This is a genomic window from Paraburkholderia sp. GAS41 (assembly GCF_050436545.1).
Taxonomy (GTDB): domain Bacteria; phylum Pseudomonadota; class Gammaproteobacteria; order Burkholderiales; family Burkholderiaceae; genus Paraburkholderia.
In genome coordinates this window covers 1-56,763 of the sequence record NZ_JBNDMK010000004.1, presented here as the reverse complement: position 1 = coordinate 56,763, position 56,763 = coordinate 1, and the positions used below count along the sequence as shown (strand labels likewise).

Here is a 56,763-nt window from a genome sequence, read left to right as displayed (position 1 = left end):
GGCCAGGCGGCGACGATTCTGGTATTGAACAGTGGCTCGTCGTCGCTCAAGTTCGCTCTCTTCAAGGCCGCTCGAACCAGTGCGGCGGCGGGCTCTGCAAAAGCGGAAACTGAAACGAAAGCGGACGCGGATCAGGATGACGAAACACTTTTGCTGAAAGGTAGCGCTGAGGGAATCGGCCGCCCGGACGGCAACCTGAAGATTCAAACCGCGGACGGCACCGTCCTGCTACAAGCCGCGCATCTGATGGAATCGCAAACCGAGGCTTTGCAGAAGCTCGCGGGCGCACTGGCGCAGCACGGTCACAGTCGGCCTGTCGCGGTTGGACACCGGGTGGTGCACGGCGGGCCGCATCTTCGCGAGCATCAGCGTCTCACGCCCGAAGTCAGGCAACGGCTCGCGGAAGCGGTCCATTTTGCACCGTTGCATATTCCGCCGGCGCTGGCGTTGATTGATCAGGCCATGCAGATTTTCAGCGAAGCGCAGCATTACGCCTGCTTCGATACCGCGTTTCATCGCACCATGCCGCCCGTGGCTTCGCAGCTTGCGTTGCCGCGCCGCTACGCCGAGGCCGGCGTGATTCATTACGGCTTTCATGGCCTGTCGTATGAATCGCTGGTGCGGCGTCTCGGTAAGAACCTGCCTGCGCGTGCCGTGTTTGCCCATCTGGGCAATGGCTCGAGCGTGTGTGCGCTGCGCGATGGTCGCTCGGTCGATACGTCGATGGGCCTCACGCCGACCGGTGGCCTGCCGATGGCCACCCGCAGCGGCGATCTCGACCCTGGCGTGCTGCTTTACATGATGCGCACTGAGCACGTCGATGCGGACCGGCTTGAAACGCTGTTGAATCGCGAAAGCGGCCTCGCCGGCTTGGCGGGAGGTGAGGGCGACATGGAGGCGCTGGAGAAACGCAGCGCGGCCGGCGATCAGGACGCCGAACTGGCAATCGATGCATTTGCGACAGCGGTACGCAAATATGTGGGCGCTTATGCGGCCTTGCTGGGCGAGATCGATCTGCTGGTGTTTGCAGGCGGAATCGGCGAGCACAGTGCCGAAGTGCGGCGGCGAGTGTGCAGCGGTCTCGAGTTTATGGGTTTGAGGGAGGATGATCCGGCCGGCAAAGTGCGCGTCCTGCACACCGAGGAAGAACTGCAGATTGCGCGTCACTGCAGGGCGTTGCTGGAGCAGGGCGCCGGTTGATCAGCGGGCGGGTTGGGTGCGCGGCGTGCCGCGCCTCGCGCACGGCCAGCAAGCGCCGAGGCTCAAGCACATTCAACCAGGCCTCGCGTCCTTCGTCCGAATGGTGCCGCCGCCCTTGACAGTCATCAGGTCGGACACGCCCGCCACACCGAACAACCTGCTGACGTCCTCTAACGCAGCCGCCTTCTGCTCGTTGCGGTCAACCTGACCGCTCAGCGTCACCCATCCTCGTTCGACCTTGACCTTCACCGCGCCCTGCGGCACCCAGGCGTCCCACGCAAGGCGCGCGAGCGCCTGAGCCGCGATCTGGTCATCGCGCAGCTTCGCCGTGTCAGCCCCGCGAATTTCGATGGCGACCACCAGCGCCTTGACTTCCTTGAGCCGCAACGCGGCCTGCTCGGCCTCCTGCTTCTGGGCGGCATGCTCGACATGGCCCACCAGCGTCACGATGCCGGCTTGCGCCGTCACACCGACGCGGCCGGCCGGCACCCCAGCGGCTTCCAGCTCGGCGAGGACGGCGCGTTGCAAGGCGACATCGTTGGAAAGGAAGGGTTTCATCGGGCTTCGATCTCCTTCGCGCAGCGTCGGCCAACGGGACGACCGAACGCATGCTGGGCACGTCTCTCCATTATGCGAGCTTCACGCAGGCCGCGCTGCGCACATGAATCCAGGGCGGGGCACGTCCCTTGCTCGATTCCTGCAAGCGCTCCGGTTCAGCCACGGCCGCGCAGTCCACTCGACGCGGTCATGGGAGGCCAGATGCTCGATACCGGTATTCGTGCAGCCGAGCACAAAGCGCAGCGGCGTGCCCGCCGCGCCGCACACGGCAATGAACGTTTCATAACCAATCATCAGGACTCTGTAAGAAATACAGACGCCTCGCTCGAGGCGTTTCTTGAGCGCGCGAACTTCGACGCGTCCGATCCTGCCGCACTCGGCGCCATGCTGGAGCAGATGGTCGACTCCGGATATGACCGTTTGCCCTTGCCGGGAAGCGGTCGAACGCTCGACCGGTGGCGTGCGCTGGCGGCCGTTGCGGCGCGCGATCTCGGTCTGGTGAAGCTGTTCGAAGGCCACACCGACGCACTCGCAATCCTCGCTGAACTGGACGGGGCCGCTCCGCCGCCGGCCAGCCTGTGGGGCGTATGGGCTGCCGAAGCGCCCGACGCGCGTGTCGTCGCCACGCCATTCGGCGACGGCCAACTTCAGCTCAGCGGCACCAAGGCGTGGTGCTCCGGCGCCCAGACAGTGAGCCATGCACTGGTGACCGCCTGGCTCGGCGATGAACCCGTGCTCGCGTCGGTCGCGTTACATCAGCCGTCGGTTTCGATCACCACGCATCACTGGCATGCGGTCGGCATGCGCGCCACCGCGAGCGGCGACGTCCGCTTCGAGCAGACGCGTGCGTTGCAGATTGGCGCGCCCCACGGCTACGTTCGACGCCCGGGTTTCTGGCAGGGCGGGGCGGGGATTGCGGCGTGCTGGTACGGCGCGGCTGCGGGCGTGGCAAACATGATGGCCGAGGCGATCAAGGCACGGCCCGACGCGCATCGCCTGGCACATATGGGTGCCGTAGAGGTCGCGCTGGCGGGCGCGGCGGCGCTGTTGCGCGCCACCGCCGCGCAGATCGACGCGCATCCCGGCGCTGACGCACAGAGTCCGGCGATGCGTGCACGGCTCGCGGTCGAGGCCGCGGCGACCGCGGTGATGGGTCACGCGGGCCGGGCACTGGGTGCCGCGCCGCTGTGTCGCAACGAACGCTTTGCGCGGGCAATGGCCGATCTGCCGGTGTTCCTTAGACAGAGCCACGCGGAGCGCGATCTCGCCGCGCTCGCGGAGTGCTCGCTGGGACAGCGCGGCAGCAATGGCAGCGGCAACCAGTGGGCGCTGTGAGGTCGGTTGCTTTGTCATCAATCGTGGCGAGGCACACAACATCGGCAATACAGACACGACGTAGATAGCGCGTCCGACACGAAAAGCGTCGCGCCGCCAGGTAGATAACAAGGAATCCATATGATTTCCTCTGCTGATTATTTCAATTCGCTCTACGACGCGTGCGACGACCCATGGGGCTTTCGCAACCGCTGGTACGAGCGCCGCAAACGCCTGCTCACGCTGGCGTTGCTGCCGCGCGAGCACTACCGGTGCGCCTTCGAACCGGGTTGCGGGAACGGTGAACTGTCGGCGCAGCTAGCCGGGCGTTGCGACCATCTGCTCGCGGCCGATCTGAACGAGACCGCCGTGCGGCTAGCCGCTGGGCGCGTGGCGTCGGCGTCGCATGTGCGGGTGGAGCGTCGTAGTGTGCCGCACGAGTGGCCCGAGGGCGCCTTCGATCTGATTGTCATCAGCGAACTGGCGTATTACCTGAGCGCGCCTGACCTGGAACGACTGGCCGAACGCATCAAGGCTTCCCTCACGCCCGATGGCACGTTGCTGGCCTGTCATTGGCGCCGTCCTTTCGATGCCGCGCCGCAATCGGCCGCGAGTGTGCATGCCTTGTTCGACACACGCTGTGGGCTCAAGCGGGTCGTCCGTTACGAAGATGCGGATGTGCTGCTCGACGTGTGGTCCCGCGATCTGCGTTCGGTCGCGGAACACGAGGGGCTCGCATGATCGGCGTCGTGATTCCCGCACACAACGAGGAGGCGTCGCTCGCGCGTTGCCTGCATTCGATTCTCGCCGCGGCGCGCGACCCGGCGCTGGCCGGCGAAGCGGTGCGGACGGTGGTGGTCCTCGACGACTGCACGGACTGCTCCGCGGAAATCGCGCGGCACTACGGCGTCGAAACCGTCACGTTGCAGGCGCGCAATGTCGGCGCCGCGCGTGCGGCCGGGGCGCAGCGGATGCTGCTGGTAGGCGCCCGCTGGCTGGCGTTTACCGATGCCGACAGCCAGGTCTCGTCGGATTGGCTCGCAAAGCAGTTGTCGCTCGACGCCGATGCGGTGTGCGGCTCGATCTGCGTCGACGACTGGAGCGTGCATTCGCCAGAAGTCCGCGACTATTTCCGTCGCTCGTATACGGACGCCGACGGGCATCGGCATGTGCATGGTGCCAACCTGGGCGTGTCGGCGCAGGCCTATCGGCGCGCAGGGGGTTTTGCACCGCTCGCCTGCAGCGAGGATGTCGCCCTGGTTGAGCAGTTGCAGGCCACAGGCGCGCGCATCGCATGGAGCGCGGCGCCGCGCGTCGTCACGAGTGCTCGGCGCGCGAGCCGGGCGCGTGGCGGTTTCGGCGATACGCTGAGCGCGTGGGCCGCAGCACTGGCGCTCGATGCTTCCCAGCATCGGGCACCGCTGCTGGGACTTGAATCCGCGCCGCAGCAGGCGGTGGAGCGTGAATCTGAATCAGCGCGACATGGGGCAACGGAACGGGACCTAGACCCAGCCTTCGAACGTGCATTGGACCCGGACCTAGACCCAGCCTTCGACTAGCCTTCGAAACTCGCGCTAGTTCCCACTTCGTGCCTCGAATTCAGGAACGTACCTTCGCCAGCTGCGTCGGCGTATCGGGCGCGCCCATCCGGTTCGCGGCATCGAGCGGCGTGACGCCTGACGCGTCGCGCGCCTGCGGATCCGCGCCGTGGGCGATCAGCAGATCGACGATCTCGGTGCGATTGAACATCGCGGCAATCATCAACGCGGTGCGGCCGTCCGGCGAGGCCCCTTCGACATCCGCACCGCCTGCCAGCAGCGCCTCCACCACTTCCTTGAAGCCCTTGAACGCCGCGCCAGCAATTGGGCTCTGGCCGTTGTCGTTGCGCAGGTCTGGATCGGCACCGAGTTCGGCAAGCGTGCGGACGGCGTCGGCGTGGCCGTGATAGCTCGCCAGCATCAGCAGGCTGTCGCCTTTCTCGTTACGCAGATTGGGCGGCACGCCTTTCCTGATGACCGCTGCCAGCGTGGCTGCATCGCCGCGTCGTGCCAGATCGAACACTTCACGGGCGACGGCTTGCAGGTCCGGATCGATGTCGTTCTGGGCTGGCGCGCTGGATGGGTTGGATGGGTCGGTCATGGTGGCCTTCGTTGCATGGAGGTGGATCGGCGCGGGACGCACCGGGCGGCAATCCGGTGCGTGCATGCGGTCAATACTAACGTCGTGAGGTTACTGCGGCTGCCCGGGTTCCCGACGTCCTTCGCTGGGCTGGCCACGGCCTTGCGGCTGAGCCTGTGGCTGCGGTTGCGGGCGTGGCGCCTGTTGCGGTGGCCGTCCACCGTATTGCTGCTGCGACGGCGCCTGTTGCGGCTGCCGACCACCATATTCCGGCGGCGGTGCGCCGTGCGGCACAGGACCCGCATTGGGACGATAGACCGGCTGTCCTTCACCTTGCATCCGCGGCGGATAAGGCGCGCCGCCGTTCGGTTGAGGCTGGCCAGGGCGTCCGCCCGGATAGCCCGGCGGGCCTTCGTGACGCCAGCGGTCGCGGTCGCCATACCACGGCCGGCCGTGATAGTAGTGGCCCCAGTACTCGTCGATCGAGAAGCCGATGACGGGCAAACCAATCACCGCGCCATAGCTTTGCAGCGGCACGTAGTTACCTTCATACGCATAGGTGAGTGCGGCGCCATACACCCAGCCGCGCAGATCGTCGAGCGCGACGTCGCACCAGTCGTAGTTGTCGAGGCAGCCCATCACCTCGACCGGCTGATTCGGTCCAAGGCCGGTGACCACCGGATAGTCGTCAGCGGGTCCCGCCATCAGATTGACCGGCTGGTTCGTCACGGCCTCCACCTGGGAAAAGGCCACGCAGGGCAACGCGAGCAGCGCGGCAAGCGCCGCGAAGGTAGTGAGCTTGAACGCAGCGGGCCGCGCAGGAAACCGGATATGCATGAGAGACGCGCCTGATAAACGCGGTAGTGTGGACCCGGTCAGGTTAGCAGATGGGCCGCGCTTACGCAGCGGCGCCCGTCAGCGAGACGATAAAGTCGAAGAAAGCGCGTACCTTGGCCGGCGGATGATGCCGCGACGGGTACAGCGCATACAGGGGATAGCGCTCGTCGCCCCAGTCGGGGAACAGTTCCTTGACCTTGCCTTGCGCGAGCAGCGCCTCGGCGCCGAGACCGAGAATCTGCGCGATACCCTGGCCCGCCGCGCAGGTGCTGTGCAAGGTGCCGACGTCGTTCACCGTCAAGCGGCCTGGCGGCGTGACCAGCACCCGTTTGCGGCCGCGATGAAACTCCCAGGTGAACGGGTAACCGGTCTCCGGATCGCGGAACTTGATGCAGATGTGGCGGCCGCTTTCGAGGTCCGCGGGCGCGACAGGATGCCCGTGCTTCTTCAGATAGGACGGCGCGGCGACCGTCAGAATGCGCGTGTCGAGCAGCTTGCGCGCGATCAGCGTCGAGGCGCGCGGCTCGCCGAAACGGATCGCGAGATCGAAGCCATCCGCAACCATATCGCCGAGCGTGTCGCGCGTCACCAGTTCGAGTTGCAGATCGGGGTGCTGCTCCATGAAAGCACCAAGGCGCGGTCCGAGCACGAGACGGGAGAAGAACGGGTCGATGGTGACGCGCAGCCGGCCGCGTACCGCCGTGGCGCCATGGGCCGCTGAAGCCGCCGCTTCTTCGAGGCCGCCCAGCAGCGGCACGATCTGGGCGTGGAAGCGCCGGCCTTCGTCGGTGAGCGTGACCGAGCGCGTCGTGCGGTCGAACAACCGGATGCCAAGACGCGCTTCGAGTCGCGCGATCGACCGGCTCACGCCCGATTGCGACATGTCGAGCGCGGCGCCCGCCGCGGCAAAACTGCCGCTATCGACAATCGCGGTCAGGACGCCCATGCCGTTCAGCATGCGTTCGTCGAATGGCATGGTCATGCTCCTTTGTCATGGATGACGCAGAGAACATGCTAACGCGAAACATTTTTATCACCGGTTCCGCGGACGGCCTCGGTCAGATGGCTGCCCGCCTGCTGATCGACGCAGGGCACGAAGTCGTGCTGCATGGTCGCCATGAAGCCCGTGCGCAAGCCGCGCTGAAGGCCGCACCAGGCGCGCACGGGGCCGTGCAGGGCGATCTGTCGAGTATCGCGCAGACGGTCGCGCTGGCGGAGGAGGTCAACCGTCTCGGCCGTTTCGACGCCGTGATTCATAATGCCGCAGTCGGCTACCGCGAGCCGCGCCGTTTGATCTATCTGAGTTCCGGCCTGCACCGGCAAGGTGACCGCACACTGCAGGATCTCACAGGGGAAAAGCGGCTGTGGCAAGGTACCCAGGCGTACTCGGATTCGAAACTGCACGACGCGCTGCTCGCGTTTGCGGTGGCGCGCCGCTGGCCGCAGGTGCTGTCGAATGCGCTCGAGCCCGGCTGGGTGGCCACGAAAATGGGCGGACCGGAAGCGCCCGACGATCTGGAGGCCGCACCGGCAACCCAGGTCTGGCTCGCCGTCAGCAACGAACCCGCCGCGACCGTGAGCGGCGACTATTTCTATCACCTGCAGCGTCGCGAACCGCATCCAGTTGTATACGACGCTTCGGTGCAAGAGCGTCTTCTGGAGGCCTGCAAGCGGCTTTCGGGGATTCGTCTGCCGGATTGAATACGACGGGCCTATCGAGACGATCAGGGTTTGGTCAGGTACGCGGCTTGCTACAAAAGAGGCGACGTTCGCCGCTGGGCGAACGGATGCGCTGCATGTGCGGCGGGTCGCGCCGGATGATCGGCCAGCCCACCGCGCGGCATTTTCCGCTTTCGACCCTGGAGAAAAATACCATGCATATCGTGACGAACGTGGGCCCGCTCGCGGCGCTGATCGCCGGCATTCTGATTCTCGCCGTGCCGCGGCTGCTCAACTTTATCGTGGCGCTGTATCTGATCATCATCGGCCTGCTGGGCCTGTTCGGCGATCATATTCATTGAGCGGTTTGGGTTGACCGGCGCGACGCGCACGCTGGAGGCCGGTGTTGGAGCCGGCGTGCGGTTCACTGCAGCGATACGCGTTTAACGCCCGGCACTGGGCGCCGTACGAGCGGACGTCGCGGCCACCACCGGCGCCTCTTCGAGCCGCCGGAACACCAGCGCCGATACCAGCGTAATCGCGCCGACGCACACAAAGCTCAAACGGAACCCCATCCCCGCCGAACCGAGTTGCGCGGAAAAGAGGTTCACGAGCCCGCCGCCGATCGACACGCCGAGGCCCATCGCCAGCATCTGCACCATCGAAAACAGACTGTTGCCGCTGCCCGCATCTTCGTGCGAAAGCCCCTTCAGGGTGACGCTGTTCATCGCCGCGAACTGCATGGAGTTGGCGGCGCCGAACACGACCAGCACGGCAATTTCGACGCCAAGCGGCGTGCCGCGCGAAATCAGTGCGAACGCAACGATCGCCGAGCCGACGATCACCGTATTCACCAGCAGGAAAGTGTCGTAACCGTAACGCCGGATGAGCGGTGCGATCCAGCGCTTGGCAACCGTGCCGGCGAGTGCGGCGGGCAGCAACATCATGCCCGAATGCAGCGGCGTGTAGCCGAGCTGCAGTTGCATCAGGAGCGGCAGCAGGAACGGCACTGCGCTGGAGCCGATGCGGCATACCAGATTGCCGATCAGGCCCACGCTGAAGTTCGGTTCGCTAAACAGCCTGAGTTTGAACAGCGGGTTGGCGCGGCGCTTCGCGTACGGCACATAGGCCAGCGCGGCCGCGAGACCCAGCACGAACAGCCCCGACGCCCACGCGCCGCGATGTGTCTGTACCGGCGTTTCCACGGCCAGCGAGAACGCGATCATGCATAGCGAGAGCAAGGCGCAGCCGAAGAAATCGAACGGCGGTGCCGCAGAGGCCGTGCTGCGCGGCAGATAACGGTTCACCGCAAAGAGGCCGATTGCCCCGATGGGCACGTTGATCAGGAAAATCCAGTGCCACGAGATGGCTTCGACGAACCAGCCGCCCAGGGTCGGCCCGACGATGGGCCCGACCTGTCCCGCGACCGAAATGAATGCCAGCGCCGACACATACTGCTCGCCGCTCACGCTGCGCAGCACGGCGAGGCGTCCGATCGGCAACAGCATCGAACCGCCGACGCCTTGCAGCACCCGCGCGATCACCAGTTGTCCCAGGGTGTGGGCGCTCGCGCAGCACAGCGAGCCGAGCACGAAGATCAGGATCGCGGCGAAATAGACCCGGCGCGTGCCGAAGCGGTCGGCGAGCCACCCGGAGGCGGGCGTCAGCATGGCCATGGTCAGCGTGTAGGCGACGATCACCGGCTGCATGGCCAAGGGCCTTTCGTGCAGGCTGTGGGCGATGGAGGGCAGTGCTGTGTTGACGATGGTCGTGTCGAGCGACTGCATGAAAAAACCGGCAGCGACGATCCAGAGCAACGCAGTCTGGCTTGAATCCTTGCTCATTTGAACTTTCCGGCACGCGCGGCCGCGTGAAGTGAACGGCGGCCCGCGCGACGCAGTAATGGGGTATGTCGACATGATATTGACCTGAGGGTCAATCGGGAACCCCACTAAGGACATTGACTGTTATCGCCGTTGCCGATAACAATGCCGCATGCTCAATCCCATCTGGCTGAAGACGTTCGCTGCCGTGGCCGCCTGTCACAGCTTTACGGAAGCGGGGCGGCAACTCGGCCTCACGCAGTCGAGCGTAAGCGAGCACATTCGCCGTCTGGAACAGGAAATCGGCCGGCGGCTGTTCGTGCGCGACACCCATTCGCTGGCCGTGACGCCCGATGGCGAGGCGATGCTCGCGCATGCGGGCGTGATCCTGCAGGCGCTCAACCGGGCGGAATCGCAGTTTCGCGCGCCGCGCCTGAAAGGTCGCGTGCGGCTCGGTTCATCCGACGACATCGCGCTAGGGCCGCTGCCCACGGTGCTCGCGGCGTTTCGCAACGCGCATCCGGACGTGGAGCTGGAAATCACCATCGGCATGACGGGCAAGCTCTACGAATTGCTGGATGCGGGCTCGATCGACCTGCTGGTCGGCAAGCGGCGCGTGGGCGACCGGCGCGGCGTGCCGCTCTTCACCGGACGGCTGGAGTGGCTGGCCCGCACCGGCACGCGGGTGGACCTGACCCAGCCGCTGCCGCTGATCCTCGTGGCCGAACCCAGCGTGACCCGCGCGGTGGTGCTGGATGCGCTCGCCGAAGCGGGTTTCAGCTGGCAGGTGGTGTGCACGAGCAGCAGTCATTCGGGCTGCATTGCGGCGGCGCGCGGTGGGCTGGGTATCACCGTGCGGCCGCAATATCTGAGCGCGCGCGGTCTCGCGCCGCCCGTCAACAATGCGAGCCTGCCGACCTTGCCGGATGTGGAGTTCATCGCGCTGGCCGCCAAACGGCTCAGCCGGCCGGCCGGCACGCTGTTGCAGCTTCTGCACGACAGCGATCTGCGCGGCTCGTGGATCGGCGAGTAGGGCTGCTGTTAAACGGTTCGAGTGATGCGGATTTGGGTGATGCTGGTTCGGCTGATGCCGGTTCCGGTAATGCCGGCTCGGGTGAGGTGGTTTGGGCGATGCCGGTTCGACTGATGCGCGGACATTCGCCGTGGCACCTGCGGTAACAAGACGTGCTCTGTGAGCGCAGTATTGCGCGCGGTTCAACGGCGCGGCCCATCGTGGCCGTCCCGGAGACTTCTCGCGTGACGGCGGTCTCGTCTATCATGATCCGGGCCGGCCACGGCCATCCTTGTATAAGCAGTGTTGGCATACGCCCTGGCATCTGGCGGATGCCGCCGTTTGTCCTTTCGACCTTCTGCCACCCGGACCCACACGATGTCGACCGTTCCCTCTCTTTCGCTGGATCGCTTCCCCCGTTACACCCTGCTCGAAGGACCGACGCCGATCCAGCATCTCGCCCGTCTGTCGAAACAGCTCGGCGGCGCCGACGTGTTCGTCAAGCGCGACGATCTGACCGGACTCGGAGGCGGCGGCAACAAGCTGCGCAAGCTTGAATTCCTGATGGGTGAAGCGCTGGCGCGCGGTGCCGATACGATCATTACGGTGGGCGCGCGGCAATCGAATCACGCCCGGCTGACTGCCGCCGCCGCCGCGCGCGCGGGGCTTCAATGCGAACTGGTGCTCGCGCGCCTCGTGCCGCGGCACGACGAAGACTATCTGGAGAACGGCAACATCCTGCTCGATAGCCTGTTCGGCGCTCATGTGCACGATCTGCCGGCTAGCGCCAATGCGCTCGAATTTGCCGAAGCGCGCGCCGAGGCATTGCGCAAGGAAGGACGCAACGTATATGTGTGCCCGCTGGGCGGTTCGAGCCCGGTCGGTTGTCTCGGCTATGCGGATTGCGCCGCGGAAATTGTCGCGCAGTCCGAAGCATTGGGTGTGTCATTCGACGCAGTCGCCGTGCCGAACGGCAGCGGCGGCATGCATGCGGGATTGCTCGCCGGGATGACGGCGCTTGGCCGGACCACACCATCAGTGGTCGGATACGCGGTTTATGGCGAGGCGAAGGCGGCACATGTCACGACGCTCGACAAGGCCAACCAGGCGATCCGCCTGATCGACCCTGGGTTGACCGTCGCGAGTGAAGCGGTCGTCGTCGACGGCAGCGCGCTTGGCGAAGGCTATGGCATTCCCACCGATAGCATGCGTCGCTCGGTCCGTTTGCTGGCGTCGACGGAGGGACTTCTGCTCGACCCCGTCTATGGGGGCAAGGCATTCGCCGGCCTGCTGCAGGCCATCGAAACCGGCGTGTATCGCGCCGGCCAGCGCGTGCTGTTCGTCATGACGGGGGGGCTGCCGGGCCTGTACGCGTATCGGAGCGCGTTCTGAGTGTCTTTGCTTCAGGCCTTTTTATGAGCACCTTCAGGCCTAATTATGCGCTCCGCGCGGCAAGGGCTTAACGCCGCGCGGCGTTTTCAATCCGACTTGTCCTGCTTCGCGCGTTCGGGTTTTTCGCCGCGCTGCGGTTCATCGGATTCGATCCGTGTCTTGCCGCCGGTCGACGGCGGGTCGCTGGCCGGAAAGCTGTCCTCGACAGTGTGATCGATCTGCGCTTCGCTCTTGTTGGCGTTCGGGTGCTGCTCGGCGGGATGCTTCGACATGGTGTGCTCCTTCACGGGGATGGCCGGAGTGCGGCGGATACGCCTTGATCAGCAAGCGGCATGCCGCCCGCTTCGGCCAAGATCCAGTTCCGGAATAAAGCCATCGCCGGCGCCATGTGCCGCGATTTCAGACGCGTCAGCCAATAGCTGCCGGTACCCACCTGCGTATCGAAGGGGCACACCAGCATGCCGGCCTGCAACTCGCGCACGAACATGCGCGGCGGCGCCAGCGCCACGCCGGCCGCTTGCACGGCGGCTTCCACCATCAAACGCGACGAATCGAACACGGGCCCGTTGACCGTCCACGGTTCGAGCCCGGCGGCCGCGAGCCAGAGGTTCCATTCGTCGGCGCGATAGGAGCGCAGCAGGGTTTGGCGCGCCAGATCCGCGGGCGCGGCCAGTTGCTGTGCGATCTCCGGCGCGCACAACACGGTGAGCGGCGCGTCCAGCAACAATTCGTTGTGGGTCGCCGGCCAGTTGCCTTCGCCGAAACGAATCGCAAAGTCGAGTCCTTCCGCAGCGAGATCCACCAGATTGTTATGGGTCAAAAGCCGTAACTCGACGAACGGGTGCGCGGCGCGGAACGCTTTGAGGCGCGGCATCAACCATCCCACTGCGAAGGTTCCCACCACGCCGACCGTCAGCACTTCATGGAAATGACCGCCCTCGAATTGCTTGAGCACACTTTCGATGCGCCCGAACGCCTCGCTGAGGACGGGTAGCAGCGCACGGCCTTCGTCGGTGATGCCGAGGCCCCGCGGCAGCCGCTTGAAGAGAGTGGTGCCCAGCCGCTCTTCGAGCATGCGGACCTGCTGGCTGACGGCGGCCTGCGTAACGCTCAGTTCGAGTGCCGCGCGGGTGAAACTCAAATGACGCGCCGACGATTCAAAAGCACGCAAGGCGTTCAGTGGGAGGTGAGGTCGCATGAAGGCTAGCCGATAGATTTTCTTTAGCCTAAGGCAAATTCGCCCGCTTTGCCAGTGATCGCACAGCGCGCCATCCGCCGATCTTTCGGCATGCTCAGGAACAGCTGTTGCTCGAAGCTCGTTAAGCGCTCCCATGCGCGTAGTGGTCTGTTGAGCGCAACAGGACCCGGCGAGGAGCGCACCTACATAGGGAAGCATGCAGAATGGCGCGACACAAAGCCGACGTAGCCGACGATGAATTCGAAATCTTCGCGAGTTACCACAGCACGGGAGACGGCCGATATATCGGTGGCCTAAAGGTTATCCGCAAGCTCGATCGCAGGATTCTGTTTCCATTCGAGGGCGCACCGCAGATCGGCCCTTATGAAAGCGCGGATGAAGCTCGCCGTGCGGCGATCGAATATGGCCGCGCGATTATCGCAGCGGATCGCGCGGCGCCGGAGCCTTGAGCCGTGCGTGCATTTTTACAAAACCGACAGGAAGGTTGCTGCTGCGTTGAGGAACCACCATCAGGAGGTTGTGATGCAACACGGAGGTGCCGCTCGGCACGGGTAGTCACGCCGAACCGCCGGGAGGCGGGGGCCGTCAGTCGCAACGTGTGTCCACGGACAAGCAGGACAAGCACTGATTTAACACGGGCTGATGCAGCACGGCCTGGGCCGTTCCAGGCCGTTCGTCACGCAGGCTCACAGCAAGGCTCACAGCAAAATTCACAACACCACCTGCACGCCGAGTTCCACGACGTCCTCACCATTGAGCCCGTAATACTCCGCACTCGACGCCGAATGAAACGACATGGCTGCAAATAGCGATTTGCGCCAGCCCTGCATCGTATCGCCGGGATGTCCCTTGATCACTTCTTCGCGCGGCAAGAAGAAAGTAGTGTGCTTCGGCTCATAGCGCCACGCGTCGAGCCGGCCATCCAGCGAAGCGAGCAGCATGGGCAGATTCGGCCGCTCCACGAAGCCATGGCGCGCGACCACCTCGTAGCAGCCGTCGCCCAGATCGCGTGTCTCGATGCGGGTCTTCTCATCGACTCGCGGCGCGGATTCAGACAGGTTGGTGAAGAAGATCGAGGTCCGATGCAGCACGCGATTGTGGCGCACGTTGCTGCGTAGCGCAGCGGGCGTCATGCCGCGCAGACTGCCCGGATAGACCGCGGTCCCCGCCACCCGCGCGGGCGGCTCGGGGCCGCCCAGCGCCTCGGCGAGAAACTCTTCGAGTGGCGCCGTCGTCGCGCCGCGATGCGCCTCCGCTTCACGTCCGCGCTGCCAGGTGGTCATCAGCACGAACATCACGATGCCGATGGTGACGGGAAACCAGCCGCCTTGCGGAATCTTCGGTACGTTGGCCGCCACCAGCAGGCCGTCGATGACCAGCAGCGGCACGCTCACGGCGGCCACGGCCATGCGTGGCCAATGCCAGACGCGGCGCGACAGGCTGATCATCTGAATCGTCGTGGTGAGCATCGTCAAGCCGACTGCAATCCCATACGCGGAGGTGAGCCGCGCGGAAGAGCGGAACGTCAGCACCAGAAACATCACGGCCGCGAAGAGCAGCAGATTGACCGCCGGCACATACACCTGGCCGCGATGTTCACGGGAGGTCTCCACCACCCGCATGCGCGGCAGGAAACCCAGTTCGATGGCCTGGCTCGTCATCGAGAAGGCGCCGGAGATCACCGCTTGCGACGCGATGATGGTGGCAAGCAAGGCAATGACGATAGTCGGGATCAACGCCCACCCCGGCGCCATGGCGAAAAACGGCTGTTCTTTCGAGCCGCCTTCAGAGAGCAGCGTGGCGCCCTGACCGAAATAGCCGAGGATGATCGAAGGAAACACCACAGTGAGCCACGCCACGCGGATCGGTCGGCGTCCGAAGTGTCCGATATCGGCATAGAGTGCCTCGGCGCCGGTCAGCGCGAGTATCACCGCGCCGAGGATCACGAACGCGATGGCCGGGCGCTGCTGCACGAGTTGCCAGGCCCAGCCCGGCGACAAAGCACTCAGCACCTGCGGATGTTGCACGAGCCGGTAGATTCCGAGCGCGGCGAGCCACACGAACCACAGCGTCATCACCGGGCCGAAGCAGCGCCCGACCGTTTCGGTGCCGCGCTTCTGGAGCACGAACAGGGCAATCAGGATCGCGACCGCGCCCGGCACCACCACGGGCGCGAACGCGTGATTGATCTGCGGCAACCCTTCAGCGGCGGACAGGACGGAAACGGCCGGTGTAATCATCGAATCGCCGTAGAACATCGCCGCGCCGAACAGGCCGACCAGCACCAGCGCGCGTGGTGCCTTGGTGCCGTCTGGCTTGCCGTTCGCCTTGGGGTTCTCCTGACAGCCGGATCGCACGAGGGCTGTCAGCGCGACAATCCCGCCTTCGCCTTCGTTGTCCGCGCGCATGACATAGCAGACGTATTTCAACATCACCACGACGACGACCGCCCAGACGATCGTGGATAACACGCCCATCACGACCAGTTGCGTCGCCGACCCGGCGTCGAGCACGCCTTGGCGCAACGCGTAAATCGGGCTCGTGCCGATGTCGCCGAATACCACACCGAGCGCACCCAGCATCAGAGCCGGATGGCCGCCGGGTTGGTGTGTCGCGTGCTGCCCGGCGACCGGTGCGCCGTGGCGGGCGCGTGTTGAGGTGGATGAGGTGGACATTGTCACAGGCGAAAAGCGTCTCTCCAGACAAGGCGGGAAAACAAGGCACGCAAACACAAGGCAGGAAAAAAAGTCCGTACCCGCATGCGGCAGCAAGACGCGTTCCCCGCCTGACGTGCGGATCGATGCGATGCCATTGCAAGGCGTTCGCAAGACGGTCGCAGTGCGCCGGCCCATCCTCGCAGCGGGCGCAATTTATGCGACACCGGAAGCGTTGCAGAAGACATCCCGGAGCCCGTCATGTACAACGATGTGGAATACGCGCGCAACGCGGCAAACGAGCAGTACGAAGTTTTCAAACTGGAACCGCATGCCTGGGTGCCCAATAACCGTAAATTGTCGGTCGTGATTTACCGGCGTGCGTTACGCCCGGACAGCGGCGACCTCGCGTCGGCGTTTGAAATCCTCTTCGAACGCAACGAGTGGCCGGCGCAGTGGCGCGACGGCATTTTCGACTACCACCATTTCCATGCGAGCGCCCATGAAGTGCTGGGCATCGCGTCGGGTTCGGCCGAGGTGATCCTGGGCGGCCCTGGTGGGCGCCTCGTACGCGTCTCGGCGGGCGATGCGCTATTGCTGCCGGCCGGCACCGGCCATTGTCTGCAATCGCACACCGGTGCATTTCAGGTGGTGGGCGGCTATCCGCAAGGCCAGCAATGGGACATTCGCCGCGAAGCGCTGACGCCCGATGAACTGGCCGCCATGAATGCACTACCGTTTCCGCCACGCGATCCGCTTGACGGCACGCACGGACCGGTGGTCGAGCACTGGCTACATGCAGCCTGACGCACGCGAGGCGCGGCTCAGCGTGCGCTTCGCAAGCTTTGAAAGCTGGCCGTGCGGCGATTGTTACCTCGATTGTTGCCTCCGCGGAGGCTAATCGTTGCACGTCCGGCAGTTGGCTATTGCCGCACATCGGCGCATCATCAGGCAGTCGGCCGAATGTGCGCCGTCCGGCGCCGGATGTCCCATTCGGCCGCGTACGTCGCGCCGGTCCCGCAGCATGTTCATTGCAGAACGTCATCATGACGTTGCTACCCGTCGAACAGGAGCTTCCCATGCAAAACAATCCCTCCCTCGATAAGCTGTGTATCGACACGATCCGCACGCTATCGATGGATGCCGTGCAAAAGGCGAATTCCGGCCACCCTGGCACGCCGATGGCACTGGCCCCGGTTGTCTATCATCTGTGGCAGAACCATCTGCGCTACGACCCCGACGAGCCGCTGTGGCCCAATCGCGACCGCTTCGTGCTGTCGGTGGGGCACGCGTCGATGCTGCTGTATTCGGCGCTGCATCTGGCCGGCATCAAGGCCGTCGACGACAACGGCAAGCCGACCGACCGGCCCGCTGTCTCGCTGGACGACATCAAGCACTTCCGCCAGCTCGACAGCAACACGCCGGGCCACCCCGAATACCGCATGACGACTGGCGTCGAAACCACCACCGGCCCGCTCGGCCAGGGGCTCGGCAATAGCGTTGGCATGGCGATGGCGGGGCGTTGGTACGAATCGCACTTCAACCAGCCGGATGCGCCGCTGTTCGACTATCACGTCTACACGCTCTGTGGCGACGGCGACATGATGGAAGGCATCTCGCACGAAGCGGCCTCGCTCGCGGGCCACCTGCAGTTGTCGAACCTGACGTGGATCTACGACAGCAATCGCGTGACGATCGAAGGTCACACGGATCTTGCGTACAGCGACGACGTGGAGACGCGTTTTCGCGGCTATCACTGGCATACGATTCACGTCAAGGATGTGAACGACGCCGCCGCGCTCGAAGCCGCCTTCACCGAAGCGAAAAGCGTGACCGACAAGCCGACGCTGATCGTGGTGAACAGCATCATCGGCTGGGGTGCGCCACATAAACAGGACAGTTCGGCCGCCCACGGCGAAGCGCTCGGCGACGAGGAAGTCGCGGCCGCCAAGCGCTTTTACGGCTGGCCGGAAGACAAGACGTTCTACGTGCCGGACGGCGTCATGGCGCGCTTTGCCGAAGGGATGGGGGCGCGTGGGAAAGCCGCACGCAGCGACTGGCTCGCGAAGCTGGACACCTACCGGCAAAAGCACCCGGAGCTCGCGAACGAGTTCGCGAAGATCGAAGCGCACGAACTGCCGGACGACTGGGACGCGGATCTGCCCACCTTCCCGGCGGACGCCAAGGGTGTCGCCACGCGCGAATCGTCGGGCAAGGTGCTCAACGCGATTGCCGCACGCGTCCCCTGGATGATCGGCGGTTCGGCCGATCTGTCGCCGTCCACCAAGACCAATCTGAAGTTCGAAGGCGCGGGCAGTTTCGAGCACGACAGCTACGGCGGCCGTAATCTGCACTTCGGCATCCGCGAGCACGTGATGGGCGCGGCGGTGAACGGGCTGGCGCTGTCGAATTTGCGGCCGTACGGTTCGACCTTCCTGATTTTCAGCGACTACATGAAGCCGCCGATCCGCTTGTCGGCGGTCATGGAAGTCCCGTCCATCTTCGTGTTCACGCACGATTCGATCGGCCTCGGCGAGGATGGTCCGACGCACCAGTCGATCGAACAGCTGGGCGCACTTCGTGGACTGCCGGGACTGACCGTGCTGCGTCCCGGGGATGCCAACGAGGTGGTGGAAACGTGGCGGGTCGCGCTAGCGAATCCGCGCCACCCGTCGTGCATCGTGCTGACGCGTCAACCGCTGCCCACGCTGGATCGCAGCAAGTACGCCTCGGCCGAAGGCGTGCGTAAAGGCGCCTATATCCTGGCGGATGCCGCCGACGGCAAGAAACCGCAGGTGCTGCTGCTCGCCACCGGCAGCGAACTGGCGGCCTGCGTGGAAGCCTACGAAAAGCTGACGGGCGAGGGCATCGCCGCACGCGTGGTGTCGATGCCGTCATGGGACATCTTCGAGAAGCAGGACGACGCGTACAAGGACGCCGTGCTGCCGCCGGATGTGGAAGCGCGGGTTTGCGTCGAAGCGGCGGCGGAGATCGGCTGGGACCGCTATGCGGGGCGTTACGGAGCGAAGATCGTGATGCGCACGTTCGGCGCGTCCGCGCCGTGGAGCGATCTGAAGCGCAGGTTCGGCTTCACCCAGGAGCATGTCTACGACGAAGCGAAGAAGCAGTTTGCACGGGTGCAGAAGAAGTAGCCTGGCTAGTAGGCAGGCTCTCGTCTCGCGAAGGTAATCAGGCGGCCCTCATCAGGCCGCCTGATTTTTTTGCGGGCAGGTGTGCGCCCGTTCGTCACGCGTTCGCCTTTAGTTGGCGGGAATCGTCACGACCGGCGCCTTGCTGCTGGTATCCGATTCGGCCAGCGCCATCAGATTCTGCAGCACGGTAAAGGCGTATTTCGAATCGAAGTCGTTGCGTTCGACCCAATAGACCGACGCGCCATAATCGATCAGCACGTAGGCATCGCGGGGGGCTTTCGCACCCGAATGCACGATGATCGTGGGGCGCGTCTCGCCGCCGATCAGCCCGACGGTCGGCTTGGTCGAGCCGCTGTCGATCTGCGCCTGCGGGACCTGCACCTGCGCGCCGAGATCGGTCAGAATGCCGAGCACCGAACGCGTCACCATGGGAATGCGGTCGCCCGCTTGCGACGACGGTCCATAGACGATCTGATACGTGCGCGTGTTCGGCGCGAGATTGAGCAGTTGGCGCACGCGTGCAAGGTCCGCGGTGATTTGCGGCGAGACGCCGCTGGTGGCTGCGCCCATCGCCAGATACACGCTGCGCTTGCCATTCTCCTGACGCGATTCCACATTCAGTTCGCCTGCCGTTTGCAGGCGTCTGAGCGACTGCAGCAACTGAAAGAAGCCTGGCGCACCGGCGGCATTGTCGCCGCCGAGCGCGCTGCCGTTCTGCAGGCCGCCGATCGATTGCGCCGTGATGCGTAACAACAGGTCGATCGGAATGCCGCCTTCGGCGAGCGGCAATACCAGTTCCGGCGCCAGCGGCCGGATGTAGGCCGAGGCGAAGGCTTCGCCGGTGGTCGGCGTGAACGTGAAGGTAGGATGGTTCGAATAGGACACGCTGCCGGTCGCGAGCGCATAGTTCGGTTCGCTGCCGGAGCCGACGTTGCCAGTCGCGCCCGCGGTGGCATCGAACTGGTAAGCCGCGATGATCGAGCTGACCGAGAGGAAGGCGGGCGAATCGCCGTAGCGCAAGCCGACGATCGCCGCGAGGATCTCCCGTTTCTTGGCATCGCCCAGAGCTCTTGCGTAGTCCACCTGATCGGCTTTCAGATGAGTGGGACCGAGGTGCGCGCAGCCAGTAGTAAGGCACGCTGCGCACAGCGCTGCGAGAATCGGGGCTTTTATCGTCATGTGGGCGGGAGAGCGGAGCGGGCCGCGTGGAAGAATGACACCGCAGGTGCGATAGCACGGCGTATGCCTGGTCTGACGAATGCGCGATAGAAGGTCAGGGCGCGGTGTCCAGATGAAATCTGGCGCATCACACGTAGCGGGCGAAGACGCGTAGTTTCCGCCGATCAATGCAATATATTCAGGCGAGCTTCGCGTCTGATCTGCGCGTGTGCAGTAATTGGGCGCGGTCGTACCGTTCGTCGCAGGTCGGGCGCTGGAATTGCGGGGCCTGTCCGATAATGGTTTTCTAAACGCCCAGGAATCGAATCGATGCCGCCATCCGACTCACCGTGCGAGGACCTGATCGTCGCCCGGCCGCAAGGGCTCTATTGTGCAGCGGGCGATTTCTATATCGATCCGTGGCAACCAGTGGACCGTGCGGTCATCACCCACGCGCATTCCGACCATGCGCGCTGGGGTCACACGCACTATCTGGCAGCGCAGCCGGGCACCGGGGTTCTGCTGTCGCGGCTGCCAGGAATCGATCTGCAGAGCGCGCTCTATGGCGAGCGCATTGACATCAATGGCGTGACGGTCTCGCTGCATCCGGCCGGACACGTGCTCGGTTCGGCGCAGGTGCGGGTCGAGCATCGCGGTCGCGTATGGGTCGCCTCCGGCGACTACAAGCTCGACGCTGATCCGACCTGTGCGCCGTTCGAACCGGTGCGTTGCCATACTTTCATCACCGAGTCGACCTTCGGACTGCCAATCTATCGCTGGGAGGCGCCGCAAACCATTTTCGACAGTATCGATTCATGGTGGCGGTATAACGCGGCAGAAGGGCGGGCGTCGGTGCTGTTCTGCTATGCGTTCGGCAAGGCGCAGCATCTTCTCGCCGGCGTCGACGCGGCCATTGGTCCGATCTTTTGTCACGGTGCCCTGGAGGCGCTCAATCGTGCGTATCGCGCCGCGGGTGTCGAATTGCCGCCGGTGCGACCTGTCAGCGAGATTGCCGTGAAAGACAAAGCGGTTTTCAAACAGGCGCTTATCGTTGCGCCACCATCGGCGCAAGGCAGCGCGTGGCTGAAGCGCTTCGGCGATTACAGCGATGCCTTTGCGTCAGGATGGATGCGCTTGCGCGGTGCACGGCGCAGGCGCGGCGTCGACCGTGGCTTCGTGCTGTCCGACCATGCGGACTGGCCAAGCCTGCAAACGGCGATTCGCGCGACAGGCGCCGAGCGCGTAATCGTCACGCACGGCCAGATCGAACCGATGGTGCGCTGGTTGCGCGAACAGGGCCTCGAAGCCGGCGCGTTTGCAACGCAGTACGGCGACGATGCACTCGAAGAGGCGACCGGCGCAGCAGAAGCCGCGGCTCCGGTCACGTCAGACACCGCATGAGACGCGCCCCATGAAACGCTTTGCCGCGCTCTACACGGCGCTCGACGCCACCACCTCGACGCACGACAAGCTCGCCGCGCTGACCACCTATTTCGCCGCCGCGGCGCCCGAGGATGCCGCATGGGCGTCGTACTTTCTGGCGGGCGGCAAACCGCGGCAGTCGGTGCCGACGCGTCTGCTGCGCGAGATTGCCTGCGAGCGGGCCGGCTTGCCCGCGTGGCTGTTCGAGGAGTCGTACCAGGCGGTGGGCGATCTGGCCGAGACCATCGCCCATATTCTGCCGCCGGCGCAGCGCATCTCGGAGCTCGGTCTCACGCAGTGGATCGAGCAACGCGTGCTGGGCTTGCGCGGACTCGAAGCCGAAGCACTGCGCAGCCGGCTCGTCGGCTACTGGGACGAACTCGACTGGAGCGGGCGGTTTCTGTTGACCAAGCTGATCGGCGGTGGCTTTCGGGTGGGCGTGGCGCGGCAACTGGTCGTGCGCGCGCTGGCCGAAGTCGCAGGCGTCGATCACAAACGCATCGCGCAGCGCATGGTGGGTTGGACCGACTCGCAGCAAGCGCCCGACGCTGCGCGCTATCTGCGTCTGATTGCACCGGAAACCGCGAGTGCGGCCACCGGCGACGCAGCGAATGATGCACAGCAGGGCGCGCTCGCAGAGGCCATTCACGAGAGCGATCTCGGCCTGCCGTACCCGTTCTTTCTTGCCCATCCCTTGCAGGCCGATCCGCAGACGCTCGGCGATACAAATGCCTGGCAGATCGAATGGAAGTGGGATGGCATCCGCGCCCAACTGGTCAAACGCGCGGGCCGCGTGTGGCTGTGGTCGCGCGGCGAAGACCTGATTACCGCACGCTTTCCGGAAGTGACGGCACTCGGTGAAGCCTTGCCGGACGGCTTCGTGCTCGACGGTGAAATTTTGGCCTGGGAACCGGATGCGTGGGCGCCGTTGCCGTTTGCGCGGCTGCAACCCCGCATTGCCCGCAAGACGCTGACCCAAAAAATTCTCGTCGATTCGCCCGCCACCTTTCTCGCCTACGATCTGCTCGAAGCGCACGGCGAGGACTTGCGCATGACGCCGCTTGCCACGCGGCGCGCGCAGCTCGAAGAACTGGCGGCCTCACTGGGCCCGACGCTGGCCCGCGATCTGCTGCGCGTGTCGCCACGCGTGCAGGCACCGGATTGGACCAGCCTCGCTTTATTGCGCAAAGAAAGCCGCGCACGCGGCGTGGAAGGTCTGATGCTGAAGGAGCGTCATTCGATGTACGGCGTGGGCCGTACCAAGGCAGCGGGCACATGGTGGAAATGGAAGATCGATCCGTACGCGGTGGATGCCGTGCTGCTCTACGCGCAACGCGGTCACGGCCGGCGTGCGAGTCTTTACACGGATTTCACCTTCGCGGTATGGGACGAGGCCGACGGTGTACGCACGCTGGTGCCGTTTGCCAAGGCCTATTCCGGGCTCACGGATGAAGAGATGCGCCAGGTGGACGCGATCGTGCGTAAGACCACGATCGAGAAGTTCGGTCCGGTGCGCAGCGTCACGCCGACGCTCGTGTTCGAGATCGGCTTCGAAGGCATTCAGGCCAGTCCGCGCCACAAGTCTGGCATCGCGGTGCGCTTTCCGCGCATGTTGCGCTGGCGGACCGACAAGCGCATCGAAGAGGCCGATACGCTGGCCATGCTCAAAGGCTTTATCGACGATCGCCCAGGCTGAGACAACTGGCTCGGGACTTTCCCTGATGGTCACGGCTCATCGCGAGCAGGCTGGCGGTGATGACGAGGACAAGGGTTATTCGCGAGTGGTCACATGCGGCGCATTTTGATACTCCTTGGTGCATGGATGTTGACGCGCGCCGTCCTGGCGGGACCGGATCTTGCGAATGCGATCCGCGGTGCCGGCACGCAACGCAGGGGAGAAAACAGTGACCGCAGACGACCGGATGGACGATAACGACGACGTGGTGGTGTGGCGGCCGATTGCGAGCGCGATGGCCTCGCATCGCCGCGTGCTGGTGGTCGATGATTATCGGGAGGCAGCGGACGCGTTGCAATTGCTGCTCAACGCAGACGGTTTCGAATGCCGTGCCCTGGAGGATCCGCTCGAGGTGTGTGAAATGGCTGCGCAATGGCAGCCCTTCGCAGTGGTGCTTGACATCAGGATGCCGCGACTCGACGGCTTCGAACTGGCGAGGCGTCTCCGTGCCGATCCGGCGACCGCGCATATGCTGCTGGTGGCGTGCACGGCGCTGTCCTCAGGGAACGACCGGGCCGATGCGAGAGCGGTCGGTTTCGACGCGCATTGCGCGAAGCCTCTCACGCCGCAGCGTCTCCTGCGCGTGCTCGAAGCGGCCACGAGCCACCGCGCGTACGACCCGCCGTGAAGCTGTCGCAGCGATAGCAGCAAGCGCAGCGCCAGTAGCAATAAAACCGCCGGTTTGCCGCTCGAAAGCGGCTCACCGGCGTTTGCGTCATGCATCGACATTCAACGCAATTCAGGACCTTACAGATCGACGTCACCCCTTACCGGCGAGGCCGGCGAATCGGGTACCGACTCGCCTACACGCAGATCGCCCAGCTCGTCGGCGCGGCCTTCCGTGCCGCGTCCCCAATACGGTTGGCTGCCATAGTAGGCATGCACCGTAGCCGCCCACTTGGGGTCGGCCATGGTTGGCCAGTGGTCCTTATCGAATCCCGGCGCGTTCTTGATCTGTTCAGCCGGAACCGAAAGCACGAAACAGTGGTTTTCCGAATCGAGTGCGAGCGAATTCCAGGGGATCGCCAGCAACTTGTCGCCAATCCCGAGGAAGCCGCCGACCGACAGGACCGCATAGGCGATCTGCCCGGAGCGCACGTCGAGCATGATCTCCTTGATCTTGCCGACGTCTTCGCCCTCGCTGCTGAGCACCTTGTCGCCGTCGAGCGTGCTCGCTGCCATGACGTCGGGGCCGGGGCCGGCGGGCTGCAGCGTGACGGACGAAATTGTCTGGGGTGAGCTCTGGTCAGTGAGATTCATGATGACACTCCATGGTGATCGATAGGTGACGCACGTCCGAAGGGCGTACGGGAAGTCCAGCTTGCGAGATCGAGCTGCCGCTATTCAGCCTGCGCCGGAAAACGTGCCGGCGTACTGTCTGCTTTAGCAACCGTCGTTCCCCGTGCTTCTGCTAGCCGTGGCTAGCCGTGAATCGTGCGTGCGTAGTTCGTGCGTAGTACCTGCGGCCCGGCCGCTCTCTCTCGCAGACCGGGACCATAACTTGCTGCGGTCATCCTCTCGCACCACTTGCGAGTGCGACTTCATTCCACCGTCGAGGGAAACACCATGTCACGCGAGATTACCCAGGCTCCTCAGGCGCAATACGCCGCACGCATCGCCGAAGGCGTCCCTTTCCCGCTGGGCGCAACGTGGAACGGCGTCGGCGTCAATTTCGCGCTGTTCTCGGCGCATGCCACGAAGGTCGAGTTGTGCCTGTTCGATGCAACGGGCCAAGAGGAAATCGAGCGCATCGAGCTGCCCGAATATACCGACGAGGTATGGCACGTCTTCGTGCCCGACCTGAAGCCGGGCGCGATTTACGGCTACCGCGTGCATGGGCCCTACGCGCCCGAAGAAGGGCATCGTTTCAATCCGAACAAGCTGTTGCTCGACCCGTATGCAAAGGCGCATATCGGCGAACTGAAGTGGGCGCCGGAAATCTTCGGCTACACGCTGGATCACGAGGACGGCGATCTGTCCTTCGACGAGCGCGATAGCGCGCCCTTCGTGCCGAAGTGCAAGGTGGTCGATGCGACCTTCTCGTGGACGCATCCCGAACGCAACGCGCTGCCGTGGGAGCGGGTGATTTTCTACGAGACTCATGTGCGCGGCTTCACCATGCGTCATCCCGACGTGCCCAGCAACCTTCGTGGCACGTTCGCCGGTCTCGGCCAGCAACCGGTGATCGACTACATCAAGGGACTCGGCGTCACGACGGTCGAACTGCTGCCGGTGCAGATGTTCGTCAACGACAGTTACCTGCTCGATAAAGGTCTGACGAACTACTGGGGTTACAACACGATCGGCTTTTTTGCCGCGGATCCACGCTTTTTCGCCGGCGCGAACGCCTCGGTGGAAGAGTTCAAGCAGATGGTCGACCGCTTTCACAATGCCAACCTGGAAGTGATTCTCGATGTGGTCTACAACCACACCGCCGAAGGCAACGAACGGGGTCCCACGCTGTCGTTCAAGGGCATCGACAATGCTTCGTACTACCGTCTGATGCCGGACGAGCCGCGCTATTACATCAACGACACCGGTACCGGCAACACACTGAACCTCTCGCATCCGCGCGTGCTGCAGATGGCGACCGACAGCCTGCGCTACTGGGTCAGCGAGATGAAGGTCGATGGCTTTCGCTTCGATCTTGCCACGATCCTCGGCCGCGAGTTGCATGGCTTCGACGAAGGCGGCGGCTTTCTCGACAGTTGCCGGCAGGATCCGGTGCTGTCGAGCGTGCGGCTGGTCGCCGAGCCGTGGGATTGCGGGCCGGGCGGCTATCAGGTGGGCGGCTTTCCCCCCGGTTGGGCCGAATGGAACGATCGCTTTCGCGACACCACCCGTGCCTTCTGGAAGGGCGACGAGGGCATGGTGCCGGACCTTGCCAAACGCCTGACGGGCTCCGGCGACAAATTCGACCGGCGCGGCCGGCGCCCGTGGGCGAGCGTGAATTTCATCGCGGCGCACGACGGCTTCACCACGAATGACCTCGTTTCATACAACGATAAGCACAACGAGGCCAATGGCGAAGACAACAAGGATGGCCACTCCGATAACAAGTCGTGGAATTTCGGCGCCGAAGGGCCAACCGACGACGCGGATATCCGTCATCAGCGCGAGCGTCAGAAGCGCAATCTGCTGGCTACCTTGCTGCTCTCGCAAGGCACGCCGATGATCCTCGCCGGCGACGAATTCGGCCGCACCCAGAAGGGCAACAACAACGCCTATTGTCAGGACAACGAGATCAGCTGGCTCGACTGGGAAGGCATTGACGACGAAGGCCGCGGACTCACCGAATTCGTCAAGAACCTGACCACCTTGCGGCATCGCTTGCCGGTACTGCGGCGCGGCCGCTTCCTGACCGGCGAATACAACGCGACACTCGACGTGACCGACACCCGCTGGCTCTCGCCGACCGGCGCGGACCTCTCGCAGGAGCAGTGGGACGACGCGGCGATGCGCTGCTTCGGTCTGGTGATCGACGGCCGCGCGCAGGCGAGCGGTATCCGCCGGCCGGCCTCCGATGCGACCTTGCTGCTGGTGCTCAACGCGCACCACGACGTGGTGAACTTCACCTTGCCGGAAATCCCGGAGGGCGAGACATGGACCTGCCTGCTCGATACCAACATGCCGGTGCGTGACGAGTTACCGGCATATTCCGCCGGTGAGACTTACCAGGTCACCGGCCGCTCGCTGCTGCTGTTCGCGCTCGACGGATCGAGCCGTGCCACTCGACGCGTGCTGGACGGCCTTGAACAGCAACTGACCACGGACGAGCCCATCAAGCCGACCTGAAGCGCGCGCCAGGTACAGGGCTTGCTCGAACAGAAAGAGACGAACACGCCGCCGCGCGCAATGGCTTTTGGCTGCACTTTAGCTGGCATGAAAGGCAGCTTGCGCGCCGCGGATGCTTCGGACAATGGATCACCTCAACCCGTATATCACCTGACACCGGGAGGCCGGAATGGACCACGATCAGCAGCAGGACCAGGAAATCGAACAGGGGAGCGACGAAGAAAAAACGCGCACTCGCGCCTATTACCTGTGGGAGCAGGCGACCGATCCGAAGGGCACGCCGGATGAATACTGGGAGCAGGCGCGTGCCGAGATTGCAAAGAAATCGTCGGACCGGGACAGCGTGGGGAACGGCGCGGACAAGTCCATGGACAAGGAGGCTCTGTCCCCACCGGAGGCGGCACCTAAGCGCAAGCATTAGGCGATCAACACGGCCACGGGCCATGCGGTAGCGATGGCCTGCCATGTCGTCAGTCATGCGCCAGATGGGGCGCCTGAATGTCCCACCGGCGCGTGCAACCGGATGAATGTCCCAGCATGAAAAATTTCGACGATTCGCGGCTGACGCGGCTTCCAGCGCGCATCCCGGCTTCGGCCGCCCTGGGCATCGAGGGCCTGATTACGCTCGCGGTCGGCGTGCTGGCGGTGTCCGCGCTGTACTTCGCGCGCGACGTGCTGATTCCCATCACGCTGGCGATCATGCTGAGCTTCCTCGTCGCGCCGCTGGCGGATTTCCTGTTGCGCTGGCGTATCGGCCACGTCGCCTCGGTGTTCGCGGCGGTGTTGCTGTCGGTTTCGGTGATCGTGCTGCTGGGCAGCGTGATCGGTACGCAACTCACTGAGCTCGTCAGCAACGCAGCGCGTTATCAGGCCACCATTGAACACAAGATCGAGGCCGCGCACAGTCTCACCATGGGCAAGCTCGATCGCCTGTCGAGCATGGCGGGCCAGGCGCTGCAACGTGTCACCGCCGAGCCGCCGCAGCCGTCTTCCGCGTCGGTCTCGCCGTCCTCGCAAAGCGCCGTAGCGCCGCCGTCTTCCGAAGCCCACGTGCCGGCCGCCATGCCGGTGGAAGTGCGCGAACCGGTGCCGACGCCATTCGAACTCGCACGGCGTTTTCTCTCGCCCGCCATCAGTCCTATCGAGACCGCGTTCATCGTCTTCGTCGTCACCATCGTGATCCTGCTGCAGCGTGACGATCTGCGCGATCGCGCCATCCGCCTGTTCGGTTCGCGTGACCTGCATCGCACCACCACGGTCATGGACGAGGCCGCGCGTCGCCTCAGCCGCTATTTCGTCTCGCAGCTTGGCGTGAACGCGGGCGTGGGCGTGGTGATCGGCGTGGGCCTGTTCTGCGTCGGCGTGCCCAGCCCGATTCTGTGGGGCATCATGGCCGCGCTGCTGCGCCTCGTGCCGTATGTGGGCATCTGGATTTCGGCGGCGCTCGCCACCGGGCTCGCGGCGGCGGTCAGTCCGGGGTGGTCGATGGCGATCGCGTCGATTGCCTTGTTCGTCACGGTGGAGCTGGTCGTGGGGCAGGTGCTCGAACCGCTGCTATATGGACACAGCACGGGGCTTTCGCCGTTTTCGGTCGTCGTCGCAGCGATTTTCTGGAGCTGGATCTGGGGCCCGGTTGGCCTGATCCTCTCGACGCCGTTGACGTTGTGCCTGCTGGTGTTGGGTCGTCATGTGCGACGGCTCGAGTTTCTCGACGTGCTGCTCGGCGATCAGCCCGCGCTCACGCCCATCGAAAATTTCTATCAGCGCGCGCTTGCCGGCGATCCGGACGAGGCGCTCGCGCAAGCCGAAATCCTGCTGCGTGAGCGTTCGTTGTGCGCGTATTACGACGAGGTCGCGCTCAAAGGTCTGCAACTCGCGGCCAACGACGTGCAGCGCGGCAGCGTGAGCGCGGTGCAACTCGCCCGCATCGAATCGACCACCAATGACCTGGTCGAAGGGCTTGACAGTTACCCGGATCAGGAACCGGCGCGCGATACACAGGAGGACAGCGTGTCGGCGCTGGCGCCCTCCGAACCCCATCCGCTCGCGCCGACGGATGAAAGGGATGCGGCGCTCGCGGACGGGTCGCGTGGCTTGAGCGAAGACGACGCACGTGACGTGAGCGAAGACGACTTACTCGACGCGAGTGAAGGCGAGAGCACGAGTCGCAGCAGCGTCGAAGAGTCGAGCCTGCAACAGAGCCTCCTGGACGAACGCTCCGCGCACAATCGTGCCCGGCATCATGTGCTGTGCGTCGCCGGTCGCGGCCCGCTCGACCTGCTGGCCGCGAGCCTGCTGATGCAGGTGCTCGGCAAGCACGATCTGGATTGCCGCGTGCTGCCGCACGAAGCCGCCTCGCGCACGGCTATCGACTCACTCGATACGTCGGCGGTGACGATCGTGTGTCTGTTCTATCTGAGCATCGACGGTATTCCCTCGCATCTGCGCTATCTCGTCAAGCGGGTTCGGCAACGCCTGCCGCACGCGTCGATCGTGGTGGGTCTGTGGCCGCAAGGGCAGCCTGATACGTGGAGCGAGGACCTGCAGAGCGCCATCGGCGCGGACTGCTATGCGACCTCGATGCGCGACATGCTGAACGCGTGCTGCAAGATCGCGGCAAGCGCGCCACTGCAAAAGAAAGAAGCGGAGCGGGCGCTCGACGACCTCGCTGCGTAGTCGGGCCGCGTCAGCGACCCCCCGCACCCGACACCGCTGCATCCGCCTGCCAGCCACCGCCTAGCGCCTTGTACAGCGAGACCAGATCGGTGCTCACCTGCGTAGTGCCTTGGGTGTATTGCTGCTGCGCGTCGCTGAGCTGCCGTTCGGCATCGAGCACATTGATGAACGTCACGAGTCCCTTCCGATAACTCTCGCGCGCGAGTTCGAATGACCCCTGCAGCGCGCTCACACTCTCGCCGAGCGCCGCGCGGCGCGCCTGATCGGTGCGATAGACGGCGAGCGCGTTATCGACATCGCGCAGTGCCAGCAGCACCGTTTTGCGGTAATCGAGCGCGGCCTGCTGCTGTTGTGCCTGCGACAGATGCAGGTTCGCCACCAGCGCGCCGCCCTCGAAGACCGGCAGCGAGATGCTCGGCCCGAACGAATAGAACAGGCTCGACCAGTGGGTCAAGCCGCTCGCATTGCTGGCACGCGTGCCGACCTCGCCAGTGAGCGAAATGTCCGGATAGAACTGCGCCACCGCGACGCCGACATCGGCGGTCGCGGCGTGCAAGCTCGCTTCCGCGCGGCGAATGTCCGGGCGGCGGCGCGCCAGCGTCGACGGTAAGCCGACCGGCACCGTGGGCGGCACGGGCGGCACCGCGGCCGGCGTGGAGAGTTCTGCGGCGAGCGAACCCGGCGCTTCGCCGAGCAGATACGCCAGGCCGTTCAGCGACTGTTCGATCTGCTGATCATATTGCGGCAACTGTGCCTGCGTTTGCGCGAGTTGCGCCACGGCGCTCTTCACATCGAGGTCGCTGGCGAGGCCCACTTTGGCCTGGCTTTGCGTCAACCGGACGATCTCGCTTTGCTGGTCGACGAGGCTCTGCGTGATCTGCCGCAAGGCCTGCGCGCCGCGCAATTGCATGTACGTTTGCGCAACTTCGGCCTCGAGCGAGACCAGTGCGTCGTTGCGGCTTTCCAGCGCAGCCTCGGTCTGCGCATGGGCCGCCTCGACCGAACGGCGCACGCGGCCGAACAGATCGAGTTCCCACGACGCATCGAAGCCGAGCTGCCAGAAGTTGATCGGCGAGGTCAGTTCGTTGAGCAGATTATTGGCGCCGTTTTCCACCGCGGTGCCCGTGCCGGGAGCGATGGCGTTGATCGGCGAATTGGGCGCGCCCAGTTGATCGACCTTGCTGTAGACGCCTTTCGATTCCAGAAAACCCTTCGCGCCCAACTGATCGCGCTGGTAACTGCCGCTTGCGCGCACATCCGGCAAACCTTGCGCCGCCGCGCTCTGCTCCTGGGTGCGCGCCTCGACGATGCGCAGCACCGCCTCCTGCAGGTCGAGGTTGCCGCGAGCGGCACGCGCGATCAGGCCATCAAGGGTGGGATCGGCAAAGCTGCGCCACCAGCGCGGATCGGGATCGGAGTCCATGGTCGGCACCGAGGTAGCGGTAGCGGCCGAGACGCCTGAGGCAGCTGTAGCTGACGCGGCGCGTGAAGCAGCGGCCGGCGCCGTGGCTGCCTGCTGCGGATCGTGCCAGTGCTCCGGCACGTCGGCCTGCGGCGCGTGAAAATCCGGCCCCACGGAGCAGGCGCTCAGCAGCAGCGCCAGCGGCAGGATACGCGGCAACCTAAGCGGCCAAGCGGGCCGGTCAACAGCGTGCAATCTATAGCGGGCGCGAGTCATGTCAATGTCCTCCCGCGCCGCCGGCGGCCTTGGTCGGAGAAAAGAAGAATGCCACCGGAACGAACAGGATGCAGAACACGGCGAGATAGGCGAAGACATCCACATAGGCGAGGATGGTCGATTGGGAAATGAAGGTCGTATAGAGCTGCCCAGTGGCCGCTTGCAGGGCCTGCGGTAGCGGCTCGCCGGTCAGGCCCGCAATCGTATGGGCGGTACGCTGCAAGGTGTCGTTGTAGTTCTGCGAGAGGGTCGACATGTGTCCGGAGAGATGCGCCATGCGCGCCTGGGTGCGTTCGCGGATCAGCGCGGTGGACAGCGAAATACCAATCGACCCCGCTACGTTGCGGAACATCGTGAAGAGGGCCGAGGCGTCGTCGTTGAGTTCGCGCGGCACGGTCAGATAAGCGAGCGTCGTGATCGGCACGAACAGAAAACCGATCGCGATCGATTGCGCACTGCGCATCTTGACGAGCGTCGCGTAGTCGATATCCGGCACCAGCGTATGCGAATAGGCGAGCGCGCCGGCGAGCAGCAGAAAGCCGGTCGCCACCAGAAAGCGGGTCTGCACATACGGCATCGCCTTGCTGATGAGCGGAATCTCCATGACAATCAGGATCGCACCCGGCGACAGCACGAGTCCCGCCAGCGTCGCCGTATAACCGAGTTGCTGCTGCGCGAGTTGCGGCACCAGCACCGCGCTGCCATAAAGGATCATCGCGAAGGCGGCCATGGCCACGCAACCGAGCGCGAAATTGCGGTCTTTCATGCAGCGCAGATCGACCACGGGCTTCTTCGCATAGAGCAGCCAGTAAATCGCCCCGACGATACCCGCTACCGCCAGCGCGGCGAAGATGCAGATGAAGCGCGACGAAAACCAGTCGTCGTCCTCGCCGCGATCGAGCATCACCTGCAGGCAGCCGAGGCCGATTGCGATGAGCGTAATGCCGACAAAGTCGATCGACACCTTGGCGCCGTTCTTGTCGCGCCACGGCGGATCTTCGACGAACTGCATCACCGCGAGCGAGGTCAGAATGCCGACCGGCACGTTGAGCAGAAACACCCAGCGCCATGAGAAGTTGTCGGTGATCCAGCCGCCCAGGGTTGGGCCCAGCACCGGCGCGACCACGATGGCCACCGCCGAGATCGAGAACGCCCGGCCGCGCTGCGACGGCGGAAAGGTGTCGAGAATGATCGACTGCTGGTTCGGCTGCAAGCCGCCGCCGAAGAAACCTTGCAGCAACCGGAACAGGATCAGTTGCGTCAGGTTGGAGGCAATGCCGCACAGAAACGAGCAGATCGTGAAAGCCACGATGCAGATCAGAAAATAGCGCTTGCGGCCCAGCACGCGGGCCAGAAAACCGGAGATCGGCAGCACGATCCCGTTCGCCACGAGGTAGGACGTGAGCGTCCAGGTGGCTTCGTCGTAACTCGCCGACATGGTGCCGGCAATATGCGGTAGCGCCACGTTGACGATGGTGGTGTCGAGCACCTCCATGAACGCGGCCAGCGTGACGACGATCGCAATCAGCCATGGATTGGCCGCGGGCTTCCAGTTCGGGTCGCTCATTTCAGATAGACCTTCGGCGTGACCGACAGCCCCAACCCTAGCGGCTGATCACGCGGCAGGGCGTCGTCGATCACGATCTTGACGGGCACGCGCTGTACGATCTTGACGAAGTTGCCGGTGGCGTTCTCCGCCGGAAAGGCCGAGAAGCGCGAGCCGCTGCCGAGCTGCACGCTGTCGATGTGGCCATGCAGTTTCAGCTTCGAATAGGCATCCACTTCGATGTCCACCTTGTCGCCGGGACGCATGCGTTCAAGCTGCGATTCCTTGAAATTGGCGGTGACCCACACTTGCGGCGAGACGATTGCCAGCAGCGACACGCCGGCCTGCAGGAAGCTGCCGAACTGCACGTTGCGTCGTGTGACCCAGCCGTCCGACGGTGCCCGCACTTCGCAATACGAGAGATTGAGCCGTGCCTGCTCGAGCTGCGCCTCGGCCTGCTGTACCTGCTGGCGACGTTCTTCGACGGTGGCGACGGTCTGCCTGATCTGCTGCGGCACGAGGCTCGCGGTCTGCTCCTGGGCGTGCGCCTGCTGCACGTTGGCGCGGGCGGTCTGCTGCTGCGCATCGGCGGTGTCGATGTTCTGCTGCGAGGTGGCGCGCTGGTCGACCGTGTGCTGGCGCGCCCAGGCCGCTTGCGCCTGCTTGAGGTTGGCCTCTGCCGACGAGGTCTGTGCTTTGGCCTGCTGATACTGCGCCGGATACTGCACACGGGCGATATCGAGTTGCACCAGCGCCGCGTTCAACTGCGCCTGCGCGAGGCCCAGTTGCGCCTGGGCGGCATCCACCTGAGCCTGATAATCGCGCTTGTCGATGACGAGCAGCAGGTCGCCCTTGTGCACGTAGACGTTGTCGTTGATCTCCAGATCCACCACGTAACCGGAGACCTGCGGCGCGATCGTGATGGCGTTGCCATCGGTGTAGGCGTCGTCGGTGGTGGCCTGGTTGCGGGTCGCGAACCACCAGACAAATGCGCCGATCAGCAGTATCACGGCCACCACGGCCAGGATGATCAGCGGCTTTTTGCCGGGTCCCTTGCGCTTTTCCGAGTCATTCCTGTCGGACTTGTCGTTGTCTGAACGCTCGGTTTTTTCGTCGTTTTTGTGGCCGGATGCGTCGGCTTCGTGGGGTTTGTTTTCATCACCTTGCGAGGAAGCGGTCTGGTCAGACATGACGATTCGGTCCGATAGGGCGGTGCCACGTGCGGTAGCAATCGGCATACCCGTACCGCGTAGGATGGGCGCGGAGCGCGTCCAATGCGGGATCGGGCCCATCATCCTGAGCAGCGTCTAAGGCGGCTTGAACGCAACGCCAACATGCATTTGATTCGTAAGGCAACGCCATAGGACATGCCGATCACGCCATCTGTTTGTGCCCACGCGCGGCCTGTCGTACAGTCAGGCCAAGCTGAAACCGGCGCACCCGGCTATCGGGCACGTGGTGTGCAGAGTATCCAATTGGACCTACACTCAGAAAATCGGGCTTCAGAGGAGATCGCCACGTGCAACACGCGGAACGCGCCGTCGTCGACTTACCGCTGCCGTTACGCAATTTTGCTGCGACGCGGCGCATTCTGCTGGTCGTGCTGGCCGCGTCGGTCCTGTTCCCGCTCGCCTGTCTCGTGGGCTATGGCTACCTCGACTATCAGCGGCGCATCGCCGACTCGGGCGACATCATCGACCGGCTCGCGCGCGTAAGCGAAGAGCAGGCCGTCAAGGTGCTGGATCTGAACCAGCAGATCAGCGCGCGGATTCTCGAACTGCTGCGCGACGACGACGCAGCCGCGATTCACGCCCGTGAAAGCACCCTGCATGACCGGCTGCGCGCGATCGGCGGCGACTTCCCGCAGGTAGCGGGCATCGCCGTGTTCGGCCCGGACGGCGCACTGCTGGTCAATAGCCGGACCTACCCGGCGCCGCCGCTGTCGATCGGCACCCGCGACGATTTCGTCACCGCCAAAGCCATTCGTCCCGAGGCCTACTTTTCCTTGCCGATGTACGGACGGGTCTCGCAAACCGATGTCTTCAACACGACGCAGGGCCGTTCGGCGCCGGACGGGCGTTTCCTCGGCGTGGTTTCGATTGCGTTGCGCGGCGCTTACTTTTCGAACTTTTATCGCGACCTGACCGGTGGCGATCCGTCGCTCGCGCTCGGTTTGTACCGTCAGGACGGTCAGCTGCTGGTGCGCTATCCCGGCTGGCCGCTCGGCACCGAGCCTTCCGCGCATACGCCGTTCACGGATGCCCTGCGCGACAAGGAACTGTTCGGCCATGTCCGCATGACTTCGAGCGTGGACGGCGCGGAGCGGCTGCTCGCGTTCCGGCGGGTCGGCGACTATCCGCTCTACGTGATGAGCGCGTTCGCCACCGACGCGATTCTCTGGCAGTGGTGGCACCACTTCCTGCTCATTGCCGCCATCACGGTGGTGCCCTGCGTCGCCATCTGGCTGCTGGTGTTTTTCTCGCTGCGCCAGCTCGAGACCGAGCGTCTCGCGTGGGAGCGCTGGCAGGGCGAAGTGGCGATGCGCCTGTCGGCGGAGGCCTCGACCCGCCAGTTACAGCGCATGGGCGCGCTCGGCAATCTGGTCGCCAACGTGGCGCACGATTTCAACAATCTGCTGATGGTGGTCTCGGCCAACATGCAAATGGCGCATCGCAAGGGCTTCAACAATCTGCAGACGGAAGTCACGGCGGTGGAGCGCGCCACCGCCGGCGCGGAAGCGTTGACGCGCCGGCTGTTGAGCGTGGCGCGCAAACAGCCGCTCAAGCAGGAGCCGATCGATCTAACCAAATGGCTGCCGGGCGCAGGCCCCTTGATCGACGCGGCGGTGGGCGACAAGGTGCAGATTACGGTCACGGTGGTCGAGGATAGCTGGCGGGTGCTGGCCGACCCGACGGAACTCGAGTTTGCCCTCATGAATCTGGCGGTCAACGCACGCGATGCCATGCCGCGCGGCGGGCGCTTCGTGATTCGTTGCCAGAACACCAGGCTGGTGTCGAGCGATACGATGCTGCCGGACGGCGAGTACGTGCTCATCTCCTGTTCCGATGACGGCGAAGGCATGAGCGAAGCCGTCGCGCACCGCGCCTTCGAGCCGCTCTTTACCACCAAGCTGCAAGGTTCCGGCACAGGCCTCGGACTCGCACAGGTGCTCGCCATGTGCGAACAATCGGGCGGTACCGCGAAAATCGACAGCGTGCTGGGCAGCGGCACCACCGTGCGCCTGTATTTGCCGCACTATCGCGAGGCGCGGGCGCCGGCAAGCGTCGTCGACGCCGCGGTCATGGACGAGCGCTCGGCCTCCCAGGGCGTGGTGCTGCTGGTGGAAGACAACGAGGATGTCGCCGCCGGCATCTCGGCCGTGCTGGAGACCTTCGGCTGCGCAGTACGCCACGAGGCCACCGCAGATGACGCGCTCGATGTGCTGAGCGCCGGCGAAACCTTCGAACTGGTGCTATCCGACGTCCAGATGCCCGGCAAGCTGAGCGGCGTCGATCTGGCGGAGCGGGTGCGCGACACCTGGCCCGCCCAGCGGATCGTCCTGATGACCGGCTATGCCGAGGAACTGGAGCGCGCCAAACATATCGGCGTGGCGATTCTGGCGAAGCCGTTCAACATCGACGAACTGCATGCGCTGGTCACCTGCGAGTAGCGGGGAGCCTGAAGCGGGTAACGGGCGGCAGTCGCGCCGCGAGCCACACGGCCACGAAGGCGCGCACCCGCGTGACTCGCCAGCACGCCACCGGCAGGTAAAGTTGGCTGTCGTGCCGGCAGTTTTTACACCGCTTGCCGGGCCGCCGACACGATCCCCAGGACCCGCGTAGACTCGATCCCCGTTGCCCCGTGGCAACCTTATGGCGGATGTTCAATGGAATACAGACATTTGGGCGCGTCCGGCTTCAAGGTTCCGGTACTCAGTTTCGGCGCAGGAACGTTTGGCGGCAAGGGCGAGTTCTTTGAGGCGTGGGGTGCCACCAATGTGGCCGAGGCACGCCGCCTGATCGATATCTGTCTCGATGCGGGCGTGTCGATGTTCGACAGCGCCAACATCTACTCGCGCGGTTCCTCGGAGCAGGTGCTGGGCGAGGCCATCAAGGGCACGCGCGACAAGGTCGTCATTTCGACCAAGGCGACCTTCCGTTTCGGCGACGAACCCAACAACGTGGGATCGTCACGTTTTCACCTGATTCAGGCGGTCGACGACGCCTTGAAGCGGCTGCAAACCGACTACATCGACCTGTTCCAGTTGCACGGCTTCGACGCCAAAACGCCCGTGACCGAAGGATGAGTCACACGTTCCTCCTCATTGGCAGCGGCGAGCATCCCGTGGCCGTCGACATCATCGACCGTCATTTCAAATACCTCGACCAGTTCCCCGCAGACTGCGACCTGTATGACCAATAACGCCATCTCTGCTCCTTGTGATGCGATTGACGGGATTAGCGTTGTGTCGATCAGGCGACCGGATCCCGTGATCCGGTTGAGTGACGTTCTGGTGGGCGCGAGCCCGGGCGCCCTTGATGCGCTTCACTGCGACGTTGTGTAACGGGTATAGCGGTTTAACGGGTGTGACTGACGCGGGTGCAACAGGCAGGGTGTGCCGCCAGACGTATCATGTCTTGGCCATACTGCGAGCGCGTCAAACTTGTATGACGCCAGCTCAGCACTCCGGGCGTCGCCTCTCGTGAGAAGCAGGTTGGCGGCAAACCAGCCGTCCGGCAAACGGTGAGCGGACGGGGAAACTGAGTAACCGTTGTACTGGTGGATATGTTTATTGTTTTGCATAAGCGATAACCGGGCGACGCCCGCACGATAACGATGCCGTGCAGGCGAATAATTCGAAATTGGGGCGAGACGGATCGTGTCGGAAAGACAAATGATGCGCACGTTCAATTGTGGCGATCAGATCGGGAGCGCATTCGCTCCGCGAGGATGCAAGTCAGGCAAACATGCAAAGGGCCGGTAGACCGGCCCCTGAAATACTTTACTGCGGCGAGATGTTCGACGCCTGCATGCCCTTCGGGCCGCGCTTTGTTTCGTAGCTCACTTTCTGGTTTTCCGTAAGCGTCTTGAAGCCGTCGCCCCGAACTTCCGAGAAGTGAGCGAAGAGGTCGTCGCCGCCTGCGTCCGGAGTAATCAAGCCAAAGCCTTGCTATCGTTGAACCACTTGACAGTACCGGTATCCATGAGAATTCCCTGAAATAAAAAATTACAGCTCCGGTGCGGAGCGACAAAAACTTCAAGGAAGAAGAGAGGACAACGAGTACCGCGCAGACTGCCTCGAACAGAGTGTTCGCGAGCGCGCCTACTTTCTATGGGAGCAGGGCGGGCGGCCCGTCGGGCGCGCGGAGGAATACTGGCGTCGCGCGCTGGAGCAGCATCTGCGGGAGCGGGCTCACGTACTCTGGGTGCAGGATGGGCGTCCTGAAGGACGGGCCGACGAATACTGGCAGCGGATTCGCGACTTCGAGGCGCAATGATCGCCGCAAGTCCCGTGACTTGATTGGCGGCGATCACTACCCTTCACGTCAGACAGGTGCGCTATGTCCCTCCATACGCGTTGAAGCAAAAGCGCCGCCCGACGTTAGCCAATATCGATGGTTCGGCTGGCGGATCGCAAGGCCTCGTGTTTTGGTACGGTCAAGGTGAGCACGCCCTTGTCAAACTTTGCGAGAGCATGATCGGGATCGGCGTCTTCGGGCATCGGGATCGTGCGCGTGAAAGCCCCGTATGCACGTTCCAGCCGGTAGCAGCCGTCCTCCTCACTGTGCACGTCCTGCCTTTTCTCGCCGCGCAGCACCAGCGCGCCGTCCTCGACGCTGATGGTCAGATCCTGCCGCTCCATGCCTGGTAACTCGACGGTCACGCGCAGTATCTTCCCTTCGTCGACCACGTCAATGCGCGGCTGGAAACGCGATGAACTGAAGTCACCAAACCATCGGTCGAGTGTGCCGCGCACGGCAAACGGATCGGGAAAAAAATCCTCCAGCGCACGTAAGGACTCGCGCGAGAAAAGTCGCTGGATATCAGGCCACGCGGCACGCCAGGGTTCGCCCGACCGCTGACTCTCCGGGCTGTCCGTGTCGGACTTGCTCCCTGAGCCGCGAAGGAATTTGAAAGGGTTCCACTTTTTCGGGTCGTGGTTCATCGTTTTCTCCTCGATGGTCTGACTGGAAAACCGGATATCCATCGGCGCTCAAACTGCAAAACTTCTGCTGAAGTCGCTGCACTTCGCCTCGCGAGGCGGCCACCATTTTTCCATGACGATCAGCGCCCTGGCCACGATGACGCAGGACGGCGACCTCACGGTCGCCATCGACTTTTCTCCTACCGTCGTTGCTGATCTTCCGGGCTCAGTTCGTCTGCACCTCGATGCGTCGCGGCCTTGCTTCGTCGCGGCGCGGAATGGTCAGTTTCAGTACGCCGTCCTGCAGGTTCGCGTCGATCTTCGACGTGTCGAAGTCCGGGCTCAGCGAGAACGCCCGCGCGAACCGCGGCTCGCGGATCTCGGCGTGCTGCAGACGCAGACCGGCGGGTGTCGGCACGACCGCTTCTGCCTCGATGTAAAGATTGCCGTCGTGCACCTTCACTTCGAGCTTGTCCTTCGTGACGCCCGGCAGGTCCGCCCACAGCGTGATGCCCTGGCTGTCCTCGAATACGTCAACTGCGGGTGTGAGCGTCATCCGCCGCGACGGCTGGTCAGCCTCGCGTCGTGCTGCCGCTTTCTGGTCGCGCTCAGCAACCTGTGTCCTGTCTTTCATGGCCTGCTCCTGGAATTATGGGCGTTACTGGACTGTGATGGCCCGCGGCTTCGATGCTTCGCGCTTGCCGACCGTAATCGACAGGCAGCCGTTGGTGTAGCGCGCCTGCACCTTGTCGGGATCGGCGTTCTGCGGCAGTTCGATCACGCGCCGGAATGCGCCGCTGAAGCGCTCCTGCGCGTAGGTGCGAACGTCATCGCGCGTGTCACCGCTGGCGTCGGGCCGCGCAGGCTTGCGCTCGCCGGCAATCGTCAGCAACCCCTTGTCGATCGAGACGTCGATTTCACCGGCGCTCAGGCCCGGCGCGAACGCGACAATCTCGATCGAGTCGTCGGTCGCACCGATGTTCACGTACGGGAACGTAGCGCCGGAGCGGCCGGAGCGGATGCTGGACGGGAAGCCGCTGAAGAGGCTCGCCATCTCCCGTTGCAGACGGTCAAACTCGCTGAAGGGGCTGGGTCTGGAATAAAGATCACTCATGGTCGTATCCTCCGTGAATGCAGCATGGAGGCGAACGGGCTTACGCGCTCCAGTTCGCCTGCCAGCTGCTGGCAAACAAATCGAAACACGCAGCGCGCCCTGGTACCACCGGCGCGTCTGCCTGAGCGAAATCCAAGATAGGCGCCGCGCCGGAAATTTCAAGGGGGAATATCTGAACTTGAAAACCTTACCCCAGCTCCTATTGTCGAGAGGCACGGAAACGACCACACGGAGGACACCATGGAATTCAGTTCTGACTGGCTTACGCTGGGCAGGCACCGCGTCCGGCTGCGTTCGACCCAAGGTTTTCCGACTGAAACGATGCGAAGCGTGGCGGAAGTCGTAAGGCTTGCTATCGATAACAACATGAGTGCGCCTCGTGGTAGGCTCCGATGACGAAACGGAGGCTTTCATGCACCGAACGATCGGGTACCGCGGCTTCGAGATTCAGGTCGAACTGACTCCGGCTGCTGATGAGGACACCTTTGATGTGACCCTTCAGATAACGGGCGCTACAAATCTCGAAGTGCTCGGCGCGCGAGGAGGCCGCATCCCGTTGCGCAACGGCCCTTTTACTGAGCGATGGGCTTATCTGGTAGCCGAAATCGCCGGTCAAGCTGCGATCGACGTGTTACTCGGTCCCGGCAACTGATTCCATGTTTGTTTCCCGACCCAATGCACTCCGTGACGCATAGGGGGACGCCCCCAGCCAGTTCTGCGGTACGGATAAAGAGTTGACGACACCCGTGGACGGCATTGAGCTCTGGTCGGCCTCAATTTCAAACTAGCAGGTAAGCGTTCGTCCCGGCATTCCGCTCAGGAACGACAGCAGGTAATTATTTTTTGCATGCGAGGATGAGCCCGGTGGGGAAACATCTTTTATTGCCGTGTCCGGCAATGCGCCTTTGGAATGCCAGGCTTGATGCGACCCGCAATCAGCCGAATCAGGGAGGATCTATGAAGCTTCGCGTCGGATACGAACTGTCGTACGAGTGCCCACAGCCTACGCCGATGATGCTGATGTTGAACACGCCTTTTTTCGCATGCGAAGGATACTGCCGTGGCGGATCTGCTCGTAACCGATCCGCCGGTGCCAATAAGGCAGTACCGCGATTTGTTCGGCAATCTGTGCAGTCGAATCGTCGCGCCTGTCGGACGTGTGGAATTGAGCACAACTGCGCTGCTGAATGTGCCAAGTGCCATGGAAACGCGGCCTTTCAACATCAGCACATAGATCGCCAACAAGTCACCCGGCGAGTACCGCGAATTGAAGGCGCTTTCTACTTAACCGAGATCATCTTGATTAAGCAGCGATGTCAGTACGTGATCGGCCCACGATCCGTTTATCTTTAAATAAGAGCGAGCTACCCCTTCCTTCTCGAAACCAAGACGGGCTAGAAGGAGTCCGCTGCGAGTGTTCTCTGGCCGATAGTTCGCCATGATTCGATGCAACTCCATGGTTCGGAACACATAGGGAATCGCAGCGGCCAAACTTTCCCGCATCAGGCCTCTCCCTTCCGCTACCTTCGCGATGGAGAATCCGAGATGACCCGCTTGGAAGGGGCCCCGGACGATGTTAGTAAAATTGCAATCGCCCAGCAATTCGCCATTCTCACGCTCGAATAACAAGAAATGAAGAGCGTTTCCTGCCGCAGTCTGACTGGCCATGATACGCAGCCTGCTTGCGATAGCGTCTACTTCAAACAAGCTTTCGGGGCGAGTCGGCTCCCATGGCTGAAGATGCGCTCTGTTTGCTATGTAATATGCATGCAACGCAGCCGCATAGCTTTCATCTGCGACTCGTAGCTCGATGCGTTGAGTAAGCAATCCATCAGCAAGGTTAGATTCAGTATTTGACATAGGTCGATACATTCAGCGAGCAGCAGCTAAGTCGTCGTTGAACCGCGAGCGTCTGCTCTTCGTCGGATACCCATCTCTGGCTTTACCTGACTAGTGTGAAATCCGAGAGCGCGAAGTCGCCATCGAAATACGGCTTAAGCGGCCCATAAAGCCGGAAATAGGCGAACCATGCTTTCCCCGGGACAGACGGAATCCAGTTCTTCTCCCTACCAGCAGGTGCATCAGGGCCAACGTAAATATCCACGCTCCCATCGTCGTTCTTGGTGAGATCCTCCCGGGAGGATTTGTCGGCAATGCCTTTGCCGTTGTCGATCAGCACGCGCTGATCCATGTCGTACACGGTGACGGACCAGAACAGCTTCGCTGGCGGATTGGCTGGCACGTGCACGACATAATTCTTGCTCCCATCAAGCACATGACCTGCCTTGTCGCCATACGCACCCAAATAGGCTTGCCCCACGCCTGGCACCTTTGTCGCCATGCCTTTTGATGAAGTGACAGCCTCATAAAAATAGTCGGCCCGCTCGTCGACCTGCGTGTAGTACTTTGACTCTTGCGACGGATCGAACCCAATCACGTACCGCCATTGCGCGCCCGGTCTATATTGCGTGCCTGGTGTGCGGCTGTTGAACGAGTTTGCCTGAGCAAACATCTCTCCGACCTGAGCCCCGTCTTCGAGAATCTTGCGTTGTCGATCATCCGGGGCGAACGGTGTACCTTTTTCTATGCCAAGCGGCTGGAGTAGCCCCATCATGACGCGGTCTCTCTCAAGCACAGGCTCGCGTTGAATGATGTCATCGAGGCGTTCCCAATACGCCAGACCGCGAGGTGGGACCTGACTCCAGGCACGCCCATCCGGTTTGAGGAAACGTGTCGGCACCGGTGACGACCGGTTCGAGTAGGCATACATATGAAACCGCTGGATCAGCGCATTGGCCTTGGCAGGGTCGGCATCGAGCGCGCGGAAGGCCACAAATATATTCGTTGTGGGTGACTGAACCACGCGGTAGCCCTTGGCCTCTGGTACGGGTTGTCCAGGACCGACCACAAGATACTTCGCCCCTTTCCCTTCGTCCGGTCCCGTTTCGCCCAGGTCGGTGAGGGGCCGTTGCCAGAAGTCGCCAATGCCACCCGCCGAATTTCCCGCGGGGTAATCGATGACGAGCGGCCCAGTCTGTGAAAGATCCGGCATACCGATGATGTACGGGGTTGTCGCGTTCGCCGTGAGGATCCCGAGCTTGTCCTGCACTGACCGGTAAATCACCATGTCGGTGTCTTTCGCGCCGAAGACAGTGCGAGCCTCGTACTGCCATTGAGCGAATCCGACGATAGGCAATGCCCACGAATAGGCCTGCGCAGCCCGCTGAAAATCCGATTCATCGAAGAGCTTTTGCACGGTGGCGGCATCGGCAGGCACACCTTGCGTGAGTTCTATTTTGCCGATTCGTGTGTCGACGGTCTGCGCGTCTACGTTTGTGTACATCGCTATAACCACTGCAGCGGCTCCGGTCAGCAGCGGCTTCGTGAGTACTCGTTTCATGGAAAGCTCCTGGTGCGCACGTCACGCCTACTTCGTTGTTTCCAGGCGAGGTTCTATTCGCCTGGGTCTATCTCATTGCTTCTGCGGAGTCGGGAATTTCCAGGCGCCGTCAAACACCGAAGGACCTGGCCCATACATCCGGGCAATGACGGTGTACGGACCCTCGGGCGCGGGCAACCAGTTGGATTCCCTGTCCGTTCCCGGTGACGTTTGCTGCACATAGATGTCCAGCGAACCATCGGCGTTGTACTTAAGCCCCTTGGTGCGGTCGCCAATGGAGTACCGATTGATCGGATTGGCAACCAGGTGACGCGCGGGCAAGTCATACATGGTCATCGACCAGAAGAATTTCGCGGGCGGCAGGTCCTGCTTGTCAAAGTGGATCACATAGGGCTGCGAACCTATAAGCTGCTGTTTGTCTGCATTGACACGCGTGCCAACGTATACCGCCTCCTCCTTGGTGTTGCCGTAAATTCCCATCGCAGCCGCGACCGCGTGTTTCATATAGTCGCCCTTCAGATCCTCCCGGCTCCCAAAGATGTCATACGAGCTCGTCGTATGTTTCTCTGCATCGGCAAGGGCCGCCTTGCCGTCAGCGATGCCCGCCTCGATCCCCTGCCGCGTCTCCAAGGGGAGCGTTGACGGGTCAAAGGGCTTGCCGGGGCCAATGCCAATCTTTGAGAAACGCTGCATCAATTCGCGTTCGGACGGTGCGATTGGTTGCGTGAACTGCAACAGAAAATTCAGGTATGAAATGAAGTTGATCGACGTCGCCTTGGTCTCATCCCACTTCGGAAACTCGATCTTCGGGACAGGCGGGGGTGCCTGCGTGTGCTCAAACGATGAGAGGGGCGCAAGCCGGTACTGCTTTTGAATCGTTTGCATTGCTTTGACGTCTCCAGGCCCATTCAACGCGGTGCGCCCCAACGTCAGGATGAAGTCAGTCTCCGACCGGAACACCTTGTCGATACCCTTCGGTGTTTCGCCGTGCCAGTTCGGACCGGCGAACAGATAGTGCCCCCCTTCGTTGCCAGTTGTCCGCGAGCCGACATAGGCGAAGTTGTACGTGAACAGATCGATCCACTGGAATACGAAGTAGCGCTGCTTCGGCACCACGGGAACAGTCAGAACCCATGGTTCGCGCCTCAGGTCGAGCCATGCCCACGAGTAAGGCGTGTCATTGTTGGGCGTGACGATGTCCTTGTTCTCGGGCCCGTACGGGTGGGAGTAGTTACGGAACTTGCCGAAGCCGCCAACGTAGGTCTTGTCCGCGGGGTCAATAGCCTGTGCATACATGGTCTTGTAGTTGAACAGCATCGGGTATGCGTAGATGAACGCGTCTTTTGCGATACCGCGCGCCTCATCGGGCGATGCAGTGGCCGTCGCCTCCGAGGCGGATTGTGCATGCGCCGGGGGCATCCCGGCAAACGTTATGCAAAGTGCGCCGATGCCCAAAAACTTGGGGAGCGTCATCATGGGTAATTCCTTGGAGAGTGCAGATTGAGCTTCCGGTTTTCACATGCGCAATGACTGAGGCACGAAGGAGTGACTCGTTGTTGCCATTCTTGATATTGATCGCGATTGCAGGCAAGAACGCCGTGCTATGCGAGAGATTGCGCTGAAACTAATGCGGTGACGGGCGGGAATGCTGACACCAACCATAAGGCACCTCGTCGCAGACGGTGCCTCTTCAGAGGCGACCGGCGGTTATTGGAGTCTTTAACGGTGTTACAGGCTGGCTTGTATGCTAGCAAACCTCTGCCCGCTGCCCAATAGGAAATTGCCGCATGGTACAGAGGCCTGGCCAAGATTCGATGTTGCGAAAACCGTGTGCCTCGCAAACCAGATAAAAGAACGATCGTGCGTATGGTACGGCGTTGTCCGAAATACTCGAACTGCATATTTCGCATCATTGGATTGCATGGTCTGCATGAGTCGCGGAGGTTCGAATGTCGTCGCGCGCGCCGGTAGCGGACGGTGAAGTTTTGCGACTTGGTGTCGGCAACGGGTCGAAAAAAGCGACGCCGGACAGCGCGAGACCTCCGAACATGCTGCGGCACTCCCCTTACACTGGCACAAGCGGTGACGGCATCTCTCACAGCCCGGCTAGTTCTGCCAGTATTGTGGCCTGCATTAAACGGGTGCTTGAGACATACTCCGAGGGATCAACCGTTGTCTGGCGACTCATGAGACTCAATAGCGCTGGCACCGGGGCTGCGATCACGAGGGGGCAACATGAACAAGTTCAGCAAAATGGTGATCGCGACGGTCGTCTCGTTGGGCGCGATGGGTTGTTCTCCACTTTCCCCAGAACAGAAACCACTCAAGGTCGCAGGTCAGGACGTGCCGCCTTGGGTTTTCCACGACAAGAACTCGAACTCGCTTTCGGGGGTCTTCGTCGATCTGACAAACGCCATCGCCAAAGATGCTGACCTGCCGGTCCAGTATCAGGTGATGGTATTTGGCGACCTCATCCCGGCGCTGGCTAGCGGCAAGATCGACGTAATCGCCACTAATATGGCGATTACGCCCGCCCGCGCTCAACAGGTCGATTTCAGCAACCCGGTTTACGACGCGCCAACGGAAGTCGTCGTCGTCCTGGCGAGCGACACGACGGCCTATGCAGGTCTGGCAGACCTCAAAAATTTCCCGGTGGGCGCACAGAAGGGAAGCATTCAACTTGCGCTCTTGCAACGCGTGAGCGGTTTCTCCAAGATCAAGGTCTATGACACGCTGGAAGAAGCGTGGTCGGCGGTCGTTTCGGGCGAGATCAAGGCAGCTGTAACGTCCGGCCCTGACACGATATACGCCTCGAAACACGGTCGACTCGCAAATCTGCGAGTTGTGAGCTCCTACCGGTCGCAGTCACCGAAACCTCGGATCGGCATTGCGGTGCGAAAGGGAAATGATCAACTCCTTGAGAAAATAAATCGCTCGTTGGCGAAGCTCGAAGCAGACGGCACGGTTAAGGCGATCTTCGTCAGCAACGGTGTCGACGATTGGGCGCCGCCGAAATAGGCGCGTAGCAGAGGGTGGGGCTGCACGAGATTGCTGGTTAGGCGTTGTCGTTGCATGCGCGAAATAAGCCCGTTCAGTATCGGACCGTGTGCGGCCAGTTTCGGTCGTTCGACCTCACTGCCTAGATCGTCGACACCTTGAGCGAGAGCAGGGCCTTTCTTTGAGGCAACGGTGGCGAGGCGATCTGGCGTCGTGCGTCTAGGGATGCTTGAAGAGTCGCGGCCACAAAATATGAGCCAGAGCGCCCAAACCGCGCATCCAGATAGTCTGATCGGAAGAATCTGACCTACCGCCTTCCTACGAAGGTGGAGGGTCGTCCGACTCAACGGGTCTTCAGCATCCCGCTAGAGCAAAGCGTCGCGCTCTGCAAAGATGCCTGCCATTTCCGCCGCGTGTTCGGTTCCCCAAGTGCACAGCGGGATGACCGCCTCGGCCAGGCTGCGGCCAAGCGGAGTCAGCGCGTAGTCCACGCGAGGCGGGACTTCCTTGTGGTCGGTCCGCGCCAGTACGCGATCGGCCTCCAGATCCTTTAATTGCTGGATCAGCACCTTGTCACTAACGTCCGGGATCAAACGCTTGAGTTGACCATAGCGCTTTGGGCCGCCGCGCAGGAAAAACAGGATCAGCGGTTTCCACTTGCCCGAGATGATGCGGAGCGTGGCGTTGAGCCCGCAGCCGGTGTCACAGATCGAACGGCTCTACGCGGCGGTGAAAGCCGAGCGCGGAACCCTCGATATCGTCTTCGCCAACGCCGGGGCGGGAAGCCCGCTTCCGCTCGGGCAAATCACCGCCGAGCATATTGACGAAACCTTCGACACCAATGTGAAGGGTACGATCTTTACGGTCCAGAAGGCGCTGCCGCTGATGAGCGCGGGCGGTTCGATCATCCTGACCGGATCGAGCGCCGGGACCACGGGCGCCCCGGGATTCACTGCCTATAGCGCGAGCAAGGCAGCGGTGCGCAACCTCGCGCGGACATGGGCGCAGGACCTGAAGGGCACTGGCATCCGGGTCAACGTGCTCTCGCCCGGGGCGACGGCGACCGAACTGGCGAAGAGGTCGCTGGGCGAAGAGGGCCAGAAAGCCTACCGTGCGATGACTCCGCTCCTGCGTATGGCCGAGCCGGCCGAGATCGGGGCGGCGGCTGCCTTCCTCGCGTCGTCGGACAGCAGTTTCATGACCGGCAGCGAGGTCGCCGTCGACGGCGGCCTGGCGCAAATCTGACGCGGCTTCGCCCTACGGTGCTCCTTTCGATATTCGCAGCCCGTAGGGCTCGTTAAGTGGCTTACGCCAAGAAGTACCCGAAGCAAGATTGCCGCTGCATAAGGAGCGACAGGGCCGTTGCTCCGATCAAATTAGCATCTTCGTTGACGTCCTCTGCTGGATAAACGTCGATCTCAAACCATCCTCACGAGCCAAAATGCGACTTTTCAACACTATCCCCCGGAAGCTGCCATTGCGAGGACAGGATCCCGACTGGCAGTTGTGGGTCGCTATGAAGAGGTTTACATAGGGCAGAGGATTTTTTGGTTAGCGATCGCGGCCGCAGAGGCATAACGGAGCCGATCAGGATCAGCCCGCGAGCGGTAACCAAAGAATCCTCTGCCTTATGCCCCCTTGCATAAAGGCCGCGCCTGCGACGATCACCGCGCGTGGTCGTCGGGCGGTACGCCGCCATGATGGGTCATTCGTCGGAATCACTCTCCGGACCCACAGGCGGCGGTTCCGCGCCTGCAATCGGCCGTTCGATTTGCAAAAATGAGCTGCGTCCTCCGCCAAAAGCTGTCTCTCGCGCAGGGGCGTCGGCTTGACTGCTGGCGCCGCTCCGACTTTCGGCGAAGTGTCAAAAGTCTCTTGTGACAAGCCGAGCTACACAAAGCGGCTTGCCGTCGCGTGTGGCTCGAAGTCCCGAACGCCGTACAACGCAAAAGCGGGCGCACGCCGGGAATGCGTCGCGCGTCAAATCAACCAGCCGCTCAGGATGGGCAGAAGCACCGGCAAGACAAATGCCGACAGAGTGCCGTTCATCGCCATGCCCAGTCCCGAGTAGGCGCCGGCTTCTTCACTGATCTGAAATGCCCTGGCGGTACCGATCCCGTGCGAAGCAACCCCCATCGCAAAGCCGCGCACGTCGTCACGCCGCACCCCAACGGTACCCAGGACCACATTGCTCAGCATCGCACCGGTAATGCCGGTCAAGATGACGATCGCCGCGGTGAGCGAGGGCAAACCACGAATTTTTGCAGAGATCAGCATTGCTACGGCCGTCGTGACTGACTTCGGGGCGACCGACGCGACCGTCACAAACGGACAATGTAGCCAGATGCATATCGCAATCGCAGACGCAACAGCTGTGGCCGAGCCAGCGATCAGCCCGGCAAGCAGCGGCACGAGCGCTCGTCTGAGCCTGGGCATCTGATGGTGCAGCGGAATAGCCAATGCAATGACCGACGGGCCCAGCAGGAAGTGAATCAGTTTCGCGCCCGCGAAATACGCGTTGTAGGAGGTGCCAGTCAAACGCAGTATCGTGATCATGAGTAACACGGAGATCGCTACCGGGTTGGCCAGGGGATTCTTTCGTGCCAGCGCGTGAAGGCGGCACGCACCGATGTAAACGCCGACGGTGGCCGTCAGCGCCGGTAGAGGCGACGCGGCCACGATCGCATTGAAAGACACTGACAGTTCACCGATTGACATGGCACCCTCCACCTCACGGCGTCAGAATCCACCTAGGCGCGTGGCGCCGCTGCAGCGTTCCGTTGTGATTCCTTTCTGTCGAGCCTCGTCAGCATCAGGCCTGTCACTAGCGCAGCAACCGCCATTGAAAGAATTGTGCTGACGATGATCGCCAGGGCGATTGCGAACAACTGGCTTTTCAGTTGCTCTGCGAAGACCATGACGCCCACGCCAGCAGGTACGAAAAGCAGCGAAAGATGGTTCAACAGTCCGCGAGAAACCTGTTCGACGGCGGGCACGACAGAGGGCTTGGCCGAGAGCAGACAAAGCAGTAGCACCATTCCAAGCACGGGTCCGGGAACAGGGACTCGCGTGACGTAGGCAATCAACTCGCCGAGACACTGAAACCCAAGGAGGATTGCAAACGATCGCGCGAAGAGACAATCCTGCGCCGACGCTTTCGACGGCGCCGAAGCACCGGTTTGCATCGGTGCCGCCGGGCCGGTTTCTCTGGTGCTCATGTCCATGGGCTGTCCTCTTTTTGTGGACCGTTCAGGGCCGAATCGAGCTGGACGCTATGTCGGACTCCATACAGCCATTACGCCCACCGAGGATCCGCCGTTGAGGAGGCCCCAGACGATCCAGGCACGTTACCCAGATCGTCGGGGCGGAGTTCGGGCGGGCCACCAGCGGTCAATGACCAAAGAAAAGGTTGCAATAACTTGAGGGGCCGACGCACGAAGATGGCGAGAGCTTCGACACATGCTGGACATTGTCGGAAGCTGAGGTGCCAACGGTCGTGCCGCCAACGTCATTAATGCCCGCCTGCTGGCTGTCCTGTGCAGCGGCGTTGGTCGTCGCGCCGCCAACGTCACTATTGCCCGCCTGCTGGCTGTCCTGTGCTGCGATCTTCGCCTCGGCCGCCTGAATGTCGGCCGGATACTGTGTATCGACCGCATTGGCCAGGCTATAGCCGGCCTGTTCGAGTTGCTGCAACTCCGCTTTCACCTGAGCCCGCGTGACCGGCTGTTCCGATTGCGCGAAAGACACGCCCGGCGCAGCGATCGCGGCCGCAAGTGCAACTGCCTGAATAAACGACTTCATGATGACTCCCTCCCTAGTTGTCTATCCGGCGCCAGGCAATGCGAGTGCCCATAGACGATGCCCAAAAATCAAGAACGTTGTACCCCGTGGCAACATGCTCTCTCCGTAGCGCTCACAGTCGCATGCGATTGTTGGCATGGACACCGACGCACAACGCTGCGGATCCCGCACGCCCTAAGGCCACAGCCTCATGTTTGGATCAGGCGGCCACGCATGTGCTGGACAAAGCCGTGACGCCGCCGGCGTGCTCGCAGCTGGCAGCCGACGCATGCGCACAATCACGACGGTGCGATCAGCCCATGCCTCCCGCACCAAATGCTCCAGCGCGGGCTCGCGAGCCTCAAGGCAGCGCTCGTGGCCGCTCTCCGTTAGGAGGACTAATCCGCAGAAAGCGAGCTACCGCATCGGGTTCCAGCGACGCGATTATCCCGAGGGGGCCATCTTTCGCTTGCACGACACAACCATAGCGAGTGGGTGACTACGGTTCGATTACTGATTGCTGAGATAGTGGAGGGCTCGCATACAAACGACCCCAACACGCCGGATTGCGGCATCCAATCGGCGTTTCCCGGTCGCCGACTGAGTCCAAGGCGCAATTTATGAGGGGTCACGCTGCAGGCCGGTGTCGCGCACTTCAATGTTTACCGATTGACTACCGATAGGTGCGTCGGCAGTGCGCACATCATCCAGGCTCAGTGCTGCACGCGTGACGTTTTACCGATCGTTGCAATCAGGAGGACGTCGAGCCAGCGACTGGGAGGCGGTGCGCAACGGCAACGAGCTGCGTTTGCCGACCTGGGGAATGAATGAACCCGAATTCTGTGAAAGCACTCCAACGGCCCACCCGGCGCTGAACTTAACGTGGACTACTGGCCCGGGCTACGCGAACCTGTGCACTTGACCGATGTTTCGGGAGATCGGATCATTCAAACACGCTGGCAAGTCCCGGATGCCGGGAGGGAGGACGTCAGATGGCGAGCCTGGCGAAGCTCACGCGTCCGAGGTTGCACGAAGTAGTGCCGCGGGAGCGGCTATTCGCACAGCTCGATGCCGCGCGCGGCCGCTACCCGGTGATCTGGGTGACGGGTCCACCCGGAGCCGGCAAGACGACGCTCGTGGCAAGCTATCTGGACGCCAGCAAACTCGCGGGCAGCTGGTATCAGATTGACGCCGGCGACAACGACATCTCGACTTTCTTTTACTATCTGAGCCGCACGGTCGAAAGCCCAAGGGGTAAGCGCCAGGCCCCGCTGCCGCTGCTCACCCCGGAGTACCTGGCAGACATCCCTGGGTATACGCGGCACTTCTTCCGTGAATACTACAGTCGGCTGAAGGTGCCTGCGGTACTTACGCTCGACAACTATCATCAGTTGCCCCACGACTCGGCGTTCCATGGCGTGCTGGAGCTTGCTTTGCGGGAAGTGCCAGAAGAGGTGAACGTCGTGGTGATAAGCCGCGAGGACCCTCCCGCCGAGTGTGTGGAGCTCGTCTCGTCAGAACGACTGACACATCTGGACTGGGACGATCTGCGCCTCACGCTGGAGGAGGCACGCGCGATTGCCGCAATTCGCCTGGATGTGGACGAAAAAACGCTCCGCTCGCTGTATCAGATGTCCGGGGGGTGGGCAGCCGGCTGGACGCTGTCGCTGGAACGCGCCAGACGATTCGGTTCCCAGGCAGAGGACATCCAGAAGGAGGCGCTGGAATCGATCTTCAGCTATTTCTCAGGTCAGATCTTCAGGACATCGGCGCCGGAGACGCGCGAATTCCTGATCCGGACGGCCCTGCTGCCTCGCATGACGGTGGCGATCGCGGAGAAAATGGGCGGCAGTTCGCATGCTGGTGAACTGCTTGACCATCTCTACCGCCGCCAGCTGTTTACCGAGCGGCGCGGGACCAAATCCTACAGTTATCAGTATCACGATCTGTTCCGGACATTTCTGCTCGACCAGCTGGAGCGGGTCTATACCCCCGCGGGGATGAGTGAACTGCGTCAACGCGCGGGCAAGCTGCTTGAAGAGACAGGCCAGGTCGACGATGCATTTCACCTCTACCGCGCGGCCCAGGACTGGGACGGGATAACCCGTCTGATACTGGAGAACGCCGAAGCGCTGCTTGGGCAGGGGCGCGGCGAGACGTTACGCGAGTGGATCGGTGCACTGCCGAAGGCGATCGTCGATCAGGCTCCGTGGCTTACCTATTGGTTCGGCGTTTCGCTTGTTTCGTCTGCTCCCGTGGACGCACGTGTCCCGCTCGAACTGGCGTTCAGGCAGATGGGGCAGAACAAGGACAGACTCGGTCAGATTCTTGCCTGCACGGAGATAATTGTGGCGTATTGGACCGAATATGCGAACTTTACGCCGCTCGATCGCTGGATTGATGTCCTTGATGGCCTGCTGCAAACCGTCCCTGAATTCCCTTCGCCTGTGATGGAGCTGCGGGTTAACGTGGCGCTTGTCTATGCTCTGGCTTACCGACGGCCAGACCTGGAATTGCTTCAACCTCGCATCCAGAGAACAGAGGAACTGCTGGCCAGCGATGACATACCTGTCAATGACAAGGTGGCTGTAGCAACGCCCCTGCTAGCGTGTTACGACATTTCACTCCGGCATGCGGACGGGACGCGTCTCGTCGACCGTATTCAACCGTGGCTCAACGCCGCCGAAACGACCCCGTACAATAAGGCTTTTTGGTACGGGACGCTTGGTTTTCACCTTTTCTACTCGGAAGCGGAAATCTCTCCGGCACAGGATGCGTTCACGACCTGTCTCGAGATCTGCGCCGCGAACGCAATTGCCTTGCCGGTGCTGAATTCCATAACGCTTTTTGGGCTTGCGCACCTTGCCATAGAACGAGGTGATCTCTTGACTGCCGAGTCATACCGCGCCAAGGCCGAACGCTATGCCGACCCGGATCGGTTCCTCGATCAGCTACATGACACGTGGTTAAAGGGCCGCCTCGCCGAAGCGCACGGCGATCGGACCAGCGCGATCCAGTTCGACGAACAGCAGGCTAGACTCGCCGCCCAAGCCGGGGCGGCATACTACATCCGCCACTCATATTTGAGACTGGCGTTTCACCTTACTGAGGCCGGCCGATTTGCGGAGGCTGCGAGGTCGCTGCAGGATTTGCGGACGATGGCGCAGGCAACCGGGATGCAGGACCGCTGGGAGAGCGACATTGCGTTCGCGGAAAGCTATGGAGCACTGCTGCAGGGCAATCGCGAGATCTGGGAGGAGAGATTCAGGTGCGCAGTCGGGCAACTCAGGTCGAGCGGGGATTGGCTTGGCCTGCGAGCGCGTAAGGGTCGCCACATGCCACGCCTTTTTGCTGCCGCTCTTGAAGCCGATGTCGAGACGGACTACGTCAACCATTTGATCCGACGTAACAAGGTACGCGCGCCGTCACCGGAGGCAAGAAACTGGCCGTGGCCGGTCAGCGTGCATACCCTAGGTCGCTTCGAGGTGCTGCGGGATGACGTTCCATTGGCGTTCGCGCGCAAGGCACCGAAGAAGCCGCTGCAACTGCTCAAGGCGCTGATCGCCTTCGGTGGAACGGATGTCCCCGAACAGAAGCTTACCGACGCCTTGTGGCCGGATGAAGCGGGCGACAGCGCTCACAATTCGTTCAGTGTCGCGCTCACCCGTTGCGGAAGCTCCTGGGTGATGCGGACGCAATCGGGCAGGCTGGCGGGCGCGTGAGCCTGAATCGTGACCTCGTGTGGGTTGATGCCGGTGCGTTCGAGCGAGCGTTTGGCGATGCCGAGGCGGCGGAGGGCACGAGCAGCGAGGTTTCCCTGCAACACGCCATCGATCACTACCGCGGTAGCTTCCTTCCCGACGATACCGGCGAGCACTGGACGGTCTCGGCGCGCGAGCGGTTACGGTCCAGGTTTATCGCGGGCTTGTCGGGTCTGGCGCAGCGCTACGAACAGGGCGATCAGATCGAGCCAGCGATCAGCCTGTACCGCCGCGGTATCGAGACTGATGAACTGGCTGAAGACTTTTATCGGGGACTCATGCGGTGTTACCGGGCTCGAGAGGAGCGGGCAGAGGCTTTAGCGGTTTACCGGCGCCTGAAACAGATCCTGTCTGTCATCCTGGGAATTGGGCCGTCACCCGCCACCGAGCAACTGGCCAGGGAATTGCGCACAAGATGACCGGCGGACTTGTGCATGACGCCAACTGCCGGCATCGGTGGGGATTCTGGCAGCACCGCGATACTGGGCGGAAATACCCGATGCGTACGCCTGCTCGGGATCGCGAGAGAAATGACGGCGCCGGCAAGTTGCTTTGCTGGAACTGCGACAAGCCGAGCTGTTCATTTCATTGGCTGCATGCAGCATGCGCGTGCAACTGACCCAGAATCCGGGGCGTTCTGACGTGAATCGCAGCCGCTCGTCGATTCGGTCATTGAAAAGAGGGCAATGTTTTGTAATGGCGTGCAACCCTTGCATCGCGAGACGTCCTGAACCGATCAGCGCGGCGCGACGGCCATGATCCGTACGCCTCCACTGTTCACGCTGCCGAATAACAGTTCACCTTCTGAGTGGCCGGGTTCTAGGTTTTCAACAGTGGCCAGACGTTCGCGGATCGATACCGCGTCGAAAATTCTGCCGTAATCGCCAATCTTCGCGTGTGACGGCAAGAACGCGGCCAGAACTCGTTCGGGATGCTGCCGATCGTGATCTGACGGGAGGTCTTGGCATCGCATTGCTGCGGCAAACCCATGAAACCGTGGAAAAGCGACACAGACTATGTCTACGACAGGCCGTTATCAACTTGAAAACTGCCATCGAGGGATTGTTCACTCGAGCGTCGCCTGCGGGTCGCTGACCGCCCCGCGGCGTTGGGCGCAAACTGGTTCTCCTTCCGTCGAAAGGAGAACCGTCATGGAAGCCATTGTCATCGACAACGCGCGGCGCGCACCCTGGAACAAGGGGAATCTGACCGGGCAGAAGCCGCCTCTGAAGCTCAGGGAGATCTGGGCGATCCGTATCCGCCTTCAACTGGCGTCAAACACGAAAGATCTCGCTATGTTCGATCTCGCGATCGACAGTAAGTTGCGCGCGTGCGACCTGACGAAGTTGCGAGTTTCCGACATCTGCCTAGGTTTGCGGGTGGCGAGTCGGGCGAGTGTCATGCAGCAGAAGACGCAGCGGCCGGTTCAATTCGAGATTACAGAGCAGACGCGAGCTAGCGCGGAGGCGTGGATCCGCGCAGCGGGACTGTCGTCAGGCGACTATCTTTTTCCCAGCCGGATCCACAGTTCTCCGCATGTCTCGACGCGGCAGGACGCCCGGATAGTCCATCGTTGGATTCGCTCGATCGGATTGGATGATGCGGCTTACGGGACGCATACGATGCGCAGAACAAAGGCGTCGCTGATCTACCGCCGCACCAAGAATCTGAGGGCGGTGCAGTTGCTCCTCGGCCACAGCAAGCTCGAGAGCACGGTGCGTTACCTCGGCATCGAGGTTGACGACGCCCTCGAGAGGGCGGAGCAGACTGATGTATGACCAGCGCGGCCGGAAAGCGATCGGACGCTGTCCGGCCAATAAGAGACGTTCGACTGGATATCCTAAATCGCCGACACCCATTAGCGGTTTCAGGAGGCAACTACACGCAAGGATGAAGGTGAGCAGAAGAAAAAGATTGACCTTTTGGGGCGCCGACGAAAACGATGATAGCTTGCCGCGCGCGGTCATGGATGGTCGCAAGACCGTCACCGCCGATACGGTCGCTGAGTATTACAAACCGTACGGCGAATATGGCGACAGCGGCTACGGTCCAGGCGACATCATTGAGGTCTACGATCTGAAACAGAGGCTCCGTTGCGTCATCAGAGCGACCAAAGTGTACACGATCAAATTCGGCGACATTCCGGAAGAGGTTTGGCGCGGCGAGGCATTCTCAAGTGCAGAGGAATTCCGGGAAGTCCATATTCGGTGCATGCCGCACGAAGATTTACATGATGATTTCGAGTTGGTGACTCTGCATTTTGAATTGCTCGAGATCGTAGCGCGTGAAGTCAATGATTGATGTCAAGAATGCGAGGCTATGCAGTAGTCGGCCGTCCCGCTAATGAAGACCAAGTCTCCAATGGTGAGCATCCTCTTTCCGCGAACCTGAAGGGCTGTTCCGGGGCGAACTTAGCCAAAGCGCATCAGGCAATAGCCGGCCATGTTCGGCCGTTCGACAGCGTACCTGGATTGATTACAATCCCTCGATGTGCCCGATCGCAGTCAAAGCATGGGGCTGCCCGCCTAGGTTTGCGATCGTTAGTTAGATTGACTCGCCCACGACTATGGCGACGATTTTCAACGGCTGCTTCCCGGCTGCAAGGCGAATCGCCTCGCAACAGCCGCTTGTATTGAGGC

47 protein-coding genes and 5 pseudogenes (1 of these 52 only partly in view) are annotated in these 56,763 nt (G+C 62.6%); 28 read left to right on the top strand and 24 right to left on the bottom strand.

Annotated features, from left to right (window positions below; genetic code table 11):
• Positions 1-1,200: the 3' portion of an acetate/propionate family kinase gene (locus P3T43_RS08300; protein WP_429280561.1), read on the top strand. It extends 42 nt beyond the left edge of the window; the window shows 1,200 of its 1,242 coding nt (coding positions 43-1,242); the start codon falls outside the window, past its left edge; its stop codon occupies positions 1,198-1,200.
• 72 nt (positions 1,201-1,272) lie between these two features.
• On the opposite strand, the gene P3T43_RS08295 is transcribed toward P3T43_RS08300, so the two are convergent.
• The gene (locus tag P3T43_RS08295; protein WP_429280560.1) at positions 1,273-1,758 is read right to left on the bottom strand and encodes a BON domain-containing protein; all 486 of its coding nucleotides are present in this window, start codon (positions 1,756-1,758) and stop codon (positions 1,273-1,275) included.
• 201 nt (positions 1,759-1,959) lie between these two features.
• Here P3T43_RS08295 and P3T43_RS08290 point away from each other — a divergent pair, with 201 nt between their 5' ends.
• The 3 genes and pseudogenes from P3T43_RS08290 to P3T43_RS08280 form a co-directional block, all read left to right on the top strand.
• On the top strand, positions 1,960-3,093 hold the full coding sequence (locus P3T43_RS08290; protein ID WP_429280559.1) for an acyl-CoA dehydrogenase: 1,134 nt from the start codon (positions 1,960-1,962) through the stop codon (positions 3,091-3,093).
• A 120-nt stretch (positions 3,094-3,213) separates the two neighbouring features.
• Positions 3,214-3,813, top strand: coding sequence for a class I SAM-dependent methyltransferase (locus P3T43_RS08285; RefSeq protein ID WP_429280558.1), 600 nt, complete (start codon positions 3,214-3,216; stop codon positions 3,811-3,813).
• A pseudogene (locus P3T43_RS08280) lies at positions 3,810-4,454 on the top strand (glycosyltransferase); the annotation flags it as partial. The gene P3T43_RS08285 and the pseudogene P3T43_RS08280, both read left to right, overlap by 4 nt.
• Before the next feature lie 217 nt (positions 4,455-4,671).
• Here P3T43_RS08280 and P3T43_RS08275 read toward each other — a convergent pair.
• From P3T43_RS08275 to P3T43_RS08265, 3 genes are all read right to left on the bottom strand, one after another.
• Positions 4,672-5,211 carry an ankyrin repeat domain-containing protein gene (locus P3T43_RS08275; RefSeq protein WP_429280557.1) on the bottom strand — a complete coding sequence of 180 codons (540 nt, stop codon included), beginning with the start codon at positions 5,209-5,211 and terminating at the stop codon, positions 4,672-4,674.
• A gap of 90 nt (positions 5,212-5,301) precedes the next feature.
• Entirely contained in the window at positions 5,302-6,027 is a 726-nt protein-coding gene (locus P3T43_RS08270; protein ID WP_429280556.1) for an SH3 domain-containing protein, read from the bottom strand.
• Between the two features lie 61 nt (positions 6,028-6,088).
• Positions 6,089-7,003 (bottom strand): LysR family transcriptional regulator, encoded by a 915-nt coding sequence (locus tag P3T43_RS08265; protein ID WP_429280555.1) that lies wholly within the window; start codon positions 7,001-7,003, stop codon positions 6,089-6,091.
• A 35-nt stretch (positions 7,004-7,038) separates the two neighbouring features.
• On the opposite strand from P3T43_RS08265, the gene P3T43_RS08260 reads away from it, so the two are divergent.
• Positions 7,039-7,728, top strand: coding sequence for an SDR family NAD(P)-dependent oxidoreductase (locus tag P3T43_RS08260; protein WP_429280554.1), 690 nt, complete (start codon positions 7,039-7,041; stop codon positions 7,726-7,728).
• Between the two features lie 173 nt (positions 7,729-7,901).
• Positions 7,902-8,048: a DUF3096 domain-containing protein gene (locus tag P3T43_RS08255; protein ID WP_144153495.1), complete on the top strand. Its 147-nt coding sequence runs from the start codon at positions 7,902-7,904 to the stop codon at positions 8,046-8,048.
• A gap of 81 nt (positions 8,049-8,129) precedes the next feature.
• Here the strand turns inward: P3T43_RS08255 and mdtD are convergent, their stop codons facing one another.
• Positions 8,130-9,530, bottom strand: coding sequence for a multidrug transporter subunit MdtD (mdtD, locus tag P3T43_RS08250; RefSeq protein WP_429280553.1), 1,401 nt, complete (start codon positions 9,528-9,530; stop codon positions 8,130-8,132).
• A gap of 151 nt (positions 9,531-9,681) precedes the next feature.
• Between mdtD and P3T43_RS08245 the strand changes: the two genes are divergently transcribed.
• The gene (locus P3T43_RS08245) at positions 9,682-10,542 is read left to right on the top strand and encodes a LysR family transcriptional regulator (RefSeq protein WP_429280552.1); all 861 of its coding nucleotides are present in this window, start codon (positions 9,682-9,684) and stop codon (positions 10,540-10,542) included.
• A 357-nt stretch (positions 10,543-10,899) separates the two neighbouring features.
• Complete coding sequence (locus P3T43_RS08240; protein WP_429280551.1) at positions 10,900-11,913, top strand: D-cysteine desulfhydrase family protein; 1,014 nt, start codon at positions 10,900-10,902, stop codon at positions 11,911-11,913.
• Positions 11,914-11,999: 86 nt separating this feature from the next.
• Here the strand turns inward: P3T43_RS08240 and P3T43_RS08235 are convergent, their stop codons facing one another.
• Together P3T43_RS08235 and P3T43_RS08230 are read right to left on the bottom strand one after the other, a co-directional pair.
• Positions 12,000-12,185, bottom strand: a complete 186-nt coding sequence (locus P3T43_RS08235; protein ID WP_429280550.1) for a hypothetical protein — start codon at positions 12,183-12,185, stop codon at positions 12,000-12,002.
• Positions 12,186-12,196: 11 nt separating this feature from the next.
• Complete coding sequence (locus P3T43_RS08230; RefSeq protein ID WP_429280549.1) at positions 12,197-13,111, bottom strand: LysR substrate-binding domain-containing protein; 915 nt, start codon at positions 13,109-13,111, stop codon at positions 12,197-12,199.
• A gap of 203 nt (positions 13,112-13,314) precedes the next feature.
• Here P3T43_RS08230 and P3T43_RS08225 point away from each other — a divergent pair, with 203 nt between their 5' ends.
• Positions 13,315-13,560, top strand: a complete 246-nt coding sequence (locus tag P3T43_RS08225) for a DUF6723 family protein (RefSeq protein ID WP_429280548.1) — start codon at positions 13,315-13,317, stop codon at positions 13,558-13,560.
• Between the two features lie 261 nt (positions 13,561-13,821).
• On the opposite strand, the gene P3T43_RS08220 is transcribed toward P3T43_RS08225, so the two are convergent.
• Positions 13,822-15,786 (bottom strand): potassium transporter Kup, encoded by a 1,965-nt coding sequence (locus tag P3T43_RS08220; protein ID WP_429280547.1) that lies wholly within the window; start codon positions 15,784-15,786, stop codon positions 13,822-13,824.
• 240 nt (positions 15,787-16,026) lie between these two features.
• Here P3T43_RS08220 and P3T43_RS08215 point away from each other — a divergent pair, with 240 nt between their 5' ends.
• Positions 16,027-16,572, top strand: a complete 546-nt coding sequence (locus P3T43_RS08215) for a cupin (protein WP_429280546.1) — start codon at positions 16,027-16,029, stop codon at positions 16,570-16,572.
• A 272-nt stretch (positions 16,573-16,844) separates the two neighbouring features.
• Complete coding sequence (tkt, locus tag P3T43_RS08210) at positions 16,845-18,917, top strand: transketolase (protein WP_429280545.1); 2,073 nt, start codon at positions 16,845-16,847, stop codon at positions 18,915-18,917.
• A 108-nt stretch (positions 18,918-19,025) separates the two neighbouring features.
• Here tkt and P3T43_RS08205 read toward each other — a convergent pair whose 3' ends face one another.
• Positions 19,026-20,096 carry a hypothetical protein gene (locus P3T43_RS08205; RefSeq protein WP_429280544.1) on the bottom strand — a complete coding sequence of 357 codons (1,071 nt, stop codon included), beginning with the start codon at positions 20,094-20,096 and terminating at the stop codon, positions 19,026-19,028.
• A gap of 309 nt (positions 20,097-20,405) precedes the next feature.
• On the opposite strand from P3T43_RS08205, the gene P3T43_RS08200 reads away from it, so the two are divergent.
• The 3 genes from P3T43_RS08200 to P3T43_RS08190 all read left to right on the top strand — a co-directional run bounded on the left by P3T43_RS08200 (position 20,406) and on the right by P3T43_RS08190 (position 23,860).
• Positions 20,406-21,476, top strand: a complete 1,071-nt coding sequence (locus P3T43_RS08200) for a ligase-associated DNA damage response exonuclease (RefSeq protein WP_429280543.1) — start codon at positions 20,406-20,408, stop codon at positions 21,474-21,476.
• 10 nt (positions 21,477-21,486) lie between these two features.
• The gene (locus P3T43_RS08195) at positions 21,487-23,193 is read left to right on the top strand and encodes an ATP-dependent DNA ligase (RefSeq protein WP_429280542.1); all 1,707 of its coding nucleotides are present in this window, start codon (positions 21,487-21,489) and stop codon (positions 23,191-23,193) included.
• Positions 23,194-23,401: 208 nt separating this feature from the next.
• A complete protein-coding gene (locus P3T43_RS08190) occupies positions 23,402-23,860 on the top strand; it encodes a response regulator (protein ID WP_429280541.1) in 459 nt (152 codons plus the stop codon).
• 119 nt (positions 23,861-23,979) lie between these two features.
• Here P3T43_RS08190 and P3T43_RS08185 read toward each other — a convergent pair whose 3' ends face one another.
• Positions 23,980-24,492, bottom strand: coding sequence for a PRC-barrel domain-containing protein (locus P3T43_RS08185; protein WP_429280540.1), 513 nt, complete (start codon positions 24,490-24,492; stop codon positions 23,980-23,982).
• Positions 24,493-24,798: 306 nt separating this feature from the next.
• Between P3T43_RS08185 and glgX the strand changes: the two genes are divergently transcribed.
• From glgX to P3T43_RS08170, 3 genes are all read left to right on the top strand, one after another.
• Positions 24,799-27,027 (top strand): glycogen debranching protein GlgX, encoded by a 2,229-nt coding sequence (gene glgX, locus P3T43_RS08180; RefSeq protein WP_429280539.1) that lies wholly within the window; start codon positions 24,799-24,801, stop codon positions 27,025-27,027.
• Between the two features lie 169 nt (positions 27,028-27,196).
• The gene (locus tag P3T43_RS08175) at positions 27,197-27,448 is read left to right on the top strand and encodes a DUF2934 domain-containing protein (RefSeq protein WP_429280538.1); all 252 of its coding nucleotides are present in this window, start codon (positions 27,197-27,199) and stop codon (positions 27,446-27,448) included.
• A 116-nt stretch (positions 27,449-27,564) separates the two neighbouring features.
• A complete protein-coding gene (locus P3T43_RS08170) occupies positions 27,565-29,703 on the top strand; it encodes an AI-2E family transporter (protein WP_429280537.1) in 2,139 nt (712 codons plus the stop codon).
• Between the two features lie 10 nt (positions 29,704-29,713).
• On the opposite strand, the gene P3T43_RS08165 is transcribed toward P3T43_RS08170, so the two are convergent.
• Genes P3T43_RS08165 through P3T43_RS08155 form a run of 3 tightly spaced genes read right to left on the bottom strand, consistent with a single transcriptional unit; the run spans position 29,714 to position 34,117 of the window.
• Entirely contained in the window at positions 29,714-31,381 is a 1,668-nt protein-coding gene (locus P3T43_RS08165; RefSeq protein WP_429280536.1) for an efflux transporter outer membrane subunit, read from the bottom strand.
• A gap of 1 nt (position 31,382) precedes the next feature.
• Positions 31,383-32,948: a DHA2 family efflux MFS transporter permease subunit gene (locus tag P3T43_RS08160; RefSeq protein WP_429280535.1), complete on the bottom strand. Its 1,566-nt coding sequence runs from the start codon at positions 32,946-32,948 to the stop codon at positions 31,383-31,385.
• Entirely contained in the window at positions 32,945-34,117 is a 1,173-nt protein-coding gene (locus P3T43_RS08155; RefSeq protein ID WP_429280534.1) for an HlyD family secretion protein, read from the bottom strand. The genes P3T43_RS08160 and P3T43_RS08155 overlap by 4 nt, the downstream gene beginning before the upstream one ends.
• Positions 34,118-34,446: 329 nt before the next feature.
• Between P3T43_RS08155 and P3T43_RS08150 the strand changes: the two genes are divergently transcribed.
• Both P3T43_RS08150 and P3T43_RS08145 read left to right on the top strand, forming a co-directional pair.
• Positions 34,447-36,597 (top strand): ATP-binding protein, encoded by a 2,151-nt coding sequence (locus P3T43_RS08150; RefSeq protein ID WP_429280533.1) that lies wholly within the window; start codon positions 34,447-34,449, stop codon positions 36,595-36,597.
• 216 nt (positions 36,598-36,813) lie between these two features.
• Positions 36,814-37,227 (top strand): annotated as a pseudogene (locus P3T43_RS08145) (aldo/keto reductase); the annotation flags it as partial.
• A 702-nt stretch (positions 37,228-37,929) separates the two neighbouring features.
• On the opposite strand, the pseudogene P3T43_RS08140 reads toward P3T43_RS08145, so the two are convergent.
• Positions 37,930-38,132 (bottom strand): annotated as a pseudogene (locus P3T43_RS08140) (cold-shock protein).
• Between the two features lie 14 nt (positions 38,133-38,146).
• Between P3T43_RS08140 and P3T43_RS08135 the strand changes: the two are divergent.
• On the top strand, positions 38,147-38,425 hold the full coding sequence (locus P3T43_RS08135; protein ID WP_429280774.1) for a DUF2934 domain-containing protein: 279 nt from the start codon (positions 38,147-38,149) through the stop codon (positions 38,423-38,425).
• A gap of 104 nt (positions 38,426-38,529) precedes the next feature.
• Here P3T43_RS08135 and P3T43_RS08130 read toward each other — a convergent pair whose 3' ends face one another.
• The 3 genes from P3T43_RS08130 to P3T43_RS08120 form a co-directional block, all read right to left on the bottom strand.
• Positions 38,530-39,093, bottom strand: coding sequence for an Hsp20/alpha crystallin family protein (locus P3T43_RS08130; RefSeq protein ID WP_429280773.1), 564 nt, complete (start codon positions 39,091-39,093; stop codon positions 38,530-38,532).
• A gap of 205 nt (positions 39,094-39,298) precedes the next feature.
• Entirely contained in the window at positions 39,299-39,706 is a 408-nt protein-coding gene (locus tag P3T43_RS08125) for an Hsp20/alpha crystallin family protein (protein ID WP_429280532.1), read from the bottom strand.
• A gap of 24 nt (positions 39,707-39,730) precedes the next feature.
• Complete coding sequence (locus P3T43_RS08120; protein ID WP_429280531.1) at positions 39,731-40,186, bottom strand: Hsp20/alpha crystallin family protein; 456 nt, start codon at positions 40,184-40,186, stop codon at positions 39,731-39,733.
• 412 nt (positions 40,187-40,598) lie between these two features.
• Between P3T43_RS08120 and P3T43_RS08115 the strand changes: the two genes are divergently transcribed.
• Together P3T43_RS08115 and P3T43_RS08110 are read left to right on the top strand one after the other, a co-directional pair.
• On the top strand, positions 40,599-40,838 hold the full coding sequence (locus P3T43_RS08115) for a hypothetical protein (protein ID WP_429280530.1): 240 nt from the start codon (positions 40,599-40,601) through the stop codon (positions 40,836-40,838).
• A gap of 305 nt (positions 40,839-41,143) precedes the next feature.
• Positions 41,144-41,402: pseudogene (locus P3T43_RS08110) on the top strand (transglutaminase family protein); the annotation flags it as partial.
• Between the two features lie 68 nt (positions 41,403-41,470).
• On the opposite strand, the gene rimJ reads toward P3T43_RS08110, so the two are convergent.
• The 3 genes from rimJ to P3T43_RS08095 form a co-directional block, all read right to left on the bottom strand.
• The gene (gene rimJ, locus P3T43_RS08105; RefSeq protein ID WP_429280529.1) at positions 41,471-42,046 is read right to left on the bottom strand and encodes a ribosomal protein S5-alanine N-acetyltransferase; all 576 of its coding nucleotides are present in this window, start codon (positions 42,044-42,046) and stop codon (positions 41,471-41,473) included.
• A gap of 82 nt (positions 42,047-42,128) precedes the next feature.
• Complete coding sequence (locus P3T43_RS08100) at positions 42,129-43,586, bottom strand: DUF1254 domain-containing protein (RefSeq protein ID WP_429280528.1); 1,458 nt, start codon at positions 43,584-43,586, stop codon at positions 42,129-42,131.
• A gap of 72 nt (positions 43,587-43,658) precedes the next feature.
• Positions 43,659-45,062, bottom strand: a complete 1,404-nt coding sequence (locus tag P3T43_RS08095; RefSeq protein WP_429280527.1) for a DUF1254 domain-containing protein — start codon at positions 45,060-45,062, stop codon at positions 43,659-43,661.
• 759 nt (positions 45,063-45,821) lie between these two features.
• On the opposite strand from P3T43_RS08095, the gene P3T43_RS08090 reads away from it, so the two are divergent.
• Positions 45,822-46,604 (top strand): substrate-binding periplasmic protein, encoded by a 783-nt coding sequence (locus P3T43_RS08090; protein WP_429280526.1) that lies wholly within the window; start codon positions 45,822-45,824, stop codon positions 46,602-46,604.
• Positions 46,605-46,948: 344 nt separating this feature from the next.
• Here the strand turns inward: P3T43_RS08090 and P3T43_RS08085 are convergent, their stop codons facing one another.
• Positions 46,949-47,293 carry a winged helix-turn-helix transcriptional regulator gene (locus P3T43_RS08085; RefSeq protein ID WP_429280772.1) on the bottom strand — a complete coding sequence of 115 codons (345 nt, stop codon included), beginning with the start codon at positions 47,291-47,293 and terminating at the stop codon, positions 46,949-46,951.
• A gap of 1 nt (position 47,294) precedes the next feature.
• Here P3T43_RS08085 and P3T43_RS08080 point away from each other — a divergent pair.
• Positions 47,295-47,828 (top strand): annotated as a pseudogene (locus P3T43_RS08080) (SDR family NAD(P)-dependent oxidoreductase); the annotation flags it as partial.
• Positions 47,829-48,563: 735 nt separating this feature from the next.
• Here P3T43_RS08080 and P3T43_RS08075 read toward each other — a convergent pair.
• The 3 genes from P3T43_RS08075 to P3T43_RS08065 form a co-directional block, all read right to left on the bottom strand.
• Positions 48,564-49,301: an LrgB family protein gene (locus P3T43_RS08075; RefSeq protein ID WP_429280525.1), complete on the bottom strand. Its 738-nt coding sequence runs from the start codon at positions 49,299-49,301 to the stop codon at positions 48,564-48,566.
• Between the two features lie 32 nt (positions 49,302-49,333).
• Positions 49,334-49,768, bottom strand: a complete 435-nt coding sequence (locus P3T43_RS08070; RefSeq protein ID WP_429280771.1) for a CidA/LrgA family protein — start codon at positions 49,766-49,768, stop codon at positions 49,334-49,336.
• A gap of 205 nt (positions 49,769-49,973) precedes the next feature.
• A complete protein-coding gene (locus P3T43_RS08065) occupies positions 49,974-50,384 on the bottom strand; it encodes a DUF4148 domain-containing protein (protein WP_429280524.1) in 411 nt (136 codons plus the stop codon).
• 971 nt (positions 50,385-51,355) lie between these two features.
• Between P3T43_RS08065 and P3T43_RS08060 the strand changes: the two genes are divergently transcribed.
• From P3T43_RS08060 to P3T43_RS08045, 4 genes are all read left to right on the top strand, one after another.
• On the top strand, positions 51,356-54,085 hold the full coding sequence (locus P3T43_RS08060; RefSeq protein WP_429280523.1) for a hypothetical protein: 2,730 nt from the start codon (positions 51,356-51,358) through the stop codon (positions 54,083-54,085).
• Entirely contained in the window at positions 54,082-54,543 is a 462-nt protein-coding gene (locus tag P3T43_RS08055; RefSeq protein ID WP_429280522.1) for a bacterial transcriptional activator domain-containing protein, read from the top strand. The genes P3T43_RS08060 and P3T43_RS08055 overlap by 4 nt, the downstream gene beginning before the upstream one ends.
• Before the next feature lie 732 nt (positions 54,544-55,275).
• The gene (locus P3T43_RS08050) at positions 55,276-55,902 is read left to right on the top strand and encodes a tyrosine-type recombinase/integrase (protein WP_429280521.1); all 627 of its coding nucleotides are present in this window, start codon (positions 55,276-55,278) and stop codon (positions 55,900-55,902) included.
• 118 nt (positions 55,903-56,020) lie between these two features.
• Positions 56,021-56,425: an ASCH domain-containing protein gene (locus tag P3T43_RS08045; protein ID WP_429280520.1), complete on the top strand. Its 405-nt coding sequence runs from the start codon at positions 56,021-56,023 to the stop codon at positions 56,423-56,425.
• Positions 56,426-56,763 lie beyond the last annotated feature (338 nt).

Excerpts from the sequence above, each read along its gene's own strand:
- P3T43_RS08295 (WP_429280560.1), bottom strand. The coding sequence starts at position 1,758 with ATGAAACCCTTCCTTTCCAACGATGTCGCCTTGCAACGCGCCGTCCTC.
- P3T43_RS08290 (WP_429280559.1), top strand. The coding sequence starts at position 1,960 with ATGCTCGATACCGGTATTCGTGCAGCCGAGCACAAAGCGCAGCGGCGT.
- P3T43_RS08285 (WP_429280558.1), top strand. The coding sequence starts at position 3,214 with ATGATTTCCTCTGCTGATTATTTCAATTCGCTCTACGACGCGTGCGAC.
- P3T43_RS08275 (WP_429280557.1), bottom strand. The coding sequence starts at position 5,211 with ATGACCGACCCATCCAACCCATCCAGCGCGCCAGCCCAGAACGACATC.
- P3T43_RS08270 (WP_429280556.1), bottom strand. The coding sequence starts at position 6,027 with ATGCATATCCGGTTTCCTGCGCGGCCCGCTGCGTTCAAGCTCACTACC.
- P3T43_RS08265 (WP_429280555.1), bottom strand. The coding sequence starts at position 7,003 with ATGCCATTCGACGAACGCATGCTGAACGGCATGGGCGTCCTGACCGCG.
- P3T43_RS08260 (WP_429280554.1), top strand. The coding sequence starts at position 7,039 with ATGCTAACGCGAAACATTTTTATCACCGGTTCCGCGGACGGCCTCGGT.
- P3T43_RS08255 (WP_144153495.1), top strand. The coding sequence starts at position 7,902 with ATGCATATCGTGACGAACGTGGGCCCGCTCGCGGCGCTGATCGCCGGC.
- mdtD (WP_429280553.1), bottom strand. The coding sequence starts at position 9,530 with ATGAGCAAGGATTCAAGCCAGACTGCGTTGCTCTGGATCGTCGCTGCC.
- P3T43_RS08245 (WP_429280552.1), top strand. The coding sequence starts at position 9,682 with ATGCTCAATCCCATCTGGCTGAAGACGTTCGCTGCCGTGGCCGCCTGT.
- P3T43_RS08240 (WP_429280551.1), top strand. The coding sequence starts at position 10,900 with ATGTCGACCGTTCCCTCTCTTTCGCTGGATCGCTTCCCCCGTTACACC.
- P3T43_RS08235 (WP_429280550.1), bottom strand. The coding sequence starts at position 12,185 with ATGTCGAAGCATCCCGCCGAGCAGCACCCGAACGCCAACAAGAGCGAA.
- P3T43_RS08230 (WP_429280549.1), bottom strand. The coding sequence starts at position 13,111 with ATGCGACCTCACCTCCCACTGAACGCCTTGCGTGCTTTTGAATCGTCG.
- P3T43_RS08225 (WP_429280548.1), top strand. The coding sequence starts at position 13,315 with ATGGCGCGACACAAAGCCGACGTAGCCGACGATGAATTCGAAATCTTC.
- P3T43_RS08220 (WP_429280547.1), bottom strand. The coding sequence starts at position 15,786 with ATGTCCACCTCATCCACCTCAACACGCGCCCGCCACGGCGCACCGGTC.
- P3T43_RS08215 (WP_429280546.1), top strand. The coding sequence starts at position 16,027 with ATGTACAACGATGTGGAATACGCGCGCAACGCGGCAAACGAGCAGTAC.
- tkt (WP_429280545.1), top strand. The coding sequence starts at position 16,845 with ATGCAAAACAATCCCTCCCTCGATAAGCTGTGTATCGACACGATCCGC.
- P3T43_RS08205 (WP_429280544.1), bottom strand. The coding sequence starts at position 20,096 with ATGACGATAAAAGCCCCGATTCTCGCAGCGCTGTGCGCAGCGTGCCTT.
- P3T43_RS08200 (WP_429280543.1), top strand. The coding sequence starts at position 20,406 with ATGCCGCCATCCGACTCACCGTGCGAGGACCTGATCGTCGCCCGGCCG.
- P3T43_RS08195 (WP_429280542.1), top strand. The coding sequence starts at position 21,487 with ATGAAACGCTTTGCCGCGCTCTACACGGCGCTCGACGCCACCACCTCG.
- P3T43_RS08185 (WP_429280540.1), bottom strand. The coding sequence starts at position 24,492 with ATGAATCTCACTGACCAGAGCTCACCCCAGACAATTTCGTCCGTCACG.
- glgX (WP_429280539.1), top strand. The coding sequence starts at position 24,799 with ATGTCACGCGAGATTACCCAGGCTCCTCAGGCGCAATACGCCGCACGC.
- P3T43_RS08175 (WP_429280538.1), top strand. The coding sequence starts at position 27,197 with ATGGACCACGATCAGCAGCAGGACCAGGAAATCGAACAGGGGAGCGAC.
- P3T43_RS08170 (WP_429280537.1), top strand. The coding sequence starts at position 27,565 with ATGAAAAATTTCGACGATTCGCGGCTGACGCGGCTTCCAGCGCGCATC.
- P3T43_RS08165 (WP_429280536.1), bottom strand. The coding sequence starts at position 31,381 with ATGACTCGCGCCCGCTATAGATTGCACGCTGTTGACCGGCCCGCTTGG.
- P3T43_RS08160 (WP_429280535.1), bottom strand. The coding sequence starts at position 32,948 with ATGAGCGACCCGAACTGGAAGCCCGCGGCCAATCCATGGCTGATTGCG.
- P3T43_RS08155 (WP_429280534.1), bottom strand. The coding sequence starts at position 34,117 with ATGTCTGACCAGACCGCTTCCTCGCAAGGTGATGAAAACAAACCCCAC.
- P3T43_RS08130 (WP_429280773.1), bottom strand. The coding sequence starts at position 39,093 with ATGAACCACGACCCGAAAAAGTGGAACCCTTTCAAATTCCTTCGCGGC.
- P3T43_RS08125 (WP_429280532.1), bottom strand. The coding sequence starts at position 39,706 with ATGAAAGACAGGACACAGGTTGCTGAGCGCGACCAGAAAGCGGCAGCA.
- P3T43_RS08120 (WP_429280531.1), bottom strand. The coding sequence starts at position 40,186 with ATGAGTGATCTTTATTCCAGACCCAGCCCCTTCAGCGAGTTTGACCGT.
- P3T43_RS08115 (WP_429280530.1), top strand. The coding sequence starts at position 40,599 with ATGCACCGAACGATCGGGTACCGCGGCTTCGAGATTCAGGTCGAACTG.
- rimJ (WP_429280529.1), bottom strand. The coding sequence starts at position 42,046 with ATGTCAAATACTGAATCTAACCTTGCTGATGGATTGCTTACTCAACGC.
- P3T43_RS08100 (WP_429280528.1), bottom strand. The coding sequence starts at position 43,586 with ATGAAACGAGTACTCACGAAGCCGCTGCTGACCGGAGCCGCTGCAGTG.
- P3T43_RS08095 (WP_429280527.1), bottom strand. The coding sequence starts at position 45,062 with ATGATGACGCTCCCCAAGTTTTTGGGCATCGGCGCACTTTGCATAACG.
- P3T43_RS08090 (WP_429280526.1), top strand. The coding sequence starts at position 45,822 with ATGAACAAGTTCAGCAAAATGGTGATCGCGACGGTCGTCTCGTTGGGC.
- P3T43_RS08075 (WP_429280525.1), bottom strand. The coding sequence starts at position 49,301 with ATGTCAATCGGTGAACTGTCAGTGTCTTTCAATGCGATCGTGGCCGCG.
- P3T43_RS08070 (WP_429280771.1), bottom strand. The coding sequence starts at position 49,768 with ATGCAAACCGGTGCTTCGGCGCCGTCGAAAGCGTCGGCGCAGGATTGT.
- P3T43_RS08065 (WP_429280524.1), bottom strand. The coding sequence starts at position 50,384 with ATGAAGTCGTTTATTCAGGCAGTTGCACTTGCGGCCGCGATCGCTGCG.
- P3T43_RS08060 (WP_429280523.1), top strand. The coding sequence starts at position 51,356 with ATGGCGAGCCTGGCGAAGCTCACGCGTCCGAGGTTGCACGAAGTAGTG.
- P3T43_RS08050 (WP_429280521.1), top strand. The coding sequence starts at position 55,276 with ATGGAAGCCATTGTCATCGACAACGCGCGGCGCGCACCCTGGAACAAG.